Raw genomic sequence first — 57671 nt, forward strand, 5'->3', positions numbered from 1 at the left:
GCAAGATCTGCCGCATTGACAGGCCTGTTAACGGATAGTGCATTTGATAGGCAACGGCCAACTGATTCACGGCAGCACCCAGGCTGAAAATAAAAATATTAACCATAAAGATAGCAAAAATGGCACCTAAAGCACCATACCAAACCCCTGAATATAAAAAAGGCCTGAGAATAAAAGGATCTTTTGCTCCAATTAACTTCAAAACCTGAATTTCCTCTTGTCGACTATGAAGGGCCAAGCGCAGTGTAGTGCCTACAATCATAATGACTGCCATCGCTAATAAAGCCAATAATGCATCGGCAAACTTGGCCGCAAAACCTAAAAGAGCATGCAAGCGACTTATCCACTCCATATCAACCTTTGCATTTTCTACTTGGGTTATGGTCTTTAATTGCCGTGCCAATAAATCTAATTTTGCTGGAGAATCAATGATTAAAGCAGGAACCACATCCACCATTGCTGGCAAAGGATTTTCTGGGAGATAACGCATAATATCCTGCATCCCTTCTTGCTGAGTTAATTCAGACAAACCGTCAGCGGAGGTTTTCAAGGAAACGTGGGCTACACCGTCTGTTTCACGTACTTTTTGCAAGACAACTTGTTGTTCTGCATTGGATAATCCGGGTTGTAAATAAAGCGAAATGTGCCCGCCACGCTGCCAACTTGCAGTTAATTTAGACGCATTGTCAGAAAACACCCAAAAAAGAGCAGGCAAGGCTAAAGCAATAGCAATCACTATGGAGGTCATCATGGTTGCCAATGGTTTGCGACACAATGAATTTAAACTGTGTATCGCAGCTTGTAGATGGTAAGCAAGGATTGATTGTGCTCGTTTTAACACATTCGTCCTCCTTTAAGCATAACAATACGGTGTTTCATTCCTGCAATTAATGGCAAATCATGGGTGGCAATAAGGATGCTGACACCCACTTGATTAAATTGCTCAAAAATAGTCATGATTTCTGTTGATAGTTTGGGATCAAGATTCCCTGTAGGTTCATCAGCCAATAATAAAGCAGGCTTATGTACTACCGCTCGTGCAATTCCTACACGCTGCTGTTCACCACCTGATAAATGGATAGGCAACATTTTTTCCTTGCTTAATAGACCCACCATATCCAAAGCTGCATGAACTCTTTTGGCAATCATGGGATAGGCCATGCCTTGAATTTGCAAAGGCAAAGCTACATTGTCAAATACAGTACGATCATTTAGTAAATAGGGTGATTGAAAAGTGATACCCAATTGGCTGCGATGAGCAGCGACATCGCGTTTTTTTAATTGGTTCAAACGCAAACCATTTACCATCAATTGACCGGAAGTGGGCCACTCTAAAAGCGCAATCAATTTAAGCAAAGTACTTTTTCCCGCTCCTGAATGCCCCGTAAGAAAAGCCATCTCTCCTTTCTGCAAAGAAAAATTCACCTGGCTTAACGCTTCAAAACCACCTGGATAACGCTTAGTCACTTGGTCAAATGTGATCATTAAATAGTGCACCAACAAATTGCGCTGCATCAAAGGGTCGTAAATCTTCTATCCCTTCACCAATCCCTATGTAACGAAAGGGTAATTTAAGTTCATTAGCAATAGCAAACAAAATGCCGCCTTTAGCCGTACCATCCAGTTTAGTCATGGTAATTCCGGTCAATCCAATGGCTTCGTGAAATTGTCGTGCTTGAACTAAAGCATTTTGCCCTATACTTGCATCCAATATCAACATTGTTTCATGAGGAGCCTCAGGACATAATTTCTGCAATACCCGTTTTACCTTCTTTAATTCCTCCATTAGATTGCTTTGAGTATGCAGCCGACCTGCGGTATCAGCAATTAAGACATCTATTTTGCGTGCTTTAGCTGCTTGCAGAGCATCAAAAATCACCGAAGCACTATCCGCTCCAGTATGTTGCGCAATTACCGGGATATCATTTCGCTCCCCCCAAACATGCAATTGCTCCACTGCCGCGGCTCTAAAAGTATCACCCGCAGCCAGCATAACTTTTTTACCTTGCTGTTGGAATTGCTTTGCCAGTTTCCCTATAGTAGTTGTTTTACCTGCACCATTTACACCGACCATTAAGAGAACAAAAGGAGAGTGATCTGCAGTTTCTATAGTTAAGGGCAGATTGTTTTGACTTAAAATCGATTGTAAATGAGACTTGAGTGCCTCATAAACGGCATCACCATCAGATAACTGTTTACGAGCTAAACTATCGGTCAACTGCTTTAATACAGCTTGCGTTGTCTCCACCCCCAAATCAGCACTGACTAAAAGAGTTTCAAGTTCATCCAATAAGTCTTGGCTAATTTCCTTTTTACCTAACAACAGGCGGCCAATCCCATCACCAAGCTGGTGACGTGTTTTACTTAAGCCTTTTCTGAAACGTGCAAAAATCCCTTCCTTAATAGGCTCTTGTTCCTGCTCCGTTACTTCTACAGGAGCTTGAGGCAACGAGTCAGCAGGTTTTTGATGATCGACCTCTGTGGAGGTAGAATCATGACTTCGCTTAAACCATTTAATCATATAGTGTACAAATCCTGAAAAATATGAAATTCTATCATCTTTTTTACTTTGAGGTTAAGTTGTGCGCAAAATACTCTTTACTTTACTCATGGTACTATCTTGCCAGACCTTTAGCCAAGTTCAAGAGTTTACATTGAATAATGGATTAAAAATATTGGTAAAAGAAGATCATCGAGCGCCGATCGCGGTATCAATGATTTGGTATAATGTAGGATCTGCCGATGAACCCGGTGGAATTACAGGTGTATCGCATGCGATGGAACATATGATGTTCAAAGGCACCCAAAAATTTCCTTTAGGGGTATTTTCCAAAGTTATAGCGACCATTGGTGGCCAAGCAAATGCTTTTACCAATAATGACTATACGGCTTTTTTTGAAAAAATAGATGCTTCAAAACTTGCTACCAGTTTTGAGCTCGAAGCAGATCGCATGAATCATTTGCTTCTTGATGCCAATGAGTTCGCCAAAGAAATTAAAGTAATTCAGGAAGAACGACGTCTTCGAACAGATGATAATCCACAAGCACTTGCTTTTGAGCGTTTTCTGGCAACGGCACATCTTAGCGCCCCCTACCATCATCCAGTTATTGGCTGGATGAGTGATCTGCGACATATGTCCGTTGAAGATTTGCAAGAATGGTATAAAAAATATTATGCGCCTAATAATGCAACCTTAGTGGTAGTAGGAGATGTTAATCCAGAACATGTTCGTACTTTGGCAGAAAAGTATTTTGGTGCCATACCAAAACATCCTATTCCTGAGCGAAAAGTACAAAATGAACCACCAGCATTAGGTCAAAAGATTGTTCATATCCAAACCGCAGCAAAATTACCTTTACTCATGATGGGTTATTCCGTTCCTAGTGTGAATACTGCTAAAAAAGAATACGAACCCTATGCTTTGGAGGTCATCGCTGGAATTTTAGATGCTGGTGAGAGTGCTCGTTTTTCGAAAAATTTGATTCGTGGTACGCATATTGCCACAGGTGCTGATACCTATTACAACCCATACACAAGATATCAAACCCAATTCATTGTTTATGGTTCTCCCAGTCAAAATCATACTTTAACTGATTTACAAAATGGAATTCTTAAAGAACTGGATGATTTGAAAAAAAATCCGGTTAACGAGATAGAATTGCAGCGCATTAAACATCAAATCATTGCGCAGAAAACGTTCGAAAAGGATTCAATTTTTGGCCAAGCCTCAGAATTAGGTCTTTTAGAAACCATTGGGATTGGTTGGCAAAAGGCAAATGATTATACCAAAGCAATCAATGCAATTACGCCACAGCAAGTTCAGGAAACCGCCCAACATTATTTTCAAGAAAAAAACATGACGACGGCAATATTAGAACCTCAACCACAAAGGGCAGCACCATGAGAATTTTTAGCGCATGTATTTTGGCATTGATGATCGGACTGTCAACCACAACGACAGCAAGTACGTTCAAAACAGAAAAATGGCTTACTAAAAATGGAGTCCAGGTCGTTTTTTATCCTGCGATGGAAGTGCCCATGCTTGATATCAGCATCGCTTTCGCGGCAGGGTCAGCATATGATGAAAACCAATTTGGATTAAGTGCTTTAACAAGTCGTGTCATGAACCAAGGCAATGCAGGGCAAGATGCAAACAAAATCGCTGAGTCCCTGGCAGATGTGGGGGCTCAATACAAAGCAGAGATTAACAGAGATATGGTGATATTTAGCCTTAGAACACTAGTTGATCCAAAAGCATTGCCCAAAGCAGCGACTACCTTTGCACAAATCATTAATCATCCAGATTTTCCAGATCAAGCGTTTACAAGAGAAAAAAAGCAACTGTTGATGGCTATTGAGCAACGCCAAGATTCGCCTGAGGAAGTAGCAAACCTTCATTTTTTCCAAACCTTATATCAGCAACATCCCTATGCACATCCTGTTAACGGTACCGCCGAGACAGTTAATGCCATCAATATGAGTCAAGTAATTGAATTTAATAAACGTTATTATGTCGCAAAAAACGCTATTTTAGTGATGGTAGGCGCAATTACTTGTGAAACAGCCCATCAGCTTGCTGATCAACTGACTCAAGAACTTCCCGAAGGACATGCTGCGCCTCCTATTCCCAAAGCTATGCAATTAACTCAAGCAGATACAGTAAATATTCCATTTTCTTCTACTCAAACTGTGATCCGCCTCGGCCAGATAGGTATTGACCATCATGCCCCCAATTATTTTCCTCTTATCGTAGGAAATTATATTTTAGGTGGTGGTGCTTTAGTCTCTCAACTCGCTATCGAAGTTAGAGAAAAAAGAGGTCTGACTTACGGTATTGATAGTCAATTTGTCCCTATGTCCGGTAAAGGTCCTTTCCTCATCAGTTTATCGACAAAGAATAATCAAACCAAAAATGCATTGGACATCATACAAAATGTGTTGCGAACCTATATTAATAAAGGTCCAACGGATGAAGAACTAAATGCTGCGAAACAATATCTTACTGGAAGTTTCCCCCTTTCTTTATCAGGTAATCGCAGTATTGCAAATATTTTATTGCGGATGACTTTTTATCATTTACCAGAGGATTTTCTCGACACCTATACTGCCCGCATTAATGCAGTGACCAACGAGCAAATAAAACAAGCCTTTCAACAACAAGTTAATCCCGATAAATTACTATTGCTTACCGTAGGTAAATCGTGAAACAAATCATTCGTATTATAGGCGGGTTATATCGAGGAAAAAAATTACATTTCCCAGATGTAGAGGGGCTACGCCCCACCCCAGATCGGGTGCGTGAGACTTTATTTAACTGGCTTATGCATGACATCCGAGAGGCACGCTGCCTGGATGCTTTTGCAGGTAGTGGTGCCTTAGGTTTGGAGGCATTTTCTAGAGGAGCGGCACGAGTAGTTTTTCTTGAGCAATCGCCCAAAGCGTATACCAATTTACAGAAAATCATCACTGGGTTTAACAGTCCAAAACTCAAATTACTGCAAACAGATGCACTACAATATCTTCACCACAATCAAGAAGAGTTTGATATCATTTTTCTGGATCCCCCTTTTGCTCAGAATTTTCTCCCTCAATGTATTTCATCTATTGCACGAAGTAATATTCTTAAACCTGGAGGTCTAGTTTACCTGGAATCTCCTACCGTTATCGACTTGGATGAAACACAGTGGCGTCAAATAAAACTAAAACAAGCAGGACAAGTCGTTTATGCTTTGTTTGAAAAATTAAATTAATTTGTACCTTTTCAGTCTCCACACAACGAAATGTAAATATAGAAAAATTCTCTACTCCAATGACGAATTTAGCTTCACTGCATCTAGGCTACGTTAGGATTTCCCACGAATATTTTGCTAAGTTATTTCCGTTTAAATTCATACAATTCCTCATTTATAGGCTTGACAAGGAGCCTAGCTCCTGTTTCAATCAAACGAATATTTCCAGACATTAAAGAAGATTGAATGAACAATAAGCTTCTCATGCTATTTATTGCCTCAGTCCTGCTTGTGGGTTGTAAACATGGTGGAGTACTCTTTAAAAAACCACCGGTAAACAATCCTAGCGATGATGCTACAATTAAATTAGCAGAAGCAGCTGTATCTGTAAGCGATTCCATGCATGAAATGGCTCGCGTCGAAAAAGAAATTTTACCGCCAAATAAAGACAACACGCTCACGATACCTAATGCATACAACTTACAAGCCAGAGCAAGTGTGGATTGGTCAGGTCCAATTGAAGAGTTAACCGCTCGTATTGCTAAATCAGCTCATTTTCGACTGCGTGTCTTAGGAAAAGCACCTTCAATTCCAGTTTTAATTAGTCTTAATATTAAAGATCAGAGTCTAGCTGAAATCCTGCGTGATATAGATTATCAAGCGGGTAGAAAAGCTTATATTCATGTTTATCCTAACAGTCAGGTTGTCGAATTACGCTATGCCAAAATTTATTCCTAGCTTAATAGTTATTGTATTATCTGCTTCGTTGCTTGCATGCCACTCCTCAAAAAATATGGGGGATACTACCTCATTAGCAGGATTACAAGCTATGGCCAATGTGAATGTGAAGCAACGGAATAAAAAACAAAACGGTAAAATTCGCCAAATGGCTTTAAAAGAAACTGCTTTAAGCCTCGGCGCACAAGCAGGGTTAGCCGCGCGAGCAAAAGTTATTGACGAGCACCTGATCAGGCAATCACGTAGACTCGATGCCATTTATGATTTTAATTCCCTGATACTGGAACACAATATCTTACCTCCAGTGCTCTTGGAAGGCAGAAATACTCTAAATCTTGCTGATGCGCAAACCATTCGCATCTCTGACCGTACTTATAGAGTTGCAAAACAAGCCCATTTTGTTACGACTCCACCCACTTGGCGGCAATATTTATGGCTCGATTATGTGAAACCAGAATATCCTCACTATACACTGTTGCCTAAAACCAAAGTTGAGAAAAAAATATGGTGTATCTATACCGCCAAAGGCTGGAAAAATGGTATCGATCAAGCAAATACCATTCTTGAAGAAAATATAGCGCGGATTAAAGAAGATTTTGGTGGAATGATTCTTTATAGAAAATTATTAGCAATGAATATGGTAACTCCTCCTTATGTCTCTCACACCGACTTAGGAATCACAGGGGATGCCTCAGAAATCCATATTGATGATCGCGTATTAAGAATTACTGCTTTACCCGCTCTAAATATAAACAGTGACCAATGGCGAGCAGCGGTTTCCAAAGATGAAAATGCTTTAGAGCAATTCAAAAACATGGAAAAATTAGCAAATCGTTCTAAAATTATAATAACGGATAAATCTTGGCAGCCTACAATTGCTCCAATTAACGATAACAATAGAATTCACTGATACGAAGTATGAATAACAATTCTTATTTAATGCCCGATGAACCAACGCGTTTTACTCCGCTTTTTATGGATAAAATGTTAGAGCACACAGAACGTCTCAATGCTTCCGACATCACAATCCAAACAGGCGAACCAATTTACGCCGAGGTTTACGGAAAACTATTACGAATTACTAATCGTCGTTTATCTAATACCGAACTTGGTGATTTAATTAATGCGATATATGGCCCCAACGCCACGACCCAGCTTCTTTCCGGTAAGGACATTGATACCCACTATGAATTTCGCCCTAATCGGGGTGTTCGCTACCGTTATCGGGTCAATGGAACAGCATGTCTTGTAGAAGGTCATGATGCGATCCAAATCACGTTAAGAACCATTCCGACTACCCCTCCTAGACTTGAAACGATGAATCTGCCAGATAATATACTTCAAGCCATCGCGCCTCAGGAAGGTATTGTATTTATCACAGGCGCAACCGGTTCCGGTAAATCAACATTACTGGCCTCCATTATTCGTGATTTGATCGAAACCGAAGATTCAAACCGTAAAGTACTCACTTATGAATCTCCAATTGAATTTGTGTATGATGAAATTGAGACTATATCTGCTGTAGTTAGCCAATCAGAAATCCCTCGGCATTTACCGAGCTTTGCAGATGGAGTAAGAAATGCTTTGCGACGCAAACCTCGTTTAATCATGGTTGGTGAGTGTCGTGATGCAGAAACGATTAGTGCCGCATTAGAAGCAGCACTTACCGGACACCCCGTTTATACAACGCTGCATACTTCGGGTGTTGCCGAAACCATGCGTCGTCTGGTTACTTCATTCTCTGGTGAAGAGCGATTAGGTAGAACTATTGATATTCTTGAAACCATTAGACTCTGTATTTGGCAAAAACTTGTTCCTACCGTAGACGAAAAAAGGGTCGCTTTAAGGGAGTATTTAGTATTTGACGAAGAAGTTCGCGATATTTTACTTGAAAGTGATCCCAACGAGGTAACCTCTGCTACCCGTAAACTGGTACGACAAAAGGGTCAACTTATGACCTGGGATGCGAAAACAAAATTCGAGCAAGGTATTATTAGTGAGCGCGTTTACAAATTAATTATTGCTGGTGCCAAAGAATATCAACAATAAGATCACTGAAGAGTCTTTTAAGTATAATGTATACGACATCCTGAACAATGTACGTCATGACTTTATCCATCACGTTTTATTTTAGCTATAATTTAAGAGAAGGTATTTTTTGGGTTACCAACACTTAGGAATTATATGCTTGATCCTGTTGTACTGTTAGATGCCTCATTGAGGGATGGAGGACATAGAACTAATTTTATTTTTGAAGACATTCAGCTAGAAAATATCCTTCGTCCTCTTGATAACTCAGGCATTGAATATATTGAAGTCGGTTATCGCAATGGTACTTTTGCACCTCTCCAAGTAGGTAGAGCGGGCTTGTGCGCCAAAGATTACCTGCTTCTTTGTCGCTCTTTGATTCAAAAAGCAAAAATGGCGGTCATGGTTTTTCCAAACAAATTCACTCAAACAGATCTTGAAGAACTCAAAGAATGTGGTGTCGAATTATTAAGATTCTGCTTTCCTAAAAACGAACTTGCATCCGTTTTGCCTAAAATTAAAATGGCCAAAGAGGCAAACATGGAAGTCGCAGTTAATTTAATGTGTATTTCTTTTTACGAAGAAAATGAACTTGATGATTCAATCAAACAAATAAGCGAATATGCACCTGATATCATTTATTTTGCAGACTCAAACGGAAGCTTACTCCCAACACGGATCCCCCAACTTTATGAGCGGTATATTAATAAATATCCCCTCCAATTTGGTTTTCATGCTCATGACAATCTTGGTCTCGCTCAAGCGAATGCTCTGGCCGCAATGAGCTGCGGAGTTCGCTATATCGATGCAACACTTGCAGGTATGGGTAAAGGCATTGGTAATTTGAAAACAGAATTTTTTGTTGCTTATTTACATTCGATTCAATTAAAAAAATACAATCTAGATAGCATCTTAGAAGCAGCAAATTTTGTTCGCAGCTCATTAAAGATAGGTCAAGAACCGATTGAAATGTCGGAGTTTATTCGCGGAATTACTGATCTTTCAATTGTAAATTATCCTAAATAATAGTGTTACAAATATAGTGACCACATCATCCTGAGAAGTTCACCACGAAGGAGCTCCTCTTTGAGCATTGTATTTTATTTATAGGTCGAAAGCTTGCTGGATCCCCCTCACTTCCTTTGGGATGACGCCCGTTATACTTAAAAGACTCTTCAGTGCTTGTAACCTTGTGGCACGAAAGCAAAATCCAGGGTTTTCTTGATATACATTTCCCGGGTTCCGCTTTTGCGGTACCCAGGCTACACTCGTTGTTTATTTAAAGGTGGCTCATATTGATTGATTCTTGAGATTCTTCAACAACAGCAGCGCTCAATGCCTCAGAAAATTTACTATTGGGTTTGTCTAAATACCCTTTGGCCAGAGCTTTTAGATCTTGATTTTCAGGATCTTTCTCTATGGCTTTTTCTAATTGTTGAATTTTTTTATCTCTCATATCACTAGTGAAATCTTTATATCTTTGTTTGACTTCATCACGTGCTTCTTGATTCACATGTTCAAAACCGCCTTTGCGATTTGCTTCCTGACAGAGAAGGACTCCATGAATATTAGCGCGCGTATTTGCAATGGTACAATTATCATATTTTTGAGGTTTTTGATTGATAGTAGAGACAGGGTCTTTACCTTGAGTAACCTGATTAATGTGTTCCATAATTTGTGCATGGGATTTTCCATTATCATGGCCACTCATGACATTGTTAATGAAGTCTGAAGTAATATCCTTCGTATCTACCTCATAAATTTGTGTCCCATGCTTTCCTGCAGCACCTTCGCCTCGGTTGGTAAATACTAAATAGGTTTTGTCTGGATTTCCTTCCACTGGTACAAAAGATAATCCCATCGCGTGTCCTTTGCAATTAATAGGAACACTGGTTATATCTCCTGATTGTATTCGTTTAGAAAGCGCATTCCCTGCTTCGGGACTTCCTTCGGGAGTACTATGTTGAAAATTTGCGGTTTTATTTGCAAAAGCAAACGCATCTGAAATTTGCTTGAAGTCTTGTTTTGCGGGTTCTTTACTACAGCTCTGACTATAGTCCTTTACCGTATCCGTCATCAATTGGTATGTAGGTCCGACAGGAGCGCGCTGTGAGGAAACCCCATCTTGGCTGATCATTACTATTCCCAGTACGAGACCAAATTCTTTCACTGGATGTAACTTAGTAGGAGCTGAAGGGGCATAATCCTCAGGAGGAGAAATTACCTTTTGTTGGAGTGCCTCTTGTCCACGTTTACTATTTATGGCGATATCGTATTCCTCTAGTGCCTGAGCATCATATTCGGCACCAGAATCGAGTAAGGTTCTTACTAGAGAGAAATCCTGATCTTGCAGCGCTTGCACTAAAGGAGTCTGTCCCCGTGCATTTTTTGCAGTATTTAAAGCGGTAGGTAGATCTTGATAGCCGCTGTTCTTGGCAATCTCTGTTAATGGAACTTTCAAGTCAAATTGTTCTTCAAAGTTTGCTGTACGTCTGTTTTGCAGAAAAACAAACAGTTCTTGCAGAAATCGCTCTTCATCCATTTTTGCTTTTTGCAATGCATTAAGCTTATCCTGATTCAAATCTGGATGACTCGTTATAGTACTGTTAGGAGCAGATAATTCGACCATAATAGAATTTAACTCAAGTGTTTATTTAATATACAATTATAACATACTGGATAATGTATTTCCTGCCAAATGAGCATCAAGTGTCTCCCTGATGCTCACTTTTATTCAACCTTACTTTGTTATTGGCATATCGGAACCGCCCAAGTCTTGATTGGAACTACTCTTTTTTTTTGAGGATTTACCCTTAGATTTTCCATCTCCACCGCTATCGCTCTCAGGGCTACTTGGAGTAGAGTTACCTTGAGCAGAAACATCACCACCGCCACCACCTTTGCCCAGAAGTCCCTTGGCCATACTAACACCTTTCACACCATATCCACCCAAAGTCTTATCGATTTGACCCTGTGCGGTCTGGGTTTCTTTTCCTGCTTCCTGGGTCTTACCTTTCACTTCTTCACCCCATTGTGAGGCCTCTTGGCCTATGCTTTCAGGGGTGCCTCCTATCCATCGTAAGACTTTATCCGGTAAATAGGTGATTAGGGTAAATGACTTTTGTATGATCGTCAGATACAAAGTGGTATACGTCAATATTGAGAAGAAGAATGCATAAATTCCAGCCCAATCCGTATAACTTACGCCCCCGATTCCTGAGCCTGAAGAAGATGGAGAGGAACCCAGAAGTCCTTCAACAAGGACCGAGTTATCCGTATGTTCCTGTTGCATGAAGGACACGGCCTGATCGTATCCTGCATTTAAAATCCACACGCCCACATAAGAGAGCGCAATGGCAGTAATATAACCAATAATCATCATGGAAGGTCTGAGGAAGACATTCACCAGAATCATGATTGCTGCCTCACCTTTACCAAAGGCATCATGTCCTTCTGGGTGCGTCACACCCAATGCGACAATCGGTGCGGCAACCATCGCTTCGATAACTGAAATCAACCAACCTAAAGCACCAAAAGTAAAAATCACATAGGGCAACAACGGAATGTAATACGCTGTAGTAAAACCGACACTAACCATTACGCCTACCCAAGCAATTACAAGCGGCATCGCTAATGACATCATGGCAAAAATAAAGACACCAAATACTGGGATCAGTGCACTGGAGATTGCCATATTTAACAACATCATCCATAAGTTACCGGCAAAATTAATGTAATAATTCCCCATATTTGCCAATGCAACAACTGGATTTACTCCAGGTTCAGCAAGAATCTTGACTCCCTGTTGGAAGATATTTGCCATCCCCTGCAATGGAATCATTAAAAATGCCATTACAACCTGATTAATAATCTGACCAAATATATCCAGGAACAGGTTATATATAGTTACTAAGATGATGTTATAAAATATATTTCCTAGAATTTGTCCTAAGCAAATTGAAAAGAAGGGTTTGACTTCGCCACAAGAAAAATTTTGTCGCTGCAAGCGATATAAATCTGTATTTATCGCGAAATTGATTGTATTGGCAAAGGTCAGTGGCTGAACACCAGGTTGACCAGGAGTTTGCATCATTAATGCATTGTTAATATACCCATAAGTCGTAGATGAGGGGGCACTTCCCACTGCAGTCATGTTAGAAGACAACGAAGGTTTTTTAGGTGGAGACGTACTAGTAATTAAAGCCTGTACATTTTGTATTTTTTGTAGTCCGTCACTATTTTCACCCAGCCAGGAACATAAGTTTGAAAAATCTTTGTCTTTCATATTTCCTGGACCACAGGTTACGGTCTTTCCATCCGTGCTAATAACAAACGGACTCGCCATGGTTGTAGGGTCAAAAGAGCTTGAATCCAGTCCTGTCTTTGAATCAACTTGTCCCGCATTTTCTATAGATGAGGTACCTTGAATTTGTACTAGATTAAAGAAGTACGCACCAGCCATTATCCATCCCTGCGTCGTTGCTTTATTGATAAACTCAGTGGATTTATTCTGATTTGATGATTGGGAAATAAGACGGGCTAGATTAACTGTTGGCATCATAATACCATTGTAATCATTAATCGCATTGATAATTTCGGCGCCATTAAATAAGACTCCGCCTACTGAAGAACCTTGCACTGGTCCCCAAATCACACATTTATCTTTAGGAGACGTACTGCTGTTATAAGTAGTACAAACTGTTCCATTCTCTTTATAAGGGACACCAAATTGTTGCATTGCAACTGGAGAATATGGAGTAGTATTACTATTGGTATTCGTCGTTGACGACATCTGAGGATCATTGCTCACCATAGTTCGAGCGACAGAGGTCAAATCCATATACATTTGCTGAACAGCAATTCCTCGCGACAATTGCGTCGCTGCTATTTCTGCTGGAGTCAACGTGTTATTTCCAACTTTCACATTATTCCCTGCAGTAGGTTTCGCTGAAAACTCTTTACTACCAAACTTAGAGTTCAGGGTGCTAATATTATTCCAAACGATGGTGCCACAAATCCCATTTAAAAAACTATAAGGTGAACTAGAGTCGAAATTGGGCATGCTTACATTCCAAGAAGAATTCGTTGGGGAAGCATTTTGAACAGACACAGCATTAACTGAACTTAAAAAATCAGGGACCACAGTAGAGCAAAATTTCTGCATTTGCGACCCCTGTTCAGCAGAGTAACATGCTCCTGATTGTTTGGATTGAGCATCAAGAAGATCTTGTCGTGTATTTTCTAGTTGTCTTTGTATGCCGAGCATACATACTTGCCCAGCAAGCATATTGACCGCACCAGTAGCAATACCCGCCATTCCTGAAGTGCTCGAATTCTCCGTCAAGGAGGCAGTTGGATTTATCTGCTGGGCTTGAATAATAACGCCACCCCGATTCAAATAGCTTAACGCCGCATCCCACACTTTATCTGCTGCACCAACTCCTTGCACAACGATCCACATGACAAAAATTTGCATTAAGCAATAGCCAGATGTTTTGGGAATTAATAAAGCCAAACCTAGAGTGGAACGGATTGGAATCCATATTGAAGACCATTTTTGGCCCAGCATCTGCCCTTCATGAGCGGTATTCATGGTAGACACGATTAGGGTATACATAATAATGATCCCCCCCAATGCCAAAACTGCAGCATTAAATACTGCAAACATGCTTCCCATGATTTGGCTACCGGTACCGCTTAAAACGCCATCAACAACACCAAATAAATTACCAAGAAATACAACAGAATAATCACTCGCAGGAGGGGCAAAACTTAAAGAACCATCCGCTAAAACAAGACCAGGACACACAAGGAGAAGTAGCGCTACAAACAACTTATTCATTTCTTTCTCCCAACAACCCCTTCCTATACCATTCATTAAAGGTACATCCTAACTTACGATTTTTTATTTGATAGTACCAAAAGTGGTAACGAAAGGCTAAAACCAATGCAATCAAAGTAACAACGAGGCTTACAAGAAACGCTTTTATCGAACCATAAAAAAGCTGAAATACAGCATATCCCATAATCAAAAGAGCGGCTAATAGCATAATAATACTCAATCGAAATAAAGATTTTTGTTTGATAAGTATACTCTCATCGGTCAGATTCAAGAGTTTAACTGCTTCGTTAAATGACTCACCCTCAACTTTTTTCTGCGGGACAAATAAACGCTTAAAACCATTTACCAAATACAAAGTAAAGGCCTTCATTCGATCCCAATCAAACCACCTACGAACATTAATGATTCTTCTGAGCAGATTACCAATTCTCGACTGCTTTTTCATATTTTTTACTTCTTTCTTTTATCTTTCATAATATACTATAGTAGTAAGTAATGATTTCGTCCATCCGCTGAAAATACAGTAAAGAAAGAGTAAAAATATGCCTGATCTTAGTCATGAAGCGTCTGCTCAATATTGGTTTGAATATGTTGATCCTATGATATATAGGGTGATTACCTTTATGGAAAGTGTAGAGGATTGGACTCTGGATGGAAATCCAGAGTTTGAACGAGCCATGGAGCAATTAGGCAAAGAACTTGATGACATAGAAAAAATAGATATGAGTCTCTTATCAGAAGAAGATAAATTTATTCGTATTGTAGGAAATATCAAATCAGGTCGAGGACTACGTCTGCTGCAAGCAATTGATACAGTGCATCCAGGTAGTGCTTCACGTGTTTTGATTCATGCCGAAGAGACAAGCACTGGAAGCCATGATCCTGCTGGGGTTTTTCTCAAAAGAAATATCGTATTTGAGCGTCTCAGATTGTTGTCGCGCGTTTTTTGCCAGTACCGTCTAAAACTTGTTTTACGTGCACTTGAAGGGGAAGAATAAATGAAATTAGCGTCCAAATTTGTATTGCTCAATGCGCTTTGTTTTGCTGTATTTCCAGCCGCAGCTCAGGATACAAACGATTCATATAATCAACAACAAACCTCTACTAATACTCAAAAATTGGTAGAATATTTCCAAAATTTTGGTAATTATTTAGGTTACAATGTAACGCAATCGCCTACCCAAGATAATCAAAACTACTCAATAAGCTATTCGCTCCTCAATTTAACAACCTCCCAACTCGCGCAGGCCTATCAGTTTTATACTTTATTAGGCTCGATTCCAGTGAACACATTCACTGCGGGTAGTAGTAATGGAGGAAGCAGTGGGGGTGGAACAAATACAGGAAATGCAGGTAATCCCTACGCCCAGTTTCTGCCTAATGAAAGCACTGGCACATCAAGCCTTAACCCGAGTGCCTCAATCCTTAACCCCCTGGCTAATAATGCGTTCCCCAGTTACAATACAACGTCACCTTCTGGACAAGTGACCGTAAACAGTTTAATAGACCAAAAAACTTATCAACAAGATCCAGTAAGCCAAGCAGTATTAAATATTTTGGGAACTCCTAGTTATACGTACTGTATGGATTATAAGACTGCACAAACCTTTGATGGGAACTGCTCTTTCCTTTATGAAACCTTAGTACCTACAAATGTGGTAGGAGAAATTCCTAATGCGACTACTTTTTTCAGCCCTAATTACCTCCAACAATTCTTAAATCATCTTAATAGTAACGCTTTAACAGGGCCATTGATGTATTCAAATCAAGACCTTGGCAGTACTCAGGGCACGGGTGACATGCCCAAAAATGGTTTACTAGCACAAAATCAAGAACAACTTGCAGCGAATTTTATTCGCTACGTTACAGGTAGCGTAATTCCCATTTCATTACCTAAATGGAAAGATTATGATACTTTATACGGTAGAAGCCTGATGAAATCGATTACTTCCACCCCATCAACCTCTCAAATGCAGGCGACGCAAACGCTTGCTAAATATCTTGCAAGTTTACGTACCTATGCGGCACAAAACTCGGTTGGAATAAGTAACCTTTATTACATCATGTCAAAAAGAATGCCTCAAACTTCCCCTAACCAGCAGAGTGGGAGTCAAACGAGCCAAGCGCTGAACGAGTTTAATATGGCAACCTGGAGATTATATAATACTACTAGTGCTGGTAGTACGGACAGTACTGGTGCAGGTGGTACGGGTACAGGTGGTGGAACTGGTACAGGTGGGACTGGACCGAATAATACTCCATGGATTAATAGTTTGAATAACGCGCCACCTGCTGTAGTACAAAAAGAGATTGCGATATTGCTTGCTGAAATCAATTATCAGCTTTATTTAGATCGTCAAATTCATGAACGTCTACTAATGACTAACAGCATCTTGTTATTACAAAGTGTTCGTACAGGTGCCCCCTCAACTGATTTTACAGCAGTACAATAACCGTAGCTAAATTCGGGGTGAAAGAAACTCCTTTCACCCCAACCACTAAAACTTAGCTTGCCTAAATCACTGCATCGCTAGAGTTCACCGTGAGTTACAGACATCGTTTTTTAAAAAAGTCTTTAACAAATCATTTTAAAAAACATGGTGCAAAAAATGATGCATATGATATGATTTCACCCACATTGAAACCTCTAGTTTTTAAGACAACTTAAGGCTTGATATTTTCTAAAATCAACAAAAAATGTCTTGTTTTTCAATTACTAAGACCAGCATAGTATACGCAACAATAGGCGCGCCATTAGGTTCGGAAAATCACGATGTATCTCGCCTATATGAAAATATCAAATCTTAATAAATTAACCTTAATGAACGAGCCAATATGTCCAAAATTAATACCTATACTTTTTATGTCGACGGAATGACCTGTGTCAGTTGTAGTGGATCTCTTGAGTACCACTTAAGACAAATACTCGAGGACAGAATAAAAAAGTTCCATGCAGATGTCACCACAGCCGATCCTAAAAAAGTAATAATTGAGCTAGTGCACGATGAAAAACTTGGGGACAAATATAAAGAATGGACCGAAGTAAAAGGCTATATTGATGAGCTATTTAGTTGTAGAGAATATGAATATTCATCAACAAAAGAAGCACCCAAAAAAGAGGCACAAGTTACCCATCAGCAAACCAATAACTTAGAGAAAGCTAAAAGCTTCTTTACATCGCATTGGTTCCTTGGTGCAATAGGGTGCATCTCAGGACTTGCAGTACTCATCATTTGTCTCGCTACAAGTGGACTCTCATTACCTGTAATGGGCTCGCTTGCCTTTTTTAGTACTTTATTAACTCTAATGTTAGGTGCAAATTCCTATCACGACGCTTGGAACAAACTGACCAAGGCGGGAACGTTAACTATGGATAGCTTATTTGCACTCAGTACGGCCTCCATCTTAATCGTTTCCATTGCTTCGCTATTTCTACCCTGGCTTCCCATGATGTTTGAAGCCGGTTTGCTTATTTATGGATTTAGACATATAGGAATTGCCATAGAAGAGACCATTAAAGAAAAAATTGGTACAGCAAAATTTCAAGACAGAGCTCCTAGAACTGTGCGAAAAAGAACTATTCAAGGTTTAGAGGAAATTGATTTAGATAAGATCAAAGTAGATGACATAATTATTGTGCATTCGGGAGAAACAATTCCTCTTGATGGCATTTGTGAGGATGAAAGTCTTATCTACAAGACTATTGATACGGGCGCCATTTTTCCACAATATTTTTACCCGCAAACCGAAGTGCTCGCCGGCATGCGCTTAGCCGACAATGAAAAGCCGTTAGCAATACGTGTTACAAAAACTCAAAGCCACTCCTACTTAGCACGACTCGATAAAGCAATAGAACTATCAGCATTGGAAAAAGCACCTATTGAAATAAAAACAGGTCAATTACTCACTTATTTTATCCCACTCGTAATTGCACTGGCAGCAACTTCTGGAGTAATTATTGGAATCTTTTTTCCTGCAGCTGTAGCAATTCAATGTGCTGTATCGGTTCTAGTAAGTGCGTGTCCTTGTACTTTAGGCTTGATTACTCCTTTAGCAGTAAAAACAGGGATGCATAAAGCAGCAGAGCATGGAGTACAATTTAAAAGTGCTAAAACACTACAGCAAGCAGAACAAGTAGACACTGTCATTTTTGATTTAAATGGTACCCTTACTACTGGAGTCCCTAGCGTAAAAGAACTGTATTTGTTCGAAGAAAGTAAACTTACGGAACTGGATTTTCTGTCCTATTGTGCTGCTCTTGAAAAACAATCAAGCCACCCTATAGGGAAAGCTATTTATTCTTTTGCGAGTCAATACAAGATAACAGATGTTGAAGCAGATTTGTTGGATCACTCTCATCATTCTGGGATTTCTGGGAAAATAAAAGATAAGAATTATGTCATCGGCAGTATGACTGTAATGAATGAAAAAGGAATCAAAATACCGGTCAATTTCAAGCAACCCAAGTTACAAGCTGGTGATCAAATAGTTTATGTATCACGGAATAAGACGGCAATTGGATTTATGGTCATAACAGATCCTCTGCGTGATGATGCGTTCTGTACTATTAAAGCATTGAAAGCAATGGGCAAAGAAATCTGTTTATGTACCGGTGCAGATGAGGAAACCGCTCATCGTTATGCTAAAGCGCTTGGCATTAAAACAGTTTACGCTAACTGCATTGCAAGTTCTGCTGAAAGAAAAGAGCAGCAATCAAAAACATCCCATATTCAAGCCTTAAGAAAAAAAGGACATAAGGTAGCCATGATAGGAGATGCAGGCAATGATACGCCTGCAATTACAGCCAGCGACTTAGGTATCGCAGTAGTTTCCGATGGCAGTGATATATTAACCCAGCAGGCAGCAGGTATTGTAATTCATAATGGAGCGTTATTATCTATCGCCTCTGCCTTTGCTGTCTCCAAACAAACCGTTTCCAATATAAATCAAAATTTGGTGATGAGCCTGGTTTACAATCTCGGTTCAATTTTGGTTTCGGGTGGATTACTCGTTGCGGTAGGCCTAACTATTAATCCTGTCGTCGGAGTTGCGTTAATGATCCTCCAAGCCTGTATGATTTTAATGAATGTCTATCGCTTTAAACAACAACCACTGGAACATTTACAAGAAGAGAAAAAGCAATATCAAGAAGCAAGCTCTCCACGAGAATCCTCTCATGTAAAAATGAACCAATGTACACCTGAATATTCAAAAGACTCTCTGTATGCTCGAGAGCCTACCCATGTTAAATCGGCAAAACCTTCAGCAACCTCTTTTTTTTGGAATTATTGCATGTCTAATGAGCCTTCAACTGAAGAAGAAGTTGAGCTTCATTTATTTACAGATAATGAGGATGAGTCTATTTGTAATATTGACGGAAGCTGTACCTTTAAGTGCTGATCTGAGCCTGGGCAGCAGAGTCCAGCCTTACTTTATTACTGGCTCTCACGAGAATACATTCTCCCAAGCGTCACCCCGAACTAAGTGAAGGATCTCCTGATATGATCAGCGAGAGCTCCTTCGTCGTAAACTCCTCAGGATGGCGCGCTTTAAAACGCCTCAGAATGATGGACGTGAAGTTTCACTACGTTCCACCTGGCAACAAGAAGTACAACTCGATTAAGCAGGTGATTTATATTTATCTAAAATAGTGGACAGCTTCTCCATCACCTCATCGACAGAAATTAACTGCATGGGTTCATCACCATGTACATGCTGCCCCCAAACATCTTCTATGCGTTTACTACCTAAAATTTTTTCTGCTGCCTCAGGATAATGATTCACAACTAAATGCTGGAAAAGATAAGGACCCGAAATAAGTGGGTTAGTCACCGCATGTAATGCGATCACTGGAGTATTTACCGCAGTAGACATATGTGATGGCCCTGTATCAGGACAAAGGACAACCGTTGCTTTACTGATGAGCGCCAATAATTGTTTGGGTTTTGTTTTACCAACAAGATTAATGGCAGGAATAACTTGGGTAATTTGGTCCGCCAAGTGTTTATCGAAATCAATTGGTCCACCTGTTATTACCACTTGTACATTCCATTTTTCCCTCGCCTTTTGCAAGACCTCAATATAACGAGCAACAGGCCAACTCCGCTCCGGTTTGCTTGCAGCAGGATTAACCACTAAAATTGGACCTTGCTTGGGTAAATGTTGTGTTGCCCATTCATAATCTGCAGCAGTAATAGGTAAATCCCAACGAATAACACGTTCCTTTATTCCTAAAGCCTGGGCAAACTTCAAGAATCCATCTAAAGTGTGCTCTAAACCAGGAGTTATTCGCTCATTAACAAATAAACCATGAGCGTCATTCGCTCGATGCTCATCGTAACCAATTTTTCGTTTTGCTTTGATAAACGGATAGAGTAAATTCGTTCTTAGACTCGCTTGCGGTGCTAATAATACATCAAAGGTACGTCCTTTCATTTGTTTTTTAAAGCGCCAATAATCTGCAATATTGTTCGGTTTATCAATTAAAATAAACTCTACTCCATCCATCCCTTCCACCAAATCAAAAGCAGGTTTGGAAATAATCCATGTCAACTTTGCTTGTGGCAAACTGGCTTGTAAGGTTCTAATCAGGGGCACCGCCATTAGAACATCACCTAATGCAGATAATCGTACAATACAAATGGATTTAATCATTCTGTAATACGAACCTCGAACCACAATAAGGACAAACTTCTACGCCAGTTTTTTCAATTGGCAAATAAACCTTAGGATGAGCATTCCATAAGATCATATCTTTTGTGGGACAGCTCAGAGGTAATTCATTACGATGTACCACGTAATTTTTTTTCGTACTTGCAGGTTCTTTTTTAGCTTTTAACATAATGTTCCTCTAACTCTTATTTACTAAGATTATCTAATATTTCCTCGATTTTCGCTATAATCTCATCGCGAAAAGCCTCATTTTGTGGATCATAATAAAAAGCGTCCCCCCAATGCCTAAGCCACGTTAATTGACGTTTCGCCAATTGCCGAGTAGCTGCAATGCCTTTGTCACGCATTATAGAATAATCATAATCACCTTGAAGAAATTCCAGTGCCTGTCGATACCCTACGCAACGCATTGCAGGTAAATTCATAGTTAAATGCCATTTTTGCTGTAACTGCTTTACTTCTTCAATAAAACCTTCAGCTAACATATGATCAAAGCGTAGTGCAATACGTTCATGCAGCCACGCTCTTTGCTCTGGAAAAAGAATAAAATTGACAAAATGATGGTCGGGCGTTTCCTTATCTTGTTCAAGAAAAGCAGATAAGGTTTTACCTGTCAAATAATACACTTCTAGCGCACGTTGAATTCGTTGTGTATCATGCGCGTGAATTCGTGCAGCTGATTCAGGATCAATAGCTAATAATTTCTGATGGAGAGCAGACCAACCATATAAAGCGGCATCGTCCTCCAGTTGTCGGCGTACAACCGGATTGGCTTCTGGTAAAGTTGAGAGCCCCTTTTGTAATGCATTAAAATACATCATCGTCCCTCCTACAAGTAAAGGAATTTTTCCTTTCTTGTCAATCTCTTCACACAAAGACAACGCATCCGTACAAAATTGAGCTGCAGAATAAGACTCAATAGGATCTTTAATATCAATTAAATGATGTGGAGCAATTTGTAACTCTTCGTGTGTTGGCTTGGCTGTTCCGATATTCATATCCCGATAGATCATTGCGGAATCGACACTAATAAGTTCAAAAGGATATCGTTTAACTAACTCACAAGCTAAAGCCGTTTTTCCTGCGGCAGTGGGTCCCATCAAACAAAAAACTAATTTAACCATTCATTATCTCATTTAAAAAACAAGCGGTAGCTTATCATTAAAGTCCCCTCTCCTACTCGTGGGAGAGGGTTAGGGTGGGGGTCCCTATCGGGCACCTCCTCTCTTATAGGGAGAAGGGTATTTCTTTAATTCAATTACGCCTCAATTATGCATCTACAAATTTTTTACACTCTTCATTGGTTAATGCTCTGAATAAGCCCTGTCTTTTATTATCCTCTTTATATATTTTAAGTAATAATTCATTCAATTCCATTTTTTCCTCAAGACTCAAAAGTCTGGGATCAAATATTTGTGATTGATTCATCAATTCAAGCAATTGATCTTGCTGAACTACATCGCACTCAGCAATAGAATCGAGGAATAACCGTAAATCTAAATGCGGCATACAAAGCGGTATGCTACGAATGAGTACTTCATTATCTTCCCTCCACTCAAGATTTATTCCTAATGATTTGAGATTCTGTACTAACTTTATAGCACTACTATGACGCTCTTGTGGAAAAGAATAACGAATGGGTACCAATAAAGGTCTACTTGCCAAAGGGAAAAGCAAATGAGGTATTTGCTCTTGTATGCGATATTGGTACAAGGTCATGATATCAACAACATAGGGTTGTTGATTTATGAATACTAAGATGTATCTGCTATTTAAAATGATCCAAGATAATTCCGGTTCACAATGATAAATGCTTTTACTTGGGGCAACTAATTTAGGATAAGGCTCATAAATCGTTTGAACTCGATTTTGATGCATTGGTTCGCTTAATCCATATGCAGCTTCTTCGTTAATCTCTTTTTTTGACTTCAATGCCGCAGTCAATTGTGATGTAAAAAAATCGAATACTAAACGGGGCTGTTGAAAGCGGACTTCGTGTTTGGTGGGATGCACATTTACATCGACTTCTGCATGATTAACCATAAGATATAATACGCACGCAGGAAAGCGACCAGGGTGCAGTAAACCATCATAAGCTTGCTTTAGCGCCTGGTGAATTAGCTTGTCTTTTACCATACGCTGATTAATATAAACCCATAAACGATCATTTTGACTGCGCTGGAAATTTGAGTTACTTATCCAACCGCAGAGTTTCATTGCACCATGTTCCACATCAAGATAAATTGATTCTTTAACAAAAGCACTACCAAATATACGGGTTATACGAGTTAAACGAGTTTGTTCATTGATTGCAGCAGGAAGAGCTAAAACCTGTTTTCCATTATGCTTTAGTGTGAGTGCAATGCCCGGAGCGCTTAAAGCAAAACGCTTCACTGTGGTTTCTATAGCCTGAAACTCCAGTTTTTCGCTTTTTAAAAATCGTTTTCGAACGGGTGCATTAAAAAATAAATCAACGACATCGACCGTCGTTCCTACGGCACGAGCACAAGGGGAAATCGACCGTTCGAGGCCATGTACTCGCAGCATTGTCGCGGTCTCTTGATATTCAGGTTTAGAACTAATAGTGACTTTTGCTATTGAAGCAATACTGGCTAATGCTTCACCACGGAAACCCATACTATTAATTGCATATAAATCATCAAGTTTGCTGATTTTGCTGGTCGCATGCGCAGCAATTGCCAAAGGCAAGTCTTCTGCAACAATACCCATTCCATTATCGCTGATCTTTATTTGATTGAGACCGCCATAACCTATTTCAATAGTGATAGCATCAGCGCCTGCATCAAAAGAATTTTCCAGCAACTCTTTCACTACTGACGCAGGTCGCTCTATTACTTCTCCCGCAGCAATTTGATTTGCTATGAGCGGGGGTAATTGATGAATTCTTATGCCCATGCTGGAGGAATCACCAGTTTTTGGCCAGGCTTAAGTCGAGTGATTCCGCGCAAATGATTCGTGGATTGTAGGGCTGCCACTGAAACATGATAACGCGCCGCAATTGCAGGCAATGTTTCTCCAGCGCGAACCAAATGAATATTATTGGTCGTCATTGCTTCAATACGGGATCCATGAGGAGGATTTTCCCAGAAATATCCTTTAATGCCTTGAAAAATCGCCTGGCTCAAACGAGTTTGATACGAAGGATTCGTTAAATTACGTTCCTCAATTGGATTTGAAATAAATCCTGTTTCTACCAAAATCGAAGGAATATCTGCAGACTTCAAAACAACAAACCCAGCCTGCTCCACCTTAGTATTATGCAAGTTAGTGAAATTACCCAATTGGTTTAAAACACGACTTCCCATTTGCAAGCCAGAATTAATTGTTGCTGTTTGTGATAAATCAATCAGAACGGAGCGCACAACACCATTTTGGTCATCCAAATCGCCTAGATTAACTCCCCCTAATTCTGAATAGTTCTCTTTTTCTGCAAGCCAACGTGCTGCCTCACTGGTAGCACCTCTTTGCGATAAAGCAAATACTGAGGCACCATTTGAATGCGGGTTATTAAATGCATCCGCATGAATCGCAACGAATACATCGCCATTATATTTTCTGGCAATATCCAGACGCTGGCGCAGACCTACATAATAATCTCCAGAACGGGTTAGCACAGCACGCATCCCGGGTTGTCTATCAATCAATTGTTTGAGTTTCAAAGTAATTGCTAATACGACATCTTTTTCTCGACTACGGTGTGGACCTCTAGCCCCAGGATCCTTACCTCCATGGCCGGCATCTAAAACAATAATGACATCACGTAGTTTAGAAGGTCCACCACTTACCTTAATTGGCCGTTGATTTGCTAGAATAGGAAGCGTTGGCTGCTTTGTCTCAATTTTTACAGGCAATTTTGGCTGTTGTATTTTCTGTGTGGTGTATGTTTTTGGGGCTACGTAACCAGCTTTCGGAGGAGTACGTGCGGCAATGGGCGCCACGAGATGACCGCTATGTAATAAATCAACACGTACACCTCCAAAAGCACCATTGGGTTTCCAAGGAGATGTTCTTAGTTGTACCTTTTGATTGACTTCAAACACGAGCCTCAGTGTTCTAGGATCCGAATGACCACTACGAACTTGTCGGACTAATCCATTGATTAACCCCAATTGGTTTAAATCGACAGCCAATTGAGTCTCTTTTAAGTCCAATACAACTCGTTCAGGATTACTTAAAATAAATACTTTATGGGTGAATGGACCATTAAGTGTTAGAAAAAGTGATGTTTGATTTCCTTGCTGTTTTAAAACAATTGTTTTCAATTGGGCACTAAATGTTGTGATAGAGCAAAGACACATCACCACAAAACACCAGAAGCGAAATATCATATTTCACCTGCAAGACGCACTAAAATATTTTTACCGGCTGCGCTCAATGCCTTAATTTGCATTTCACGTCCAGCCCCCTTAATAGCTAACTTAAAACGAATATCGACTTGTGGCAATGCTCCTCCCGCATTCTCAGCCCATTCAATACAACAGATGCTCTCGTGGGTAAAATAATCTCTAAATCCAAGATATTCCAACTCTTCCTCATGATGAATGCGATAGAGATCAAAATGATGTATGGTTAGATGATTACATTGATAACTTTCTACTAAAGAAAAAGTAGGGCTTTTAATTGTAGATTGAACGCCCATATGTCTCAACATGGAGCGAATAATAGTTGTTTTTCCTGCCCCAAGATCCCCACTAAAGGTCATAATTAAAGAAGGGCAAAGACAAGAAGCCAGATGCGAGGCAAACTGTTCACTGGCTTTCTCATCAGGTAAATCGACTGTTATAACAGCATTTAATTCACTATTTGTCATCATTCAGGATAATTCAATACATGAGGTAAAACATCAAATAAATCACTGGCCAATAAACCAGCTCCTCCCAATTTTTTTGCGACTCGATCCCCTGCTACTGCGTGAGCCCACACACCGCATTTTGCTGCGTCAGATAAAGAGTATCCTTGAGCGCAAAGACCCGCAATAATACCGCTTAATACGTCACCCATACCAGCGCTAGCCATGGCTGGATTACCTCGAGGACAAACAGAAGTATCTTTCTCTGTTTGAATCACGGTACCCGCCCCTTTCAACACAACGACTCCGCCATATTGTTTCTGGATGTTTGTCGCAGCCTGATATCTATCTTTCTGAATCAAATCAGTAGAAGAAGAAAGCAAACAAGCTGCTTCGCCTGGATGTGGTGTCAATATCCAATTATCATCCAGTTGAGGATTCTCAGCTAACAATCTTAACGCTGATGCATCAATAACCATAGGTAATTGTGAAGTAATCGCAGTCAAAAACAGATTTATCGCCCATTCACTTTCCCCTAGGCCTGGACCAATAACACAGACCGTAGCTTGAGCCAAAAGCGGTTTTAGATCTTGGGCCGTTTCAACGCCGCTTACCATCGCTTCGGGAATTAATGATAAGGCGCTTTTGGCATGTTCCGGCCAGGTAGCCACAGTCACTGCACCGGCTCCTGTCCGCATTACGGCTTTAGCAGCCAAACTAATAGCGCCAGGCATTCCTGGGCCTCCGCCAATTACTAAAACATGGCCATAATTCCCCTTATGCGAATTTTTTTTTCGTTTAGTAAGTGGTAGAGATAAAGTATCTGAGCTTAAAAGACGAGCAGTTGGCGCCAATTGAGACACGCATGAATCAAGTTGCAAAGAACAACAATGAATCTCACCACAATAATCTGGGCCATCGGCAGTATACATGCCTGATTTTTGCGCAATAAATGTTAACGTAGTATTGGCTTTAACACAAAAATTCTCTACCTTTCCTGTGTCGGCATTAAGACCCGAAGGTATATCCAAAGCTACAACAGGTAGACCACTGGCATTGATCTGATTAATTGCCGATGCAATAACTCCATGCACAGGTCCTTTTAGACCAATCCCTAAAAGAGCGTCAATGATTAATTCTACTTCACTCTCTAATGGTTCATCTGCAGCTTGACACTCAACCCCTGAGTTTATGGCCATTAATGCTGCGTGTTGTGCAGCAAAAGGGAGATCAGCCACTGCTTTACATTGGTAAATCGTAACTAATAAACCATGCTCATGTGCTAATCTGGCAACCACATATCCATCACCAGCATTATTTCCAGCCCCGCAATATACCGCAATATGTCGTACGTGTGGATAAAGTTTTATTATAAGAAAAAAAGCTTCTGCTCCTGCGCGAGACATCAGTGCATTTTCATCCAATTGATACAAAGAAGTAGCTTGTTGCTCACACGTTCTAATTTGCTCACAACGATAAAGGGCATTTGCTGGCATGATCATCTTGTGCTCCAAATCTACTATTTCGAACACTTTCTTATATGTAGTCTAGTTTATAACATTGTAACCTGAGTGAAGCACAACGGAGTCCGGACAGTCGCTGGATAAATAAAATCGCTCCCCCGTTTCGCTGCGCTTCACCCAAGCTATAAGCACCTAGGCTACGTCCATTTTACTTGACTAATTTTAATGAAGGTTTACTTTTAGAAACAGTTGAGCCATCCGATTCAGCGCCAGAAGCTCCCGTAGATGCTGGAGGCGGTTCTTCCTCATCTTCAATTGCAAAGGCAATCCCTCTACCATTTTCTTTAGCATAGATTTCTAATACTGCTCCTGGTGGAACAAAAATTTGTTCTGTTTTTCCTGAAAAACGAGCAGTAAAAATGATTCGATCGTTTTCCAATAAAAGGCCGCGAGTTGCTGCAGGAGAAATATTTAACACAATACGATCATGATTCACGTGTTCTCTTGGAACCTGTACGCCTGAATATTCAGCATTAACCATAATATAAGGTGTTAATTCGTTATCTACTATCCAATCGTAGGCAGCGCGAATTAAATAAGGTTTATTTGATGTCATTGTCATATAATTATGCCGCTCTTAGTTGTCGCTCCGCATCAGTCAAACTTGTTTGAAACGATTCACGTTTGAACAAGCGCTGCATGTAAGCAATTATTCCTTTAAACTCCGGTGCAATTTCAATACCCAATCGAGGCAAACGCCATAATAAAGGTGCTAATGCACAATCCAACAAAGAAAACTCATCACTCAAAAAATAAGACTTATCCGCAAATACAGGATCCAGCGCAATTAAACTTTCAAACAAATTTGCTCTGGCCTGTTCCGCATTATCATCTCTTAAAATTCGGTTCATTAAATAATACCAATCATGCTCTATCCTGTGCATCATTTTTCGTGTTTCCGCACGAGCAACAGGATAAACAGGTAATAATGGTGGATGAGGAAATCGCTCATCTAAATATTCCATAATAATACGTGGCTCATAAAGCACAAGCTCTCTATCAATTAAAGTAGGAACGGTTCCATATGGATTAACTGATAACAGATCAGCGCTGGGTTCAGCCTGCTTGGCAGCAAGAATTTCTACATTCACCCCTTTTTCAGCCAACACAATCCGAACCTGATGGCTGTAAACATCGTCTGTATCGGAAAATAACGACATTATAGTGCGCTTCGCAACAATTGCCATGAGCAACTCCTATTTAATTCAACCTATAACAAAGGTAAGTACACACACAAAAACTCGCACTTTACCACATTTTTACCTTTTTGGGTTACTTTACGCCGATTTTTCGCCAATAAATTGTTTTTAAACCCCATGCGAGGAGCAATAAAATCGATAAAAAACTAATTACAAAATATCCCAAATGGTGACGTACTGACTGTACTGGTTCACCTACATATACAAGAAAGGTCACCAAATCTTGTAAATTTGTATCGAATTGTCCTGCGGATAAATCATGATTTAATGTTTCTAAAATATTTGGCATAGCAACATCCGGAACAAGATGGTTATTTGTACCAAAGGGACGAGAATCATCCTTATAAAAACCATTTAGATAACTATAGAGCCATTTAGTCCCTTTTTCTCTAGCAACTAAAGATAAATCTGGAGGTACTATCCCAAACCATTGTTTGGCATCTTCAGGTGGTAAGGCAATACGAATTGGATCATTGATTGTCGCTTGTGTAAAAATCAGATTATTTTTTAATAAATCTTGATTTATTTGACCATCAAACCCTACTAGACCTAACCCCTTGGCCATATGATTATAGCGCAAATATTTTAAAGAGTGACAACCAGAACAATAATTCATAAATAGTCTAGCCCCTCTTTGCAAACGAGTCTTGTCTTGCACATCAACTTTGACCGTATGCGCCCATCCAACTGGATTTAGGACTACGCATCCAAGCCATACACCCAAGTAAAAAGCTACTCCATGCATCCGCATCATTGCCCCCCTAAGCGAGAAGGCACTGGGCGTGGTAGTTCAAAACGAGTATAAAAAGGCATTAGTACAAAATAGGCAAAATAAAATACCGTACTCGCGCGCGCCAAAAACAAACGTATCGGAGTTACAGGAATTGTCCCTAAATATCCTAATAATATAAAAGCAGTCACCCCGAGAAATAACATAATCCTTGAGTAATTCCCTTTGTAACGCATTGAGCGAACCGGACTACGATCAAGCCACGGTAAAAAGAAAAGGAGCAATAAAGCAGAGCCCATACAGATAATTCCTAATAATTTATCCGGCACCGCCCGCAACATGGCATAAAATGGCGACATATACCACATTGGAGCTATATGATCGGGTGTAATTAAAGGATTTGCAGGTACAAAATTATTGTGCTCTAAAAAATATCCTCCCATTTCAGGAGCGAAAAAAACAACTGCAAAAAATAAGCTAAGAAAAGCAAGGACCATGACTAAGTCTTTAACAATGTAGTACGGGTGAAAAGGAATGCCATCTAAAGGATTGCCTTTCGCATCTAAGTGATTTTTAATTTCAATTCCTTCTGGATTATTAGAGCCAACTCGATGTAAAGCAACAACATGCAAGAACACCAAGAAAACGAGTAAAAATGGAATGGCGATTACATGTAACGCAAAGAAACGTTGTAGCGTAGCATTCCCCACAGAGTAATCCCCTCTGAGCCAGACAACAAGATGCTCACCGATATAGGGAATTGCACTTAACAAGGAGGTAATTACCTCTGCTCCCCAATAGGACATTTGGCCCCAAGGTAATAAATAACCAAAAAATGCGCCAGCCAAAAGTAAAATATATAAACACATCCCCAAAAGCCAAACCAATTCACGTGGTTTTTGATATGAGCCATAAAGTAACCCACGAAACATATGTAAATAAATAACAATAAAAAAAGCAGAAGCCCCTGTAGAGTGCATATAGCGCAGTAACCAACCAAAATTAATATCGCGCATTATATATTCTATAGAAGCAAAAGCCTGATCAGCGCTAGGAGTATAAAACATGGTAAGCCACAATCCAGTAATCAATTGATTGATTAAAACGACTAGGGCTAGTGAACCAAAAAAGTAAAAAAAATTTAAATTCTTCGGAAGATAATAGGCACTGAAATAATTTTTCCATGTGCTCATCAAAGGAAAACGCTCATCGAGCCAATTGAGGAGTCTATTCATTTAAGCAAGCCTTTTCTGTTACCAATCGTAAATTGCAGCCTGGGTGCAGCGAGCAAAACCCGGGGAACCATATTGTTTTATCATCCCGGGTTCCGCTTCGCTGCCCCCAGGTTACCGATTATGTGGACCTAGAATTTATGCTTTGTCCTCACCAATAACAAGAGTATGCTGATCGATAAAATAGTATGGTGGCACTTCCATATTAATGGGCGCAGGGACATCTTTAAAAACCCTACCGGAAAGATCGAAAGTAGAACCATGGCAAGGGCAGAAAAAACCACCTGGCCAGTCAGGCCCTAAATCGCCCAGATTGGGTTTGTATTTTGGAGAACACCCCAGGTGCGTACAAATCCCTATAAGAACCAAGTATTCCGGATTAATTGAACGAAACTCGTTTTTTGCATATGAAGGCTGCTGTCTCGTTACAGAATTTGGATCACGTAGTCTTGAAGAATCCGTTGTCAAACGCTGCAACATTTCTTTGGTTCGTCTAATTATCCATACAGGTTTACCGCGCCATTCAACAACCGCCTGCTCACCTGGTTCCAATTTACTTAAATCAACATGTACAGGCGCACCTTCAGCTTGAGCTTTGGCGCTTGGTAACCAAGAAGCAACAAAGGGGGTTAAAGCACATAAAGCGCCTATACCTCCTAATACACAGGTCGTAGTTAACAAAAATTGGCGACGATCTTCATCTACACGATCGTTTTTATCCTGTTCACGATCAGGATCCGTATTTACATTCACCATATCATTTTGCTTATGTAATGTTGTAACCAGAATGAAATGCGCACCTGGAATTACAATCATGAAAAGGCTAAGATTTCCCGGTTCCGCTTCGCTGCATCCAGGCTACGTGAAATAAAAAACCCCGCAGAAGCGGGGTTTTTTAACCAATAAACGATTAACGTTTTGAGTATTGAGTTGCACGACGTGCTTTGTGCAAGCCCACTTTCTTTCTTTCAACACGACGTGAATCACGAGTTAATAAACCACGTGCACGTAATCTTCTACGAACAGAATTTGGACTAGGCTCAGCATCTTCTGCTAATCCTGCTTCATCATAAGCAACTAATGCTCTTGCGATACCCAAACGCACAGCACCTGCTTGGCCAGAAACACCACCGCCAGATACTGTAATATAAGCATCAAATTTATTAACAAGGTCAACGGTTTCAAGTGGCTGCATTACAACCATGCAAGAAGTTTCACGGCAAAAATATTCCTGTAAAGTACGGCCATTTACTTTGATCTCGCCTTTACCTGGACGTAAAAAAACACGAGCTGTTGAACTTTTTCTACGACCTGTGCCGTAGTATTGCTTCACTTCAGCCATAATACTTATTCCTCAATATCAAGTTGCTTGGGTTGCTGTGCAGTATGTGGATGTTCGTTGCCAGCATATACTTTTAGCTTACGATACATCTCTCTACCTAAAGGATTTTTTGGTAACATGCCTTTAACAGCAAGTTCAATAATTCGAACAGGATTTCTAGCCTGTAATTTTTCAAAACTATCTGATTTTATTCCACCAGGATATCCGGTATGACGATAGTACATCTTGTTGGTAAATTTACGGCCGGTCACAATAACCTTTTCCGCATTAGTAACTACGATGTAATCGCCAGTATCAACATGGGGGGTATACTCAGCTTTATGCTTGCCACGTAAACGACGAGCAATCTCACTTGCTAAGCGACCCAAAACTTTGTCGCTGGCATCAACCACTAACCAGTCACGTTTGACTTCATGGCCTTTGGCACTAAATGTCTTCATTAAATGAACTCCGAACCGCCTAAATTGGTAATCTTCTATCATGGACGGGCGATTTTAACCAAAACAGAAACATCCTACAAGTAAAAAAGGATAAAAATTTATAAACAATTAATTAAATCCGCGTAAATATAACAAATTTCAAACAAGAATCATAATAATTTTTGTTCTATTGTTTAATCTGGATGAAGCAAAACGACATCATCATTAAGTTAATGGTTATTACCTTATCCTGCCTACTGCTGTTTGCGCAGAACGAAGAGAAAACACTATAGTTACTTAACTTAATGGCAATGCGCTGAAGAAGAGCCCCAGAAATCTAAACGTTTCATAATTTCAATTTTGGGTTCTGCCTCAAGACATCCAGACTACACATGGCTCTATCCATTATTCCTGGTCAATTAATAACTGCTCTGCAATGTTGCCAGAAATTAAATGCTGCTCAATAATTTCATCAATATCAGCAAAAGACGAATAGCTGTACCACACGCCTTCAGGGTAAATCACAATACATGGGCCAGAACTGCATCGCCCAAGACAACCAGATTTACTTACACGAACTTTACCCGGACCATGCATCTCCAGTTCCAAAAGTCGTGATTTCATATAATCAAAAAAAGGTTCACCACCGGTATTTGCGCAGCATTGCTTGCCTGCAGCCTTTTGATTGGTGCATATGAGAACATGTTTATTATAATAGGCCAATGGACTACTTTCCTATAGATTCAATTTTTGTTTTTAACTTCAAACCAGGTTTAAAAGTGACAACCCTCCTGGCTACTACTGGAATTTCTTCTCCAGTTTTTGGGTTCCTACCCGGCCTTTGTGGCTTATCCCTTAATGTAAAATTACCAAATCCTGATAATTTTACGTGATGCCCATGCTCAAGAGCATGTCGCAATTCTTCAAAAAAATTCTCGACCATTTCCTTTGATGCAGGCTTGGACAGTTTTAATTCATCACACAGGGTTTCTGCCATTATTGCTTTGCTTAGTGCATTCACGATTATTCCCTCAATATGATTGAAAATTTGTTTTCTAACATGTTGATTATAGCACTAATTAAAGAATTTATCTCGGCATCAACTAAAGTCCGACTTTCATCTTGCAAAGTCATAGCAACGGCAATGCTTTTCTTTCCTTGTGGAACTCCTTCACCGGTGTAGACATCAAATACATCAAAAGATTTTAACCAATTTTCTTTTATGGTCTCTCTGACAGCTGATTCAATCTGCATAATGCTGATTTCTGCATCAACCAAGAATGACAAATCGCGGCGAATTTGTGGGTATTTAGAAATCGTTTTATAACGAGGTGATTCATGCCCAATTAATGCCGCTAAATTGATTTCAAATAGTAAAACATCCTCTTGCAAATCTAATGCATCTGCAAAGCGTGGATTTAACATCCCTATCCATCCAGCGGGAACACCATTAATATGTATCTGGGCTGATTGCCCGGGATGTAACGCATCATGGGCTGCCGCTATGAACTCGACTTGTTTTAATTTAAGTGAAGCAAATAAAGATTGAAGATCGCCTTTTAAATCAAAAAAATCAAAGACTCGAGTAGGCTCACTCCAATTGACACTCCCTTGCTCTCCCATCAATAAACCGGCAATACAAGGGCGCTCAATAAGTTGCTCTTTGTTCACATCAAAAACCACACCGATTTCGAAAAACTTAACTGCATTTTGCTGACGATGAACATTATAAATCATTGATGCAATCAATCCTGGCCACATCCCCGCACGCATTTGCGATAGTTCAGAGGAAATTGGATTAAGCAACTGCATAAATTCTTTGTTTGGATAGAGTTCACGTTGTAATTCAGGATCAACAAAACTGTAACTTATCGTTTCATGATACCCTCTATTACTGAACCAATGAGATAGCTTCGCTGCTATTTCTTCATTACCGCATGCTTTCCCAGCCTGTACTAATGTAGTGGTAGGCTGTGCATGTAAATTATCATAACCATAAAGGCGGATGATTTCTTCGACTAAATCGACATCATATTTGATATCAAAACGGTGAGAAGGAATAGTGACCTCAAGAAAATTATTATGGTCTTTACCCACTACCACACCGAGTCCTTCTAATAAACTTTTCATTTCTTGTAATGAAATACTAAGTCCAGTTAATTTTTTCACTTTATCTGTATCAAAAGAAAAACAGACCGTTTCTGGTAGATATTTTTTATCGTGAGCTTCAATAACTGGTCCTACCTCTCCACCTGCGACTTCTAAAATTAATGCAGTAGCTCGTTCAAGAGCTTTCATTTGCAAGCATGGATCGACTCCTCGTTCATAACGTTGAGATGAATCACTGAATAAACCAAATTTTCTTGCTACGCCTGCAATAACAATCGGATTAAAATAGGCACTTTCTAAAAATACGTCTTGGGTATGCGCTTGTACTGAACTTACTTCTCCACCCATGATCCCAGCCATCGCCAAAGGTTTATCTTGATCAGCTATAACCAATACTTTTTCATTTAATGTTAATTCTTGACCATCAAGCAACACTAACTGTTCTTGATTATTACTAAAACGCACATTAATTTCACCGTTGATTGTTGCTAAATCAAAAGCATGCATGGGCTGACCTAATTCAATCATTACATAATTCATAACATCTACAATTGGGTGCAATGTACGAATACCACTGCGACGTAAACGCTCACTCATCCATAATGGTGTAGTGGCCTTAGGATTTATGTTACGAATTACACGGCCACAGTATCGCGGACAAGCATCTGGACTTTTTAACTGTATTGGAAGAGCGTCATCGATACTGGGTGTCACCTCAGAAATTGTTTTTTCTAATAAGGGTAATTTGTTTAAAACCGCTACTTCACGAGCGATACCTAAAACGCTAAAACAATCAGCTCGGTTGGGGGTTAAATCAATATCAAAAATATGATCATCAAGAGTCAAATATTCGCGTAAATCCATCCCTACTGGTGCATCGCTTTCTAACTCCATGATGCCTTCAGATTGTTCAGCCATTCCTAACTCGCTGACAGAACAGAGCATTCCTTGAGATAATTCACCTCGTAATTTGGATTCTTTAATATTAAAGCCTCCTGGCAAACGTGCGCCAATCATAGCCAACGCTACTTTTAACCCGGCTCGTACGTTGGAAGCGCCGCAGACAATTTGTAACGGTTTATCCATATTTGCATTGACTTCACATACAGTTAATTTATCTGCATTGGGATGAGGTTTGGTACTAAGAACTTCAGCAACGATTACCTGAGTAAACTCACCTGCTACCGGACTCACTGCATCTATTTCCAGGCCCGCCATAGTCAGTTGACTTGCTAATTCTTGCTCAGTTAATGAGTAATTTACCCATTCACGCAACCATAATTTACTTAATTTCATTTATAGTCCTTACCACCGGATTAAACTTTTTATTAGGTCCGCAGAGCTTACTCCGCTCCCGGACCACAATACTGAAAACAACAGATCAACAGTGCAAAACTTCTTAAAATTGACTTAAAAAAGTAAGATCATTTTCAAACATCATCCGTAAGTCATCTATTCCATAATATAACATTGCCAATCTATCCATTCCCATGCCAAATGCCCAACCTTGATATTCGTCAGGAGAAATATTCACAGCCTTAAGCACATTGGGATGCACCATGCCACAGCCTAAAACTTCAAGCCATCCAGTAAACTTGCAAGAGCGACATCCTTTACCACTGCATTGGGTACATTCAATATCAACTTCTGCCGATGGCTCTGTGAATGGGAAATAGGAAGGTCTAAACCGCAAAGCTAATTTTCGACCGAAGAAATCAGCAAACAAATCTTGGAGTAAGCCTTTTAAACTTGCTAAAGTAGCCTGCTTGTCAATCAACAAACCCTCAACCTGATGGAACATGGGGGTATGAGTCAAATCAGAATCACATCGATAGACACGGCCAGGCGCAATTAAACGAAAAGGAGGTTTGCGTTGTTCCATAGCACGAATTTGAACTGGGGAAGTATGCGTTCTCAATAAACGGCCATCACCAAAATAAAAAGTATCGTGCATTGCACGTGCTGGATGATGTCCAGGAATATTTAGTGCTTCGAAATTATAAAATTCAGTTTCTATTTCCGGACCATCAACAATATCAAAACCCATACGGCTAAAAAACTCATTAATTCGATGTTTCACTTGAGTTACAGGGTGTAAGGAACCACTCTCTTTCTTACGTCCAGGAAGAGTCACATCAATACGCTCAGCTGAAAGTTTTTCTAATAGTTGCTTTTCTTTGAGTTCAAGCATTTTGGTTTCAATCAAAGTACTGATTTCACGTTTTGCCTGATTTACTAATTGACCTACTTTAGGTTTCTCTTCGGCGGATAAATGAGCCAGTCCTTTTAAAATTTCAGTCAGCTTGCCTTTCTTACCTAGAAAATCAACACGAATTGACTCTAATCCAGATACATCTTGTGCATTCTTAATTGCTTCAGAAGCTTGCTCTTGTATGGTGATGATATCCTGCATAATTATACCCACAAGTAAAAAGGAGGCCGCAGCCTCCTTAAAATAAATTTCATCTTTTTAGCACTTAATTGAATGTATTCTGGGTTCCGCTACGCTTCACCCAGAGCAATGCGCGTCATTAAGTACTTTAAATAGATTATTTTGCTAATGCAGCCTTAGCTTGTTCAGCAATTGCAGCAAAAGCTATTTTGTCATGAACAGCTAGATCAGCCAATACTTTTCTATCCAGATCAATTGATGCTTTTTTCAATCCATCAATTAAACGGCTGTATGATAATCCGCACTCACGAGCTTGTGCATTAATACGAGTAATCCACAATGCACGGAATTGACGTTTTTTCTGACGTCGATCGCGATAAGCATATTGACCCGCTTTAATTACTGCTTGTTTAGCCATGCGGTAGGTCCGGCTACGGGCTCCGTAATAACCTTTGGCTTGGTCTAAAACTTTCTTGTGACGTGCTTTCGCTGTCACACCACGTTTAACTCTTGGCATTCTTCATTCCCCCCTTAACTACCGTGCAACATGCGTTCTGCTAAACGAGCATCGCATGGCTTCAAAGTACCAGACTCTACGCGCAAATGACGCTTCGCCTTAGTAGACTTCTTGGTGAGGATATGGTTTCTATAAGCACCACGACGTTTAATCGCGCCACTTGCTGTCTTACGGAAGCGTTTAGACGCTCCGCGATGTGACTTTAACTTCGGCATAACAATATACTCCGCATTTGTTCAGCTACTTAGTTTTTTTGGGTGATAACACCATCAGTAATTGTCTTCCTTCGCGTTTTGCTTGCTGTTCGACAACAGCAAATTCAGCTGTATCTTGCTGTAAACGCTCAAGAATCTTCATACCGAGTTCTTGATGAGCCATTTCACGACCACGAAAACGCAGCGTAATTTTGACTTTATCACCATGATTTAGGAAACGGATCAGGTTGCGTAGCTTGACCTGATAATCCCCATCTTCCGTCGTAGGACGGAATTTCAATTCTTTGACCTGAATTTGCTTTTGCTTTTTCTTCGCTTCAGCTTGTTTTTTGCTCAGTTCAAAGAGAAACTTACCGTAATCCATGATACGGCATACAGGAGGCTTGGCTGTGGGAGATATTTCCACCAGGTCCAATCCACCTTCTTCCGCTGCTCGCAGGGCTTCACGTGTTGAGACAATTCCTGCCTGATTACCATCGACATCAATTAAGCGTACCTCAGGTACATTGATCTGTTCATTAATTCGTGCGCGATCATTTTCACGCTTAGTTGGTGCACTAATGGTTTAATCCCCCCTGCTTGTTAATAGCAATTGATCCTTTTCGAGCAATTTCTTGCGCCAAGGTATCACAAATTGTATCTATTGTCATCACACCTAAGTCTGTTCCCTCACGAGAGCGCACTGCGACTTGGTTTGATTCAACTTCTTTATCCCCTATCACTAAAAGATAAGGTACTTTTTGCAAAGTATGTTCGCGAATTTTAAAGCCAATCTTCTCATTTCTCAAGTCATAGTTGGCACGAATACCTCTTTTTTGTAAAATTTGGGTAACCTTTTGGGCATACTCATTCTGTTTTTCGCTAATTGTTAGTACTATCGCTTGCACCGGGGACAACCACAAAGGAAATTTTCCTGCGTAATGTTCTATCAAAATTCCCATGAAACGCTCAAACGAACCTAAAATTGCACGATGTAACATAACAGGAATTTGTTTGCTACCATCTTCAGCCACATATGAGGCATCCAAACGACCAGGCATCGAAAAATCAACTTGTATGGTTCCACACTGCCAAATTCTACCTAAACAATCAGCTAAAGAACACTCAATTTTAGGCCCATAAAACGCCCCTTCACCTGGAGCATCAACCCATTCTATATTGCGATCTTTCATTGCTTGCTTTAAAGCCGCTTCTGCTTTATCCCAAACATCATCACTACCAACTCGCTTTTCAGGACGTAATGCCAATCGATATTTAATCTGATCAAAGCCAAAATCAGCATACACAGACTGAACCAGCTCGAGCATCATCGCTACTTCGGATTGAATTTGATCTTCTGTACAGAAGATATGAGCATCATCTTGAACCATATTACGAACACGCATCAAACCATGTAATGCACCTGAAGGTTCACAACGATGACAATTACCAAACTCCGATAATCTTAAGGGTAAATCTCTATAACTTTTTAACCCTTGATTGAATACTTGCACATGGCATGGACAATTCATTGGCTTAACTGCATAGTGACGATTTTCAGTTTCAGTGACAAACATCTCGTCTCTAAAATTAGCCCAGTGACCTGATTTTTCCCAAAGAACCTTATCAACTAATTGGGGTGTTTTAATTTCTTGGTAACCAAAATCAACCAATCGATGACGCATATAGCGTTCGAGCTCTTGATAAATTGTCCAACCTTTGGGATGCCAAAATACCATCCCAGGTGCGATATCCTGGAAGTGGAATAACTCTAAGCTTTTCCCTAATTTCCGATGATCGCGTTTTTCAGCTTCTTCCAGACGAAATAAATAATCGGTCAACGATTTCTTATCAGCCCAAGCTGTACCATAAATACGTTGCAACATTTCGTTATTGGAGTCACCGCGCCAGTAAGCTCCCGCTAATTTAGTCAGCTTAAATGCCTTCAAAAATCCTGTGGAGGGCACATGAGGACCACGACAAAGGTCTTCAAAATCACCTTGCTTATACAAAGACAACACTTCATCTTTAGGAATATCTGCAATAATTTTAGCTTTGTACTCTTCGCCAATACTCTTGAAATATTTAATTGCCTCATCACGGGGTAATTCTCTACGCGTCACAGGATAATTCGCTTTGGCTAATTCCATCATTTTCGCTTCGATGGACTCTAAATCTTCTGGAGTAAAAGGTCTTTGAAAGGCGAAATCATAATAAAAGCCATCTTCAATAACAGGACCGATAGTGACCTGTGCAGTTGGGAAAAGACTTTTAACCGCTTGTGCTAATAAGTGTGCCGTAGAATGACGAATTACTTCAAGGCTTTCATCTTGTTTTTCTGTAAGGATGACTAATGCACAATCATTCTCAATAAGGAAAGAAGTATCGACTAAGCGATCATTGATACGGCCTGCTATGGCAGCTTTAGCTAAGCCAGGACTTATGCTATGAGCGACCTCATAAACAGTTAAAGGCGCTTCAAAATGTTTTATACTTCCATCAGGCAATTTAATGTTTGGCATAATTTTATCCGTAAGCACTTCTTTTCAAAAAAAAACCCTGCATGGCAGGGCTTAAACCTTAATTTAAGAGGAGTCAATCTTAAGCATCATCCCAAATGAAAGCGGGCGCTCCTGGAATACGATTTAGTTGCATGGTAGGCACGAGTGGGATCGAACCACCGACCACCACCATGTCAAGGTGGTGCTCTACCACTGAGCTACGTGCCTATAAAACGACCTGCATACACATTGGGGTGAAGTATATAATAAGGTGATATTACAAAGCAATCATTTACCTAGAAAAAACGGATGAATCCATCTTGATCGTGTTAAAAAGGCGCAATTGCTTTTACTAGGTCCCAATTTTATGAAATGGCCAGTTCACGTCTATATAATGGCGCTTGCAATAAAAACTCATTTATATTGTGTTTCACCACCTCTTGAAAGCAATTATTATAAGCAAATACTTTTCGTTGTCGCTCAGAGCTTGTTCCTGAGGCCATAATCTCTTCAAGCGTTGCAAAATAGTTTCGATAATTCAGCTGCTCAATGTATGGTTTTAATTTCTCAAGCCACTCTTGCAAATCATCGCGCATTAGTTTTATTTTACCATCAGTATTCATTACTAACTCAGCGTCTAAGCCATGGCGAATGGCCCGCCATTTATTTTCTCGAGAAAGCCAATAAGGAGGATAAGCGACTGCTTCCAGCCAACCTCCATTATCAGCAAACCAATGGGCGAGAGTATGAATGAATGCTACTAGAGCTAATGTTTCTGCTAATGTAGCCGTACCATCACAAACACGGATTTCAAGCGTCCCAAAATTTGGACTGGGTCTTAGATCCCACCATAAATCTTTAAGTGATTTTATAGATCCACAGGCCTTAAGTGTCTTATATAGATATTCGAAATCCTGCCATGAGCGTACATGATAAGGTTGCCCGGCTGTAGGAAGAGCTTCATAGGTGGTTGGACGACAAGAAGAGAGTCCCGTATCAATTCCTTGCCAAAAAGGGGAGCTTGAAGACAGCGCTAATAAGTGCGGTAAAAAATACATGAAAAAATTGTTAAATCGGATGCATTCTTCTCCACTGGACATACCTAAATGCACATGCAGTCCATATACGCTCATACGACGAGTAAGCCATTGATTGCGATCAATCAACTCCTGATAACGAGTTGTAGGCGAGATATGCCAATCGGCATATTTAGAAAAAGGATGAGATCCAGTGGTTGCAAGCAAGATTCCAAGTTTTTTCGCAACATGTTGAAGTTCAAATAGTGAAGCAGACAGGTCCTCTTCAACTTCTTGCACAAGATTGCATTTAGCAGTATTTACTTCGATTGTACTTAAATAAAATTCTGGCTTAACCTTCTCAAGGTGAGACATAGCCTTCAAGACTTCTTCTGCTCGAGAACATAGATTATAGGTTTCAGAATCAATAAGTTGCAGTTCAACTTCTACTCCCAAAGTCAGTATTCCGCCACTGTTAAATTGAATTTCTTCTTTTGAACCGAATACAGTATCTTGGGTTTGCGTAGACAAGGATTCGTTGAGTTGACTTTGCATAATTAATCCTTCTTTTTATTATTGATAGCTGGAATAGTATGTTGAAAGTCCCTCTTTAATATTTTTGAGGAGCTCTATACAGTTGATTTAAATAGTGATGTACAATAAATATACCCTTAAATATTCATATCTGTTGAAATAATTCGCACACAAATCATTTTAAATAGTAATGGTTAATACGTTCAATTTCAACCTTGAATTTTTATAAGACAATCGATGAACACTATTGAGCCCAATCAAATAAATCCAAATATTGATTTTGAAATCCAATCTGAACAGCGTTCTAAAAGCATTATTCTAGCCTTACGCAAAATAATGCAAGAAATGGATTTTCATTCCAGACGATTAAACAAATGTTATGGTTTAACCGTACCGCAAATCATCTGTTTGTATGAAATTTATGAAAATGGGATTATGACCATCTCTACTCTTTCTAAAAAAGTCTATCTATCAATGAGCACTTTGGTGGGAGTAATCGATAGGCTGGAAGAAAAAGAATTGATTCATCGTACTCGAGACAATAAAGACCGCCGTATTATTTATATTGATATTACTGATAAGGGAAAAGATTTTGTTCATGCCTCCCCCTATCTGCTCCATAACAGACTTAATGAAAACCTCCGATCTTTGGATGAGCAAGAACAAATAACGCTTGCTAATTCTATTAACTTATTAGTCAATTTATTAAAATGACATATAAATCAAATAGGTTATGGATATTCCCTGTCTTAAATTAAAGTCTAGTTACCTTATAATTTCATAGAGATTTTCTATTAAAATCAGTTAAGAACTTGATAGAAAGGCTCAAATGGAGGGGAACCATTCAAGCCAAGATATGCGAGGTGAACCGCTATGAGTTATCCACCTTTTCTCTATTGGACTGTACTATGATATTTTTTCCATCGTATATCACTATTTCTTTATTGGACTAAAAAGAACCTTTCCATAGGTTTCGCTGGAATTATACTTCGTTTGTCTTTTATGTCAACTATAAGTTTCCAATGGAAACCTTAAGTTTCGAATTCATATATTTTTTGCATGTTTTGTTTCTATTGATTATAATTTATTTACTTTTAAATTGGGGGATCTATACCACTATGGAAAAAGTTAACCTAGCAAAACAGTTCGCTGAACGCCTGCGTGATGCCATGATCGCAGCAGGATTTAATTCACAACGGTCTACTTCGGGTGTTTGCATTCATAAGCTAGCAGAAATTACAGGCTATTCCTTACAAATATGCCGAAAGTATCTTCGCGGCGAAGCCATTCCTGATCCCGTTAAATTAGTAGGAATCGCAACGAAACTTCATATTTCACCAGGATGGTTGTTATTTGGCGACTCCCAAAATGACCAAGGAATTGCCCAAGAAAAAATATCTATTAATAAAAATTTACTTCATTATATTTTCTCTAAAGCGTCCAGCCTTTATAACGATATGCTTCCAGAACAAGAAATACCCAATTTTTTAATTGAATTGATCCATGATGTCAGTCTAATTAATGCAGATGAAGAACAGTCAAAAAAAATTATTGACTTGGCTTTAGCCTCGCTGAAACACTTTAGTCATTCATATGGAGCATAATAAAATGACTCTTATAAGATGGCCAACAAAGAAATAATGACCATCCTATAATTCAACGCACATTAAGAGAGCGTTAATTTAAACCTATGTGCTCATTCAGGTCGGCGCCCAAGCTCAAGATGATTTCATCTTAAAATAACCCTAACTCATTGATTTTGATTTCCACCACCACTTTCTTTAGGAGCAGGGGCTTCTATTACCGGCTTTTCAATCTTGGGTACTTCAATTTTTTGTGCCTGACCTGTTGGGGCATTAACGTTTATACTTTCTCCAGTTCCAGTAGGCGAAGTTTCTATTTTTGCGAAAATAAAATACAAACCAATAAATACTATAATCACCATCGCAATTACTGCGACTACAACAAGGTTACTAGAATTTTGATCCCTCATGATAATTTCCTTGTAATATGTTTGATATTTATTCTCCTACAAACCATTAAATTTCTCTCAATAACAAACTTGTTATCTTTATCCTATCATTACCGTAGTCGTCGAAATTTACACCCTCTAAATTGTATGTTATTATAACAAGTTGGCAAACAAACAACCGGAGATGAGGGATTCTTCGCTAGTAAGATAATCTCAAATCAAATTTGCCTGCTGATCCACCTAATGGAACAAGAACTCCGTTCCATATATTTCGTCGTTTGACCGAATAGTGGTATCATTGCATTTTAAAAACACACTGAGTTTATATGTTACTCCACGGTCTTTTCATCATTGGTATTTGTGTTGAAGCAATCACCGGCGCGTTAGCGGCCGGTCGTAAAAAAATGGATTTTTTTGGTGTTATGTTGATTGCGAGTATCGCTGCATTAGGTGGTGGTACTGTTCGAGATGCTCTCTTTAATACTTATCCTCTAACTTGGGTTATTCATCCTGAATATTTACTGTACACATCAATATGTGCATTCCTGACTATATTCATTGCCCATTCATTAATTCGCATCATGAAAATATTTTTAATTCTCGACGCATTGGGATTATCTACTTTTGTAATTATTGGCACGCAAAAAGCACTCAATCATGGTTTATCACCAAGCATTGCCATTATTAGTGGTATGGTCACGGGCATTTGTGGGGGTATGTTACGGGATATTCTCTGCAATGACATCCCTTTAGTATTAAGAAAAGAACTTTATGCAGTTATTGCTTTGGCGGGAGCAGTACTGTTTACTACCCTCAACTATTTTAATATTTCAGAAAATCTCAACGTGATTATTACACTCATTAGTATTTTTACTACACGACTATTAGCCATTTTTTTCCATATTGAAATACCAATATTTGATTATTCGGAAAGTATTAAAAAGCGGAAAAGAAAATCATAGAGTAAACAGAATTTTAGAAATGTAGCCTGATGAAGCGACGCACGGGAAATATCCTGGGTGAAACCCGGGTTTGCTTCGCTTCACCCAGGTTACCAAGCCCTCTTAGACTTCTTTAACTGCGATAATACTTACTTCTTCATCAGGCACATCAGCGTGTCCCATACGTTGCCCAGTCTTAACTTTAGCAATCGCGTCAACAACATCCATACCTTCAACAACCTCACCAAATACACAATATCCATAACCCTGCATATGATCGCCGCTGTAGTTCAAAAATGCATTATCAGCAACATTAATAAAAAATTGCGCTGTTGCAGAATGAGGGTCCATAGTTCTTGCCATTGCAATAGAACCGCGTTTGTTTAGCTTCGCATTCTTAGCTTCATTTTTAATAGGCTCGCGAGTTGATTTTTGTTTCATCTCTGAATCAAGCCCACCACCTTGAATCATAAAACCGGCAATAACACGATGGAAAATTGTATTATCGTAAAAACCACTGCGCACATAATTAAGAAAATTTTCTGCTGTAGCTGGAGTATTTTCTGTATCTAACTGTAGATGAATATCACCTTTAGATGTGCTAATTACAACCATTAATATCTCCTGTCATTTTTTAAATTAATTGATGATCTTAATATATGTAAAAAGACAATGCTTTTTACAAGATATTATTCGTTATATGAATATGACATAAATGCAAGTGCCTTTTAATTGGCACTTTCATTAATTATTAACTCTCGCATTTTATCACAAACATCATGCATTACATGAACATTATGAATGCTTGCCAATGCTGTAAATAAATTTGCTTTTTGTTTTGTTAACTGATGTAAATAAGAACGAGAGTAATTACGGCAAGTGTAACACGTACATTGCGCCATAATTGGCGACATGTCATCAGCAAAACAGGATTTTTTTATTTGAATTCGTTCATTCTCATACTCACTGGCAAAGCGAAACCAATTGCCTTCTCGAATCAACTCACCGCAATATAAAGACCCATGCCGAGCATTACGTGTCGGCGCGACACAATCGAACATATCAATTCCTTCTGCGACCACATCCAAAAGGTCCTGAGGGGACATTCCCACCCCCATGGTATATCGTGGTTTATTTTCTGGTAAATAATCGCGTACCCAACGAATAACTTCCACAGTGGTTTGCATATCAAAACCAATTGTTTCACCGCCAATTGCAATTCCTTCGGTATTCATAGAAGAGATAAAATCTGCACTTTCACGACGTAAATCTTTAAAAGTCCCTCCTTGAATAATGCCAAAAAGTGCTTGCTCATAACCATATCGGGAAGTTGGATATTGTTGATGATAATTCATGGATTGTTTCAACCAACGATGTGTACGCGTCATAATATGACTGACCTCATCTTTAGTGCAACTATCTGGCGTGCACTGATCAAAGGCCATAATAATATCCGCACCAATAATTTTTTGGGTTTCTAAGGACATTTCCGGCGTCATATGAATTAACCGCTGACTCCCCGGTAATCGAAAATGTGCACCTTCCTCATCAATCGTACAAATTTCTTTATTCTTGGATAAACTAAAAACCTGAAAGCCCCCACTATCCGTTAACATCGGTCCATGCCATCCCATAAAAGGATGCATTCCCCCTGCTTTTTCGATGACATCCATACCTGGAGCACACAACATATGATAGGTATTTCCCCCTAAAATGATTTGACTGTGTGCATCATGCAATTCAGTGGGAGTCATATTATTTACACCAGCACGCGTACCAACCGGCATAAAAACTGGGGTTATAAATTCACCATGAGCCGTAGTTACACGCGTCACTCGCGCTTGAGTAGAGGAGTGTTTATGCAACACATCGCAAGAAAAGGTTTTCATCGGATAGAAATAATTCAAAAATGCCGATAATAGCTAAGTCAAACTCAGATTACCAGCATTAGGCTTGTTAATAATTAATCAATAGTTTTCTTTTACATACCCTGCAGTAAACAATAGACCGATAAGAAGTAGCGTAAAAAACCAGATTATACCTGGAATTGATGAGGATCCACCCCTAATCAACGAAACAATTTGCCACTCCAGTAAGTTTCGAAAGAACTCTAATTTATGATATCATGCGCAAAATCTATGGAAGCATGATCCTATTCATCCAAAATTCTAAAAAGGATATATATGTATGCCCAGTTCAAATTCTAATTTATTCATGATCGATATAGAAAGTACTGAACTTTCAGATATTGAACGGGAAATCATAAAACATCCTTTAATCGGTTCCGTGATTTTGTTCACTCGTAACTTTTCAAGTCCACAACAGCTGGAACTTTTAATTGATGAAATCCGCGAAATCAATCCCCATATTTTTATAACTACCGATCATGAAGGGGGTTTTGTGCAACGCTTTTTGCGTCAGGGATTTCGTGCTTTGCCTGCTCCTCGTGTTTATGGGGATGCATATGATCTTAATCCGGAAGTCGGCATCAAACTTGCACGACAATACGGCGAAATTATGGCCAAAGATCTACAAACTTGCGGTGTAGATTTAAGCCTTGCTCCGATCCTTGACCTACATGATAAAAGTCTTATTATTGCACGCCTAGATCGAGCTTTTCACCATAATCCTGATGTAATTGTTGCTTTAGCAGGGGCTTTTATTGAAGGAATGAATGCCGCTGGCATGCCCGCAGTTGCCAAACATTTTCCAGGACACGGTTCGGTGAGTGGCGACTCACATAGTACAATGCCCGTATCTCTTACCTCGATGGATGAGTTGAAAAACAAAGATTTAAAACCGTTTATCGAGCTGATCAACAAAGGGTTACTTAGCGCTATCATGCCCGCGCACGTAACTTATAAGGCAGTTGATGCAAATAAACCCGCTGGCTTTTCAAGCATTTGGTTGCAGGAAATATTACGTCATGAATTGGAATTCACAGGTTTGATTTTAAGCGATTGCTTAAGCATGACTGGCGCCGATATTGGCAATTTAATGACCCGGACGGAGGAAGCTCTTAACGCAGGTTGTGATATGTTGATCATCTGTCACCAGCCACGGCATGTATTGCTGGAATTATTGCAAAAAATCACTTTATCTCAATCACCAGAATCAGCCGCTCGTATTGTTCATTTTAAAAATCAGATGCTTCGCTTCGCACATCCGGAAACAACTCAGCCCAAATCATATTTATCCCCAATAGGACAAGAATGCGACCCTGCTACTGTTAGCCAAAATCTGCAGTTCAATACTTCAAAAACAATTTAGGTTCTCATGAAGCTGAAAAGAATAAAGATGATTCCTTGATTTTAGTGAATGAATGAAACGACTTAACCTAGTTTCTGCTTCACTTTACCTCAGCTCAACTCTTCCTGAAGCGCACTTCGTCGAGTATGCCAGAACAAGAAACATCCCATGAGTGCCATGAATAAAAAGTATAGAGCACTCCACCCAGGCATTGAGATTCCTAACATCCGCCAACTCACCTCAGCACAATCACCGCTCCCCCAAAATAAAGTTTTTACCACCGTTTGCCAAGGGAAATAACGAATTAAAACATCCAGGCCGGGCATACACGCAGGTGCTTCTCCAGCAGGTAAAGACTGTAACCATAATTGACGTATCGCAAAAAATAAGCCGGCACACGAAATAATGATTTGCAACAAGCTGATAATGTGCGCTTTTTTTAAAGTTTGAAAGCTTAAGCCCATAACTGCCAACAACAAAAAGACACAAACGCGCTGCATGATGCATAAGGGACAAGGAATAAGGCCAACAACATATTGAAAGTAGAACGAAGCAAATAATACAAACACGGTTAGCATTGCATTGAAGGTTTGAATTTTTTTATAAGTAAGTTTTCTCATGATTTTGGCAACATATAGGATATAGCAGCCTTAAGATCCTCATCATTGCATTTAATACACGTTCCTTTTGCAGGCATAGCATTTAAACCTTTTATTGAAGAAGCAAGTAAATCATTTAATTCTCTCTTGACTAATCGCGGTTTCCAATCCTGTTCGTTTCTAAATTTTGGCGCTCCCGCAAGACCGTCTCGATGACAAACAATACAATATTGATGGTATGTTTCATGTCCGGATTCTTTGGTCTCTACATTACTAACTGCTTTATTATCTGTCTGAGTCTGACCTTGGACGGTTACCTTTCCTACAGGTTGAATTCTTAATTGAATTTCTCGTTGCTGCGATTCATCACTTGCATACAACACAAATGAACAACAAAAAAATAATATTAAAAACTGCAACCTCATGCCCATACACCTCATGATAATAATTTAGGATGATACCTAGAAGTGAGTTTTTTTTCCAGCAGGATCAAAACCAAATAAAAGGAAAATCATTTTGTATCCAGGAAACAATCTTCAAACTATAATGAATCGTCAAAAAATTGAGGAGCTAAAACCATGGTCCAAGCAATTCCTGAAGGTTTTCATACGGTAACACCATCTTTTACTTTTAAAAATTGTGCAAAAGCAATTGAATTTTATAAACAAGCATTTCATGCTAAAGCGCTGCAGATTTTTCCTTCCTTAGATGGGAAAGGCATAATGCATGCACAGATTCAAATTGGTAACTCCATTATTATGATGGGTGATGAAATGGAAGGAGAACATTGTTCCAAAAGTGCTGAAACTCATGGAAAATCACCAATCACACTTTTTGTATATGTTTCTGATGTAGACTCGTTCTTTCAACAAGCGGTTGCGGCTGGGGGTCAAATACTTATGCCGGTAGAGGACATGTTTTGGGGTGATCGTGCTGGACTAATTAAAGATCCTTTTGGGTACTCTTGGATGATTGCCACCCATATCAAAGATCAAACTATTGAAGAAAGCAGAAAAAATGCAGCAGAAGCATTCGCTTCTATGGCAAAAAATAAGCTATAAGGATTTGAAATGTCAGACTTCCCCATACACGCTCCTATTTTGCTCATTGCCGATCCTAAAATAGTTGCCATTCCGGTGATTGATAATCACGATCCGATGATTGATTTAATCAATTATCCTGAAATCAGCTATGGCCCGTCTCCAGAAATACCGAATAATACTGATTACACAAAAATGCGAAAAACGGTTTATGAGAAATTAAACCAAGCCCAATCCCTATTACCCCAAGGATTAAGTTTTTGCTTGTATGAAAGTTATCGAAGTCTGGCATTACAAAAATTGCTTTTTGACACACGTTATGAAAAAGTTAAAAATAAACATCCCGATTGGTCATCTGAAGAGATTTTTATTGAAACAACCCGCCTGGTCTCCCCAGTGACCAACTTGGATGGTTCACCCAATATACCACCTCATTCGACAGGCGCTGCAATTGATGTTTATTTAATCAATGAACAAGGCACGGCCATTGATATGGGAATTCATCCTAAAGATTGGATGGAAGACTTAGATGGATCTCTGTCATTAACTGCCTCAGAAATTATTACCCACGAAGCAAAAAAAAATCGCCAAATCATGAGTCAAGTCTTAGAAACGGTAGGCTTCGTTAATTATGGTCACGAATATTGGCATTGGTCATATGGAGATCGTTATTGGGCTTATTATAAACAAAAACCTTATGCTCTTTACGATAATTATAAATAATCTCCTTTATTGTAGACCAGGCGAAGCCCTTTCGCCTGGTCACATCTTTACCTACGCCCCCGGGGTGGTCCAGGAGGCCCTAGTTTTAGGGTGACCTAAATGGATCCCGGTACACTGCGCTTCACCTAGGTTACAGGCAGACAAACCAGAACCAATTACAACTCTATTCGACAACTCTTTGAAAACTAGGGTATATTTTAATGAGTATTATTGAGTACGGATGTATTAAAATAAGGAAAGGATATGGCAAATACAAAAGAGATATACACTCCAGACACTTTAAGACGAAATTGGGGTTGGCTTTTGGGGTTAGGGCTATTACTTGTTTTTCTAGGTTGTATTGGCTTGAGCATGGTTATTGGCTTAACCTTAGTTAGCATGTATTTTTTTGCTGTCTTATTAATTATTTCCGCGATCTCCCATTTTATTGATATTTTTAAACATCGGGACTGGAGTGGTATCTTCTGGCAAACCATAATTGCTGTTTTATATCTAATTGGTGCTGGTGTTGTTCTGTATGATCCCTTTTTAGCATCTACGTTAATTACTGCACTCTTAGCGGGTGTTCTAATTGTTATTGGCATCACACGAATCATTCTTGCCTTTTCTTTAAAAAACGCCAAAGGTTGGGGTTGGCTATTATTTGCCGGAATTATTGCCATTATTCTGGGTGTATTAATCATCATGCAATGGCCAATTAGTGGCTTATGGGTTATAGGAATGTTCATTGCTATTGATATGATTGTAAATGGATGGACTTACATTTTTATCGCTCTTTCTGTACGTGCATCTGTGTAATGAACATAGTATGATACTGCATGCTCTCCAAAATGCAGTATCATATGTACTCAAGAACCCTACGTATAGCAACCCGTCAAAGCCCTTTGGCTTTGTGGCAAGCCAATCATGTCCGGGATTTATTGTTAAATAAATGGCCGAATTTACAGATTGAACTATTACCAATGAGTACCTCTGGAGATAAGTTCATCAAGGACAAACTTCTCGCTGTTGGCGGCAAGGGTCTATTTGTCAAAGAGCTTGAAGAAGCTTTGCTGGACAAAAGAGCTGATTTTGCTGTTCACTCTTCAAAAGATATGCCCGCAGAGTTTCCTGAAGGACTCAGTTTGGCAGCCATCTGCAAAAGGGACAATCCATTTGATGTCTTTGTCAGCTACCAACATACCGATTTACAGACACTTCCTGCGCATTCTATTGTTGGGACCTCAAGTCTTAGACGGCAATCACAATTATTAGCCTACAGACCAGATTTGAATGTTAAGTCCTTAAGAGGAAATATCAATACTCGACTTGAGAAGCTCAAGTCAGGAGAGTATCAAGCAATTATTCTTGCTGCGGCAGGTCTTGAGCGCATGGGATTTACCGATGTCGTAAAGGAACAACTATCCGCCCAAATAATGCTTCCTGCATGTGGGCAAGGCGCTTTAGCAATCGAATGTAGAACTGACGATCACGAAATGCATGCGCTAGTTGCCGAACTTAATGATCCCGTATCATCTATTTGTGTGCATGCAGAGCGAAAGGTCAATGCCCTCTTGGGAGGTAATTGTCATGTCCCTTTGGCAGTTTTTTGTGTACCAATAGAAAACAACCAGCTTTCTTTACAAGCAAAAGTTCTGACTCCTGATGGCGCGCAAATTATTAAGAGCGTGCAAATGGGCTCATTGGAGCAGGCAACACACTTGGCTGAACTTTGCGCCCAATCGTTGCTAGCGCAAGGAGCAGCAAACCTTCTTGCATCTGTATCAAAATGAGTCGCTCATTACACGGTTTACGAGTTTTAAATACTCGTCCACAAGACCAGGCACAGCAGTTGAGTCAAAGCATTCACAAAGTGGGAGGGGTCGTAATTGCACTACCTGCTCTAGAGATCAGAGCAACAAACAATGATTGGCTCAATCTATTACCGGACTTAAACAAAGTTGACCAAGCCATTTTCATTAGCGCCAATGCGGTTCATTACTGTTTTACTCAATTAAACAGGCAACATATTAAATGGCCCTCTTCAATTCATGTCATTGCAATCGGTCAAGGTAGTGCTGCAGCACTGCAAAAATTTGGCATCCAAGTCCACGCAATCCCCAATATACCTGACAGTGAACATTTACTGGCATTAAACACATTACAACAACCAGCCAAACAAAACGTGCTACTATTTAAGGGAGAAGGAGGCAGACCGCTTATTGAGGAGCAATTAATACAACGAGGAGCGAACCTGATTACTCTTAAAGTATATCAAAGGGTTATTCCTCAAATTAGCCGGAAATTGCTTGAGTCGATATGGCGCGATGATTTAGTGGACATTATACTGTTAACAAGCGAACAGTCTCTGCATAACCTTTTTAAACTGTTTGAAAAAGAGGCCCAGGAATGGCTCCGTAATAAAAAATGGCTCCTAATTAGCGAGCGCCTGGCTCAGGTTGCCTCAACAATGAATATAAAAAATATTAAGGTTTGTAACCCTAATCAAATAATAAATGCATTGTTTGATTACGTAAACAAGGATTAACTTATGGCCAGCAGCAACGAAGAACAAGTACAAAAAGTTAAAAGAACACCCCTTACTTCGCCAAATGAAAAGACGAAATCCACACGTAATTCTCCAGTGTGTAAAAATCAATACCTAATACCTATCTTAGCATTTGTTGTTGCATTAGTAGCGCTAGGTGTTGCTGCTTACACTGTTTTTAAGAATCATCAACTGGAACATCAATTAAGTAAAACGCAAAATAGTTTTACCACCCAGTTACAACAATTGGAGCAAAGCCAAGTCCAAGCTGAAGAACACACTAACACCCGAGAAAATAAGACCGAAGAAATACAAACACAGTGGCAAGCAAAATTTGAAAATTTAAGCAAACAAATACAAAATGCCATGCAACAAAAGTTTTATCAAAATCAGGATTGGCTTCTCCTAAAGGCCCGCTATTATCTTGAATTAGCACAAATCAATGCCCACTGGAGCAATGAAAGCGATGCAACAATAGCATTACTGGAACAATCAGATCAGCTATTAAAGCAACTAAACGATCCAAAAATTTTAAATATCAGACAAGCAATAGCTAAAGATATAGCCCAAATTCAAGCCCTCCCCACAGTTGATATTGCCGGATTGCTGAGTCAGTTGGATGCAGCACAAAATAGCATTAATGATCTGAGCATCCCTTTACCGATAAAAGGAAATACCTCCTCATCAGAAAATAGCACGCCTCCATCAAATGATTCGTCTAGCTGGAAAGTACGATTACAAGGCAGTTTAAATGCACTGGAAAAACTTGTGGTCATTCGACGACATGATCAAGGAATTGAACCCTTGGTTTCTCCGTTATTTGAGGCATTACTTAAAGAGAAACTCCGACTGAATCTCCAAGAAGCACAGTGGGCTGTTCTTAATAATGAGCCCTTTGTTTATCAACTGGTTCTAAAACAAGCGATTAATAGTCTTAAAATGCATTTTAATGAAAACATGCCAAACACGGCTGCTTTAATCAAAAAACTGACTGAGTTACAACAAAAGAATGTAACCCAAAAACGACCAGCAATGGGATCTGCACTCCCGATGCTCAATGAATTGATTGAAACAAAAAAGACTCCAGGGACTCAATCTGACGGACAAGGAGGAAATCAATAATGATGCGTATTCTCTTGGCTTTCTTGATTTTACTAGGTTCCGTGGCCTTAGGCATTCAACTCAATAAAGACCCAGGCTATGTATTAATTGCTATAAACCAATGGACCATAGAAACTACTCTATGGGTAGCTGTCTTTAGCATCATTATTTTGTTCCTTTTCATGTATCTTCTTTTACGTTTATGTCAGAAAATTTCTCATACGCCAAGCACCTTAGCTCAATGGCATTCGAAAAGACTTAATCAAAAAGCACAAGCAATTACGAGAAAAGGATTAATTGAATACAGTGAAGGATATTGGTTAAAAGCCAAAAATCATTTGATTCAAGCCTTACCGAATACTGATACACCTTTACTTAATTATTTAACTGCCGCACGAGCCGCCCAAAAAATGGGGGACAATCAATTACGCGATGATTATCTACGTGAAGCGCAACACTCCATGCCTGAGGCTAAAATTGCCGTGGAATTAACCCAAGCGGAATTGCAACTAGCAAATCATCAATGGGAACAAGCCCTGGCGACACTGAAGCACTTACATGATATAGCCCCACGCCATCCTTATGTTTTAAAACTTATAATGCAACTTTATCAAGAAGTAAAAGACTGGCCACAACTCATTCAAATCCTGCCTGACTTAAAAAAATATCAGGTTATAAATCCACAAGAATTTGAATTACTACAGTATAATGCTTATTTACAGCGTCTTATTGATCTTGCAAAACAAAATCAACTCGAGCCGGTGAAGACCTTCTTTCATTCATTACCTAAAGCTTTAATTAATGAGCCGAATATCATTGCGGAATACGTCCGTTTCTTGTTAAAAAATGCGGATTTTACTAATGCAAATGAACTATTACGACGTGCGCTACGCAAAGATCTCAGTCCCCAATTGATTGGGCTTTATAGCCTATTACCAATCGATGAAAAACAACTTGCTTTTGCCGAAGGATTACTGAAAAAAAATGCCCATTCAGCGGCACTTTATTTATGCTTGGGTCAAATCTGCATGAAACGAAAATTGTGGGGGAAAGCCAAATATTATCTTGAAAAATCAAATGAGATAGAGCCTACCGCTTTAGCCTATGAAGCTCAAGGGGAGTTACATGAAAAACTTGGCGAAGAAACGCTTGCTTGTAGAAGCTATAAACAGGGTTTAACCTTAGTAACAAAAGAAATTTAGATTTATGTTTAGCAATGGAACTGCTTTTTCAGCCATAAAGAGAAAGAAGGCTGATTAGCCTTCTAACTGTTAATGCCGATTTAAACTACGCTACTCACGCAAGCCATTGAATTAGGCCAGGGTATGATTTACTTCTACACCACCTATACCTATATCTGTATATGTTCCTTGTAATGATAGAGTCGCAGCTGTTTGGCCAGCAACTAGTGCAGTTGAACTATCTGCTGTTGCAATCGAACTATCTGCCGTCGCAATGGAACTAACTGCTGTCGCAGTTGAACTATCTACTGCTGTCGCAGTTGAACTATCTACTGCTGTCACAGTTGAACTGTCTACTGCTGTCACAGTTGAACTACTATCAGAAGCAGTCACACTTAAAACACTTTGTGCACTTACATCTAAAATACTATCTTGTTGAGTTAAATCAATTGTGGGAACAGACACATTCGAATCAAAAGAGGTATAGGATGTATCCACTATCCCAGTTCCAACAATTTGCTCAAGAATCACCGGTCCAGAACTTGCTCCATCACCCCCAGAGGCTAGTGAGCTATTTGTTACGGTCGTAGTTGTACTATCTATCGCTGTCGCAGTTGAAGTATCTATCGCTGTCGCAGTTGAAATATCTATCGCTGTCGCAGTTGAAGTATCTGCCGCTGTCGCAGTTGAAGTATCTGCCGCTGTCGCAGCTGAAGTATCTGCCGCTGTCGCAGCTGAAGTATTTGCCGCTGTCGCAGCTGAAGTATTTGCCGCTGTCGCAGCTGAAGTATCTGCCGCTGTCGCAGTTGAAGTATTTGCCGCTGTCGCAGTTGAAGTATCTGTCGCTGTTATCGTTGAACCTGACGTTACCGTACCTGCGGTAGTTGAACCATCTGTCGTTGTTATCGTTGAACCTGTCGTTATCGTACCTGCGGTAGCTGAACCATCTGTCGTTGTTATCGTTGAACCTGTCGTTATCGTACCTGCGGTAGTTGAACCATCTGTCGTACCTGAGGTCACGGTTGAGCCATCAGCTCCAGAACTTAGAGCTCCCGAAGCATTTGGAGTAACGGTAACTAGTTGAGTAGCTGTCGCAGTGGCTACTGAATTTTCTACAGTGGAATAAGCCGTTACACCTAATGCAAGATCGGTGGTGCCAGTTAAGTCCCCATTTACCGTAATGGTAAGATTTGCCAATTGGCTCGCACTGAGTGTATAAGTCCCATCCGTATTAGCGACCAACGCAGTCCCCCCAGAACTTAGGGTCGAGCCGGTAGGGACATTAGAAATAGTTACGGACAGCAGATCTGTGGTATTCCCTGCGGGGAGTAACGCAGTGATATCAAGAGGAATTGCAGAACCTTCGCTCCCACTAACTGTTTGTGTTGTTAAGGTCGGGGTATCAGCAACCGGGGCAACGGTTATTACTTGCGTTGCGGTCGCAGTGGCGACTGAATCTTCTACCCTAGATTTGGCCGTGACGGTTAATGAAAGATCGGTTGTGCTGGCCAATTGTTCATTTACCGTAATGGTAAGATTTGCCAATTGGCTCGCACTGAGTGTGTAAGTCCCATCCGTATTAGCAACCAAAACTGTTCCTCCAGAACTTAAAGTTGAGCCGGTAGGGACATCAGAAATCGTTACGGAAAGCACATCGGTGGTATTTCCTGCGGGTAGTAATGCAGTGATATTAAGAGGAATTGCGGAACCTTCGCTCCCACTAGCTGTTTGTGTTGTTAAGGTCGGGGTATCAGCAACCGGGGCAACGGTTATTACTTGCGTTGCGGTCGCAGTGGCGACTGAATCTTCTACCCTGGATTTGGCCGTGACGGTTAATGAAAGATCGGTTGTGCTGGCCAATTGTTCATTTACCGTAATGGTAAGATTTGCCAATTGGCTCGCACTGAGTGTGTAAGTCCCATCCGTATTAGCGACCAAAACTGTTCCTCCAGAACTTAAAGTTGAGCCGGTAGGGACATCAGAAATCGTTACGGAAAGCACATCGGTGGTATTTCCTGCGGGTAGTAATGCAGTGATATTAAGAGGAATTGCAGAACCTTCGCTCCCACTAGCTGTTTGTGTTGTTAAGGTCGGGGTATCAGCAACCGGGGCAACGGTTATTACTTGTGTTGCGGTCGCAGTGGCGACTGAATCTTCTACCCTGGATTTGGCCGTGACGGTTAATGAAAGATCGGTTGTGCTGGCAAGTTGTTCAGTTACCTTAATGGTAAGCTCCTCCAGTTGGCTCGGACTAAGTGTATAAGTCCCATCCGTATTAGGGACCAACGCAGTCCCCCCTGAACTTAAGGTCGCTCCGCTAGGGACATTAGAAATCGTTACGGACAACACATCGGTGGTATTTCCTGCGGGAAGTAACGCAGTGATATCAAGAGGTATATCAGAACCTTCGTTCCCACTAGCCGGTTGTGTGGTTATAGTCGGAGTATCGGCAACCGGGACAACGGTTACTACTTGTGTTGCGGTCGCAGTCGCGACTGAATTTTCTACCCTAGATTTGGCCGTGACGGTTAATGAAAGATCGGTTGTGCTGGCAAGTTGTTCAGTTACCTTAATGGTAAGCTCCTCCAGTTGGCTCGGACTGAGTGTATAAGTCCCATCCGTATTAGGGACCAACGCAGTCCCCCCTGAACTTAAGGTCGCTCCGCTAGGGACATTAGAAATCGTTACGGACAGCACATCGGTTGTATTTCCTGCGGGTAGTAACGCAGTGATATCAAGAGGTATATCAGAACCTTCGTTCCCACTAGCCGGTTGTGTGGTTATAGTCGGAGTATCGGCAACCGGGACAA

The 57671-nt window shown here is 39.9% G+C and carries 56 protein-coding genes and 1 tRNA gene (2 of these 57 only partly in view); 21 read left to right on the plus strand and 36 right to left on the minus strand.

What is annotated here, in order from left to right; all coding sequences use genetic code 11:
- The 3 genes in view from ftsX to ftsY are tightly spaced (each overlapping or abutting the next) and all read right to left on the minus strand, a layout consistent with a single transcriptional unit that may run on beyond the window.
- A protein-coding gene (gene ftsX / locus ACWTEW_RS16450) for a permease-like cell division protein FtsX (RefSeq protein ID WP_454782742.1) crosses the window boundary here: on the minus strand, positions 1-841 show its 5' portion. 89 nt of this gene lie to the left of the window's left edge; 841 of the gene's 930 nt are visible here — the first part of the coding sequence; the start codon lies at positions 839-841; the stop codon falls past the left edge of the window.
- Complete coding sequence (gene ftsE / locus ACWTEW_RS16455; protein WP_454782743.1) at positions 835-1485, minus strand: cell division ATP-binding protein FtsE; 651 nt, start codon at positions 1483-1485, stop codon at positions 835-837. The genes ftsX and ftsE overlap by 7 nt, the downstream gene beginning before the upstream one ends.
- Positions 1472-2521 carry a signal recognition particle-docking protein FtsY gene (ftsY, locus tag ACWTEW_RS16460; protein WP_454782744.1) on the minus strand — a complete coding sequence of 350 codons (1050 nt, stop codon included), beginning with the start codon at positions 2519-2521 and terminating at the stop codon, positions 1472-1474. The genes ftsE and ftsY overlap by 14 nt, the downstream gene beginning before the upstream one ends.
- An 88-nt stretch (positions 2522-2609) precedes the next feature.
- Between ftsY and ACWTEW_RS16465 the strand changes: the two genes are divergently transcribed.
- The 7 genes from ACWTEW_RS16465 to ACWTEW_RS16495 all read left to right on the plus strand — a co-directional run bounded on the left by ACWTEW_RS16465 (position 2610) and on the right by ACWTEW_RS16495 (position 9522).
- Positions 2610-3905, plus strand: coding sequence for a M16 family metallopeptidase (locus ACWTEW_RS16465; protein ID WP_454782802.1), 1296 nt, complete (start codon positions 2610-2612; stop codon positions 3903-3905).
- Positions 3902-5206, plus strand: a complete 1305-nt coding sequence (locus tag ACWTEW_RS16470) for a M16 family metallopeptidase (RefSeq protein ID WP_454782745.1) — start codon at positions 3902-3904, stop codon at positions 5204-5206. Before ACWTEW_RS16465 ends, ACWTEW_RS16470 begins: the two co-directional genes overlap by 4 nt.
- Complete coding sequence (rsmD, locus tag ACWTEW_RS16475; RefSeq protein ID WP_454782746.1) at positions 5203-5751, plus strand: 16S rRNA (guanine(966)-N(2))-methyltransferase RsmD; 549 nt, start codon at positions 5203-5205, stop codon at positions 5749-5751. Before ACWTEW_RS16470 ends, rsmD begins: the two co-directional genes overlap by 4 nt.
- 225 nt (positions 5752-5976) lie before the next feature.
- Entirely contained in the window at positions 5977-6468 is a 492-nt protein-coding gene (gene dotD, locus ACWTEW_RS16480) for a type IVB secretion system lipoprotein DotD (RefSeq protein ID WP_454782747.1), read from the plus strand.
- A complete protein-coding gene (locus tag ACWTEW_RS16485; RefSeq protein ID WP_454782748.1) occupies positions 6449-7378 on the plus strand; it encodes a type IV secretion system DotC family protein in 930 nt (309 codons plus the stop codon). Before dotD ends, ACWTEW_RS16485 begins: the two co-directional genes overlap by 20 nt.
- 8 nt (positions 7379-7386) lie before the next feature.
- Entirely contained in the window at positions 7387-8517 is a 1131-nt protein-coding gene (dotB, locus tag ACWTEW_RS16490; RefSeq protein WP_454782749.1) for a Dot/Icm type IV secretion system ATPase DotB, read from the plus strand.
- 135 nt (positions 8518-8652) lie between these two features.
- A complete protein-coding gene (locus ACWTEW_RS16495) occupies positions 8653-9522 on the plus strand; it encodes a beta/alpha barrel domain-containing protein (RefSeq protein WP_454782750.1) in 870 nt (289 codons plus the stop codon).
- Positions 9523-9775: 253 nt separating this feature from the next.
- On the opposite strand, the gene ankD is transcribed toward ACWTEW_RS16495, so the two are convergent.
- From ankD to icmV, 3 genes are all read right to left on the minus strand, one after another.
- Entirely contained in the window at positions 9776-11125 is a 1350-nt protein-coding gene (gene ankD / locus ACWTEW_RS16500; RefSeq protein WP_454782751.1) for a Dot/Icm T4SS effector AnkD/LegA15, read from the minus strand.
- A gap of 111 nt (positions 11126-11236) precedes the next feature.
- Complete coding sequence (gene dotA, locus ACWTEW_RS16505) at positions 11237-14338, minus strand: type IVB secretion system protein DotA (RefSeq protein ID WP_454782752.1); 3102 nt, start codon at positions 14336-14338, stop codon at positions 11237-11239.
- Entirely contained in the window at positions 14331-14783 is a 453-nt protein-coding gene (gene icmV, locus ACWTEW_RS16510) for a type IVB secretion system protein IcmV (RefSeq protein WP_454782753.1), read from the minus strand. The genes dotA and icmV overlap by 8 nt, the downstream gene beginning before the upstream one ends.
- 97 nt (positions 14784-14880) lie before the next feature.
- On the opposite strand from icmV, the gene icmW reads away from it, so the two are divergent.
- The 3 genes from icmW to ACWTEW_RS16525 all read left to right on the plus strand — a co-directional run bounded on the left by icmW (position 14881) and on the right by ACWTEW_RS16525 (position 19738).
- On the plus strand, positions 14881-15336 hold the full coding sequence (gene icmW / locus ACWTEW_RS16515) for a type IVB secretion system protein IcmW (RefSeq protein ID WP_454782754.1): 456 nt from the start codon (positions 14881-14883) through the stop codon (positions 15334-15336).
- Complete coding sequence (gene icmX / locus ACWTEW_RS16520) at positions 15337-16791, plus strand: type IVB secretion system protein IcmX (RefSeq protein WP_454782755.1); 1455 nt, start codon at positions 15337-15339, stop codon at positions 16789-16791. It begins immediately after the preceding gene.
- A gap of 382 nt (positions 16792-17173) precedes the next feature.
- Positions 17174-19738, plus strand: a complete 2565-nt coding sequence (locus tag ACWTEW_RS16525; protein ID WP_454782756.1) for a heavy metal translocating P-type ATPase — start codon at positions 17174-17176, stop codon at positions 19736-19738.
- Positions 19739-19957: 219 nt separating this feature from the next.
- Here the strand turns inward: ACWTEW_RS16525 and ACWTEW_RS16530 are convergent, their stop codons facing one another.
- From ACWTEW_RS16530 to ACWTEW_RS16645, 24 genes are all read right to left on the minus strand, one after another.
- Positions 19958-20992, minus strand: a complete 1035-nt coding sequence (locus ACWTEW_RS16530) for a glycosyltransferase family 9 protein (protein WP_454782757.1) — start codon at positions 20990-20992, stop codon at positions 19958-19960.
- A complete protein-coding gene (locus ACWTEW_RS16535; RefSeq protein WP_058468769.1) occupies positions 20985-21179 on the minus strand; it encodes a zinc-finger domain-containing protein in 195 nt (64 codons plus the stop codon). The genes ACWTEW_RS16530 and ACWTEW_RS16535 overlap by 8 nt, the downstream gene beginning before the upstream one ends.
- Before the next feature lie 16 nt (positions 21180-21195).
- Positions 21196-22134, minus strand: a complete 939-nt coding sequence (gene miaA / locus ACWTEW_RS16540; RefSeq protein WP_454782758.1) for a tRNA (adenosine(37)-N6)-dimethylallyltransferase MiaA — start codon at positions 22132-22134, stop codon at positions 21196-21198.
- A 145-nt stretch (positions 22135-22279) separates the two neighbouring features.
- Positions 22280-23926: a DNA mismatch repair endonuclease MutL gene (gene mutL / locus ACWTEW_RS16545; RefSeq protein WP_454782759.1), complete on the minus strand. Its 1647-nt coding sequence runs from the start codon at positions 23924-23926 to the stop codon at positions 22280-22282.
- The gene (locus ACWTEW_RS16550; RefSeq protein ID WP_454782760.1) at positions 23917-25359 is read right to left on the minus strand and encodes an N-acetylmuramoyl-L-alanine amidase family protein; all 1443 of its coding nucleotides are present in this window, start codon (positions 25357-25359) and stop codon (positions 23917-23919) included. Before ACWTEW_RS16550 ends, mutL begins: the two co-directional genes overlap by 10 nt.
- Positions 25356-25841 carry a tRNA (adenosine(37)-N6)-threonylcarbamoyltransferase complex ATPase subunit type 1 TsaE gene (gene tsaE / locus ACWTEW_RS16555; RefSeq protein WP_454782803.1) on the minus strand — a complete coding sequence of 162 codons (486 nt, stop codon included), beginning with the start codon at positions 25839-25841 and terminating at the stop codon, positions 25356-25358. The genes ACWTEW_RS16550 and tsaE overlap by 4 nt, the downstream gene beginning before the upstream one ends.
- A complete protein-coding gene (locus ACWTEW_RS16560) occupies positions 25841-27316 on the minus strand; it encodes an NAD(P)H-hydrate dehydratase (protein WP_454782804.1) in 1476 nt (491 codons plus the stop codon). Before ACWTEW_RS16560 ends, tsaE begins: the two co-directional genes overlap by 1 nt.
- A 175-nt stretch (positions 27317-27491) precedes the next feature.
- Complete coding sequence (locus ACWTEW_RS16565; protein ID WP_454782761.1) at positions 27492-27905, minus strand: ClpXP protease specificity-enhancing factor; 414 nt, start codon at positions 27903-27905, stop codon at positions 27492-27494.
- Positions 27906-27909: 4 nt separating this feature from the next.
- Positions 27910-28530, minus strand: coding sequence for a stringent starvation protein SspA (gene sspA, locus ACWTEW_RS16570; protein WP_454782762.1), 621 nt, complete (start codon positions 28528-28530; stop codon positions 27910-27912).
- An 85-nt stretch (positions 28531-28615) separates the two neighbouring features.
- Positions 28616-29293, minus strand: a complete 678-nt coding sequence (locus tag ACWTEW_RS16575) for a cytochrome c1 (protein ID WP_454782805.1) — start codon at positions 29291-29293, stop codon at positions 28616-28618.
- Positions 29293-30507 carry a cytochrome b gene (locus tag ACWTEW_RS16580; RefSeq protein WP_454782763.1) on the minus strand — a complete coding sequence of 405 codons (1215 nt, stop codon included), beginning with the start codon at positions 30505-30507 and terminating at the stop codon, positions 29293-29295. Before ACWTEW_RS16580 ends, ACWTEW_RS16575 begins: the two co-directional genes overlap by 1 nt.
- A gap of 135 nt (positions 30508-30642) precedes the next feature.
- Positions 30643-31260, minus strand: coding sequence for a ubiquinol-cytochrome c reductase iron-sulfur subunit (petA, locus tag ACWTEW_RS16585; protein ID WP_454782806.1), 618 nt, complete (start codon positions 31258-31260; stop codon positions 30643-30645).
- Positions 31261-31414: 154 nt separating this feature from the next.
- Positions 31415-31846, minus strand: a complete 432-nt coding sequence (gene rpsI / locus ACWTEW_RS16590; protein ID WP_454782764.1) for a 30S ribosomal protein S9 — start codon at positions 31844-31846, stop codon at positions 31415-31417.
- A 5-nt stretch (positions 31847-31851) separates the two neighbouring features.
- Positions 31852-32286, minus strand: a complete 435-nt coding sequence (rplM, locus tag ACWTEW_RS16595; RefSeq protein WP_058468779.1) for a 50S ribosomal protein L13 — start codon at positions 32284-32286, stop codon at positions 31852-31854.
- Between the two features lie 384 nt (positions 32287-32670).
- Positions 32671-32988, minus strand: a complete 318-nt coding sequence (locus tag ACWTEW_RS16600; RefSeq protein ID WP_454782765.1) for a (2Fe-2S) ferredoxin domain-containing protein — start codon at positions 32986-32988, stop codon at positions 32671-32673.
- Between the two features lie 4 nt (positions 32989-32992).
- Complete coding sequence (locus ACWTEW_RS16605; RefSeq protein WP_019234608.1) at positions 32993-33286, minus strand: integration host factor subunit alpha; 294 nt, start codon at positions 33284-33286, stop codon at positions 32993-32995.
- 2 nt (positions 33287-33288) lie between these two features.
- On the minus strand, positions 33289-35670 hold the full coding sequence (gene pheT, locus ACWTEW_RS16610; protein WP_454782766.1) for a phenylalanine--tRNA ligase subunit beta: 2382 nt from the start codon (positions 35668-35670) through the stop codon (positions 33289-33291).
- A 103-nt stretch (positions 35671-35773) separates the two neighbouring features.
- Complete coding sequence (pheS, locus tag ACWTEW_RS16615; protein ID WP_454782767.1) at positions 35774-36787, minus strand: phenylalanine--tRNA ligase subunit alpha; 1014 nt, start codon at positions 36785-36787, stop codon at positions 35774-35776.
- Positions 36788-36923: 136 nt separating this feature from the next.
- Positions 36924-37283, minus strand: a complete 360-nt coding sequence (gene rplT, locus ACWTEW_RS16620; RefSeq protein WP_058468783.1) for a 50S ribosomal protein L20 — start codon at positions 37281-37283, stop codon at positions 36924-36926.
- A 14-nt stretch (positions 37284-37297) separates the two neighbouring features.
- Positions 37298-37498: a 50S ribosomal protein L35 gene (gene rpmI, locus ACWTEW_RS16625; protein WP_454782768.1), complete on the minus strand. Its 201-nt coding sequence runs from the start codon at positions 37496-37498 to the stop codon at positions 37298-37300.
- 25 nt (positions 37499-37523) lie between these two features.
- The gene (gene infC, locus ACWTEW_RS16630) at positions 37524-38060 is read right to left on the minus strand and encodes a translation initiation factor IF-3 (RefSeq protein ID WP_110143594.1); all 537 of its coding nucleotides are present in this window, start codon (positions 38058-38060) and stop codon (positions 37524-37526) included.
- Entirely contained in the window at positions 38056-39999 is a 1944-nt protein-coding gene (gene thrS, locus ACWTEW_RS16635; protein WP_454782769.1) for a threonine--tRNA ligase, read from the minus strand. Before thrS ends, infC begins: the two co-directional genes overlap by 5 nt.
- 132 nt (positions 40000-40131) lie before the next feature.
- Positions 40132-40206: transfer RNA gene (locus ACWTEW_RS16640), tRNA-Val, on the minus strand.
- 137 nt (positions 40207-40343) lie between these two features.
- On the minus strand, positions 40344-41549 hold the full coding sequence (locus tag ACWTEW_RS16645; RefSeq protein WP_454782770.1) for a carboxylate-amine ligase: 1206 nt from the start codon (positions 41547-41549) through the stop codon (positions 40344-40346).
- Between the two features lie 216 nt (positions 41550-41765).
- Here ACWTEW_RS16645 and ACWTEW_RS16650 point away from each other — a divergent pair, with 216 nt between their 5' ends.
- Both ACWTEW_RS16650 and ACWTEW_RS16655 read left to right on the plus strand, forming a co-directional pair.
- Positions 41766-42242 (plus strand): MarR family winged helix-turn-helix transcriptional regulator, encoded by a 477-nt coding sequence (locus ACWTEW_RS16650; RefSeq protein ID WP_454782771.1) that lies wholly within the window; start codon positions 41766-41768, stop codon positions 42240-42242.
- A 404-nt stretch (positions 42243-42646) separates the two neighbouring features.
- On the plus strand, positions 42647-43132 hold the full coding sequence (locus tag ACWTEW_RS16655; protein WP_454782772.1) for a helix-turn-helix domain-containing protein: 486 nt from the start codon (positions 42647-42649) through the stop codon (positions 43130-43132).
- Between the two features lie 146 nt (positions 43133-43278).
- Here the strand turns inward: ACWTEW_RS16655 and ACWTEW_RS16660 are convergent, their stop codons facing one another.
- Entirely contained in the window at positions 43279-43521 is a 243-nt protein-coding gene (locus ACWTEW_RS16660) for a hypothetical protein (RefSeq protein WP_454782773.1), read from the minus strand.
- A 305-nt stretch (positions 43522-43826) separates the two neighbouring features.
- Between ACWTEW_RS16660 and ACWTEW_RS16665 the strand changes: the two genes are divergently transcribed.
- Positions 43827-44462: a trimeric intracellular cation channel family protein gene (locus ACWTEW_RS16665; protein ID WP_454782774.1), complete on the plus strand. Its 636-nt coding sequence runs from the start codon at positions 43827-43829 to the stop codon at positions 44460-44462.
- A gap of 102 nt (positions 44463-44564) precedes the next feature.
- On the opposite strand, the gene ACWTEW_RS16670 is transcribed toward ACWTEW_RS16665, so the two are convergent.
- Entirely contained in the window at positions 44565-45056 is a 492-nt protein-coding gene (locus ACWTEW_RS16670) for a peptidylprolyl isomerase (protein WP_454782775.1), read from the minus strand.
- 113 nt (positions 45057-45169) lie between these two features.
- Positions 45170-46330 (minus strand): tRNA guanosine(34) transglycosylase Tgt, encoded by a 1161-nt coding sequence (gene tgt, locus ACWTEW_RS16675; protein ID WP_454782776.1) that lies wholly within the window; start codon positions 46328-46330, stop codon positions 45170-45172.
- 298 nt (positions 46331-46628) lie between these two features.
- On the opposite strand from tgt, the gene nagZ reads away from it, so the two are divergent.
- Positions 46629-47711, plus strand: a complete 1083-nt coding sequence (gene nagZ / locus ACWTEW_RS16680; protein WP_454782777.1) for a beta-N-acetylhexosaminidase — start codon at positions 46629-46631, stop codon at positions 47709-47711.
- An 89-nt stretch (positions 47712-47800) separates the two neighbouring features.
- On the opposite strand, the gene ACWTEW_RS16685 is transcribed toward nagZ, so the two are convergent.
- Both ACWTEW_RS16685 and ACWTEW_RS16690 read right to left on the minus strand, forming a co-directional pair.
- Complete coding sequence (locus tag ACWTEW_RS16685) at positions 47801-48310, minus strand: disulfide bond formation protein B (RefSeq protein ID WP_454782778.1); 510 nt, start codon at positions 48308-48310, stop codon at positions 47801-47803.
- Positions 48307-48714, minus strand: a complete 408-nt coding sequence (locus ACWTEW_RS16690; protein ID WP_454782779.1) for a c-type cytochrome — start codon at positions 48712-48714, stop codon at positions 48307-48309. Before ACWTEW_RS16690 ends, ACWTEW_RS16685 begins: the two co-directional genes overlap by 4 nt.
- 153 nt (positions 48715-48867) lie before the next feature.
- Between ACWTEW_RS16690 and ACWTEW_RS16695 the strand changes: the two genes are divergently transcribed.
- From ACWTEW_RS16695 to ACWTEW_RS16725, 7 genes are all read left to right on the plus strand, one after another.
- Positions 48868-49350 carry a VOC family protein gene (locus ACWTEW_RS16695; protein WP_454782780.1) on the plus strand — a complete coding sequence of 161 codons (483 nt, stop codon included), beginning with the start codon at positions 48868-48870 and terminating at the stop codon, positions 49348-49350.
- 9 nt (positions 49351-49359) lie between these two features.
- On the plus strand, positions 49360-50052 hold the full coding sequence (locus tag ACWTEW_RS16700) for a M15 family metallopeptidase (protein WP_454782781.1): 693 nt from the start codon (positions 49360-49362) through the stop codon (positions 50050-50052).
- A 243-nt stretch (positions 50053-50295) separates the two neighbouring features.
- Complete coding sequence (locus ACWTEW_RS16705) at positions 50296-50850, plus strand: HdeD family acid-resistance protein (protein ID WP_454782782.1); 555 nt, start codon at positions 50296-50298, stop codon at positions 50848-50850.
- A gap of 44 nt (positions 50851-50894) precedes the next feature.
- Positions 50895-51824 (plus strand): hydroxymethylbilane synthase, encoded by a 930-nt coding sequence (gene hemC, locus ACWTEW_RS16710; protein WP_454782783.1) that lies wholly within the window; start codon positions 50895-50897, stop codon positions 51822-51824.
- Positions 51821-52579 carry a uroporphyrinogen-III synthase gene (locus ACWTEW_RS16715; protein WP_454782784.1) on the plus strand — a complete coding sequence of 253 codons (759 nt, stop codon included), beginning with the start codon at positions 51821-51823 and terminating at the stop codon, positions 52577-52579. The genes hemC and ACWTEW_RS16715 overlap by 4 nt, the downstream gene beginning before the upstream one ends.
- Positions 52580-52582: 3 nt before the next feature.
- On the plus strand, positions 52583-53701 hold the full coding sequence (locus ACWTEW_RS16720) for a uroporphyrinogen-III C-methyltransferase (RefSeq protein WP_454782785.1): 1119 nt from the start codon (positions 52583-52585) through the stop codon (positions 53699-53701).
- Positions 53701-54882, plus strand: a complete 1182-nt coding sequence (locus ACWTEW_RS16725) for a heme biosynthesis HemY N-terminal domain-containing protein (RefSeq protein WP_454782786.1) — start codon at positions 53701-53703, stop codon at positions 54880-54882. The genes ACWTEW_RS16720 and ACWTEW_RS16725 overlap by 1 nt, the downstream gene beginning before the upstream one ends.
- Before the next feature lie 111 nt (positions 54883-54993).
- On the opposite strand, the gene ACWTEW_RS16730 is transcribed toward ACWTEW_RS16725, so the two are convergent.
- A protein-coding gene (locus ACWTEW_RS16730) for a beta strand repeat-containing protein (protein ID WP_454782787.1) crosses the window boundary here: on the minus strand, positions 54994-57671 show its 3' portion. The gene runs 2602 nt beyond the window's last position; only the last 2678 of its 5280 coding nucleotides appear in the window; its start codon lies off the right edge, out of view; its stop codon occupies positions 54994-54996.

The sequence above is a fragment of the Legionella stuttgartensis genome (genome assembly GCF_977063405.2).

Bases quoted from the DNA above. Each gene is read 5' to 3' on its own strand.
- ACWTEW_RS16670 (WP_454782775.1), bottom strand. From the start codon at position 45,056: ATGGTTGTAATTAGCACATCTAAAGGTGATATTCATCTACAGTTAGAT.
- icmW (WP_454782754.1), top strand. From the start codon at position 14,881: ATGCCTGATCTTAGTCATGAAGCGTCTGCTCAATATTGGTTTGAATAT.
- dotB (WP_454782749.1), top strand. From the start codon at position 7,387: ATGAATAACAATTCTTATTTAATGCCCGATGAACCAACGCGTTTTACT.
- ftsE (WP_454782743.1), bottom strand. From the start codon at position 1,485: ATGATCACATTTGACCAAGTGACTAAGCGTTATCCAGGTGGTTTTGAA.
- ACWTEW_RS16535 (WP_058468769.1), bottom strand. From the start codon at position 21,179: ATGTTAAAAGCTAAAAAAGAACCTGCAAGTACGAAAAAAAATTACGTG.
- pheT (WP_454782766.1), bottom strand. From the start codon at position 35,670: ATGAAATTAAGTAAATTATGGTTGCGTGAATGGGTAAATTACTCATTA.
- ACWTEW_RS16720 (WP_454782785.1), top strand. From the start codon at position 52,583: ATGGCCAGCAGCAACGAAGAACAAGTACAAAAAGTTAAAAGAACACCC.
- ftsY (WP_454782744.1), bottom strand. From the start codon at position 2,521: ATGATTAAATGGTTTAAGCGAAGTCATGATTCTACCTCCACAGAGGTC.
- rpsI (WP_454782764.1), bottom strand. From the start codon at position 31,846: ATGGCTGAAGTGAAGCAATACTACGGCACAGGTCGTAGAAAAAGTTCA.
- ACWTEW_RS16575 (WP_454782805.1), bottom strand. From the start codon at position 29,293: ATGCGGATGCATGGAGTAGCTTTTTACTTGGGTGTATGGCTTGGATGC.
- rplT (WP_058468783.1), bottom strand. From the start codon at position 37,283: ATGCCAAGAGTTAAACGTGGTGTGACAGCGAAAGCACGTCACAAGAAA.
- icmX (WP_454782755.1), top strand. From the start codon at position 15,337: ATGAAATTAGCGTCCAAATTTGTATTGCTCAATGCGCTTTGTTTTGCT.
- ACWTEW_RS16465 (WP_454782802.1), top strand. From the start codon at position 2,610: ATGGTACTATCTTGCCAGACCTTTAGCCAAGTTCAAGAGTTTACATTG.
- nagZ (WP_454782777.1), top strand. From the start codon at position 46,629: ATGCCCAGTTCAAATTCTAATTTATTCATGATCGATATAGAAAGTACT.
- ACWTEW_RS16725 (WP_454782786.1), top strand. From the start codon at position 53,701: ATGATGCGTATTCTCTTGGCTTTCTTGATTTTACTAGGTTCCGTGGCC.
- ACWTEW_RS16700 (WP_454782781.1), top strand. From the start codon at position 49,360: ATGTCAGACTTCCCCATACACGCTCCTATTTTGCTCATTGCCGATCCT.
- ACWTEW_RS16470 (WP_454782745.1), top strand. From the start codon at position 3,902: ATGAGAATTTTTAGCGCATGTATTTTGGCATTGATGATCGGACTGTCA.
- dotA (WP_454782752.1), bottom strand. From the start codon at position 14,338: ATGAATAAGTTGTTTGTAGCGCTACTTCTCCTTGTGTGTCCTGGTCTT.
- hemC (WP_454782783.1), top strand. From the start codon at position 50,895: ATGTACTCAAGAACCCTACGTATAGCAACCCGTCAAAGCCCTTTGGCT.
- icmV (WP_454782753.1), bottom strand. From the start codon at position 14,783: ATGAAAAAGCAGTCGAGAATTGGTAATCTGCTCAGAAGAATCATTAAT.
- ACWTEW_RS16565 (WP_454782761.1), bottom strand. From the start codon at position 27,905: ATGACAATGACATCAAATAAACCTTATTTAATTCGCGCTGCCTACGAT.
- ACWTEW_RS16550 (WP_454782760.1), bottom strand. From the start codon at position 25,359: ATGATATTTCGCTTCTGGTGTTTTGTGGTGATGTGTCTTTGCTCTATC.
- ACWTEW_RS16525 (WP_454782756.1), top strand. From the start codon at position 17,174: ATGTCCAAAATTAATACCTATACTTTTTATGTCGACGGAATGACCTGT.
- tsaE (WP_454782803.1), bottom strand. From the start codon at position 25,841: ATGACAAATAGTGAATTAAATGCTGTTATAACAGTCGATTTACCTGAT.
- ACWTEW_RS16690 (WP_454782779.1), bottom strand. From the start codon at position 48,714: ATGAGGTTGCAGTTTTTAATATTATTTTTTTGTTGTTCATTTGTGTTG.
- rplM (WP_058468779.1), bottom strand. From the start codon at position 32,286: ATGAAGACATTTAGTGCCAAAGGCCATGAAGTCAAACGTGACTGGTTA.
- ACWTEW_RS16650 (WP_454782771.1), top strand. From the start codon at position 41,766: ATGAACACTATTGAGCCCAATCAAATAAATCCAAATATTGATTTTGAA.
- ACWTEW_RS16645 (WP_454782770.1), bottom strand. From the start codon at position 41,549: ATGCAAAGTCAACTCAACGAATCCTTGTCTACGCAAACCCAAGATACT.
- thrS (WP_454782769.1), bottom strand. From the start codon at position 39,999: ATGCCAAACATTAAATTGCCTGATGGAAGTATAAAACATTTTGAAGCG.
- ACWTEW_RS16695 (WP_454782780.1), top strand. From the start codon at position 48,868: ATGGTCCAAGCAATTCCTGAAGGTTTTCATACGGTAACACCATCTTTT.
- ACWTEW_RS16495 (WP_454782750.1), top strand. From the start codon at position 8,653: ATGCTTGATCCTGTTGTACTGTTAGATGCCTCATTGAGGGATGGAGGA.
- ACWTEW_RS16715 (WP_454782784.1), top strand. From the start codon at position 51,821: ATGAGTCGCTCATTACACGGTTTACGAGTTTTAAATACTCGTCCACAA.
- pheS (WP_454782767.1), bottom strand. From the start codon at position 36,787: ATGCAGGATATCATCACCATACAAGAGCAAGCTTCTGAAGCAATTAAG.
- ACWTEW_RS16560 (WP_454782804.1), bottom strand. From the start codon at position 27,316: ATGCCAGCAAATGCCCTTTATCGTTGTGAGCAAATTAGAACGTGTGAG.
- petA (WP_454782806.1), bottom strand. From the start codon at position 31,260: ATGGTGAATGTAAATACGGATCCTGATCGTGAACAGGATAAAAACGAT.
- ACWTEW_RS16485 (WP_454782748.1), top strand. From the start codon at position 6,449: ATGCCAAAATTTATTCCTAGCTTAATAGTTATTGTATTATCTGCTTCG.
- ACWTEW_RS16660 (WP_454782773.1), bottom strand. From the start codon at position 43,521: ATGAGGGATCAAAATTCTAGTAACCTTGTTGTAGTCGCAGTAATTGCG.
- tgt (WP_454782776.1), bottom strand. From the start codon at position 46,330: ATGAAAACCTTTTCTTGCGATGTGTTGCATAAACACTCCTCTACTCAA.
- dotD (WP_454782747.1), top strand. From the start codon at position 5,977: ATGAACAATAAGCTTCTCATGCTATTTATTGCCTCAGTCCTGCTTGTG.
- ACWTEW_RS16530 (WP_454782757.1), bottom strand. From the start codon at position 20,992: ATGATTAAATCCATTTGTATTGTACGATTATCTGCATTAGGTGATGTT.
- ACWTEW_RS16685 (WP_454782778.1), bottom strand. From the start codon at position 48,310: ATGAGAAAACTTACTTATAAAAAAATTCAAACCTTCAATGCAATGCTA.
- sspA (WP_454782762.1), bottom strand. From the start codon at position 28,530: ATGGCAATTGTTGCGAAGCGCACTATAATGTCGTTATTTTCCGATACA.
- mutL (WP_454782759.1), bottom strand. From the start codon at position 23,926: ATGGGCATAAGAATTCATCAATTACCCCCGCTCATAGCAAATCAAATT.
- ankD (WP_454782751.1), bottom strand. From the start codon at position 11,125: ATGGTCGAATTATCTGCTCCTAACAGTACTATAACGAGTCATCCAGAT.
- ACWTEW_RS16580 (WP_454782763.1), bottom strand. From the start codon at position 30,507: ATGAATAGACTCCTCAATTGGCTCGATGAGCGTTTTCCTTTGATGAGC.
- ACWTEW_RS16705 (WP_454782782.1), top strand. From the start codon at position 50,296: ATGGCAAATACAAAAGAGATATACACTCCAGACACTTTAAGACGAAAT.
- ACWTEW_RS16665 (WP_454782774.1), top strand. From the start codon at position 43,827: ATGTTACTCCACGGTCTTTTCATCATTGGTATTTGTGTTGAAGCAATC.
- miaA (WP_454782758.1), bottom strand. From the start codon at position 22,134: ATGGTTAAATTAGTTTTTTGTTTGATGGGACCCACTGCCGCAGGAAAA.
- rpmI (WP_454782768.1), bottom strand. From the start codon at position 37,498: ATGCCGAAGTTAAAGTCACATCGCGGAGCGTCTAAACGCTTCCGTAAG.
- ACWTEW_RS16655 (WP_454782772.1), top strand. From the start codon at position 42,647: ATGGAAAAAGTTAACCTAGCAAAACAGTTCGCTGAACGCCTGCGTGAT.